58 protein-coding genes and 1 riboswitch (1 of these 59 cut by a window edge) are annotated in these 55,390 nt (G+C 74.5%); of the genes, 23 read left to right on the top strand and 35 right to left on the bottom strand.

The features are described from left to right. Both D7I43_RS17595 and D7I43_RS17590 read left to right on the top strand, forming a co-directional pair. A protein-coding gene (locus tag D7I43_RS17595) for a GNAT family N-acetyltransferase (RefSeq protein ID WP_120329613.1) crosses the window boundary here: on the top strand, positions 1-177 show its end. The gene continues 753 nt to the left of window position 1, outside the view; only the last 177 of its 930 coding nucleotides appear in the window; the start codon falls outside the window, past its left edge; it ends in the stop codon at positions 175-177. Positions 178-264: 87 nt separating this feature from the next. Beyond that, positions 265-510: a hypothetical protein gene (locus D7I43_RS17590; protein ID WP_120329612.1), complete on the top strand. Its 246-nt coding sequence runs from the start codon at positions 265-267 to the stop codon at positions 508-510. Between the two features lie 62 nt (positions 511-572). Here D7I43_RS17590 and groL read toward each other — a convergent pair whose 3' ends face one another. The 3 genes from groL to D7I43_RS17575 all read right to left on the bottom strand — a co-directional run bounded on the left by groL (position 573) and on the right by D7I43_RS17575 (position 4,624). Continuing rightward, a complete protein-coding gene (gene groL / locus D7I43_RS17585) occupies positions 573-2,195 on the bottom strand; it encodes a chaperonin GroEL (RefSeq protein ID WP_120329611.1) in 1,623 nt (540 codons plus the stop codon). Positions 2,196-2,470: 275 nt separating this feature from the next. Then, positions 2,471-3,250 carry a hypothetical protein gene (locus tag D7I43_RS33240; protein WP_204985231.1) on the bottom strand — a complete coding sequence of 260 codons (780 nt, stop codon included), beginning with the start codon at positions 3,248-3,250 and terminating at the stop codon, positions 2,471-2,473. A gap of 1,170 nt (positions 3,251-4,420) precedes the next feature. Beyond that, on the bottom strand, positions 4,421-4,624 hold the full coding sequence (locus D7I43_RS17575) for a cold-shock protein (protein WP_013288855.1): 204 nt from the start codon (positions 4,622-4,624) through the stop codon (positions 4,421-4,423). A gap of 223 nt (positions 4,625-4,847) precedes the next feature. Between D7I43_RS17575 and D7I43_RS17570 the strand changes: the two genes are divergently transcribed. Further along, complete coding sequence (locus tag D7I43_RS17570) at positions 4,848-5,378, top strand: GNAT family N-acetyltransferase (protein WP_120329610.1); 531 nt, start codon at positions 4,848-4,850, stop codon at positions 5,376-5,378. Positions 5,379-5,471: 93 nt separating this feature from the next. Here the strand turns inward: D7I43_RS17570 and paaN are convergent, their stop codons facing one another. The 4 genes from paaN to D7I43_RS17550 form a co-directional block, all read right to left on the bottom strand. Further along, on the bottom strand, positions 5,472-7,145 hold the full coding sequence (gene paaN / locus D7I43_RS17565) for a phenylacetic acid degradation protein PaaN (RefSeq protein WP_192902181.1): 1,674 nt from the start codon (positions 7,143-7,145) through the stop codon (positions 5,472-5,474). A gap of 52 nt (positions 7,146-7,197) precedes the next feature. Then, positions 7,198-8,217 (bottom strand): GNAT family N-acetyltransferase, encoded by a 1,020-nt coding sequence (locus tag D7I43_RS17560; protein ID WP_120329608.1) that lies wholly within the window; start codon positions 8,215-8,217, stop codon positions 7,198-7,200. 263 nt (positions 8,218-8,480) lie between these two features. Beyond that, positions 8,481-9,767 (bottom strand): threonine synthase, encoded by a 1,287-nt coding sequence (gene thrC / locus D7I43_RS17555; protein ID WP_120329607.1) that lies wholly within the window; start codon positions 9,765-9,767, stop codon positions 8,481-8,483. Positions 9,768-9,777: 10 nt separating this feature from the next. Further along, a riboswitch (SAM riboswitch) is annotated at positions 9,778-9,912 on the bottom strand. Between the two features lie 163 nt (positions 9,913-10,075). After that, complete coding sequence (locus tag D7I43_RS17550; RefSeq protein WP_120329606.1) at positions 10,076-11,047, bottom strand: DMT family transporter; 972 nt, start codon at positions 11,045-11,047, stop codon at positions 10,076-10,078. A gap of 95 nt (positions 11,048-11,142) precedes the next feature. Between D7I43_RS17550 and D7I43_RS17545 the strand changes: the two genes are divergently transcribed. Beyond that, positions 11,143-11,457 carry an ArsR/SmtB family transcription factor gene (locus D7I43_RS17545; protein WP_120329605.1) on the top strand — a complete coding sequence of 105 codons (315 nt, stop codon included), beginning with the start codon at positions 11,143-11,145 and terminating at the stop codon, positions 11,455-11,457. 237 nt (positions 11,458-11,694) lie between these two features. Next, entirely contained in the window at positions 11,695-12,357 is a 663-nt protein-coding gene (locus D7I43_RS17540) for a DUF4232 domain-containing protein (protein ID WP_240033016.1), read from the top strand. A gap of 12 nt (positions 12,358-12,369) precedes the next feature. Here D7I43_RS17540 and D7I43_RS17535 read toward each other — a convergent pair whose 3' ends face one another. After that, positions 12,370-13,233, bottom strand: coding sequence for an ABC transporter permease (locus D7I43_RS17535; protein ID WP_120329603.1), 864 nt, complete (start codon positions 13,231-13,233; stop codon positions 12,370-12,372). Next, entirely contained in the window at positions 13,233-16,091 is a 2,859-nt protein-coding gene (locus tag D7I43_RS17530) for an alpha/beta fold hydrolase (protein ID WP_120329602.1), read from the bottom strand. The genes D7I43_RS17535 and D7I43_RS17530 overlap by 1 nt, the downstream gene beginning before the upstream one ends. Before the next feature lie 428 nt (positions 16,092-16,519). On the opposite strand from D7I43_RS17530, the gene D7I43_RS17525 reads away from it, so the two are divergent. Genes D7I43_RS17525 through D7I43_RS17495 form a run of 7 tightly spaced genes read left to right on the top strand, consistent with a single transcriptional unit; the run spans position 16,520 to position 24,663 of the window. After that, positions 16,520-17,620 (top strand): hypothetical protein, encoded by a 1,101-nt coding sequence (locus tag D7I43_RS17525; protein WP_120329601.1) that lies wholly within the window; start codon positions 16,520-16,522, stop codon positions 17,618-17,620. Next, a complete protein-coding gene (locus D7I43_RS17520) occupies positions 17,607-20,066 on the top strand; it encodes a sensor histidine kinase (RefSeq protein ID WP_120329600.1) in 2,460 nt (819 codons plus the stop codon). The genes D7I43_RS17525 and D7I43_RS17520 overlap by 14 nt, the downstream gene beginning before the upstream one ends. Further along, the gene (locus tag D7I43_RS17515; protein ID WP_192902180.1) at positions 20,063-20,539 is read left to right on the top strand and encodes a roadblock/LC7 domain-containing protein; all 477 of its coding nucleotides are present in this window, start codon (positions 20,063-20,065) and stop codon (positions 20,537-20,539) included. Before D7I43_RS17520 ends, D7I43_RS17515 begins: the two co-directional genes overlap by 4 nt. Beyond that, positions 20,536-20,976 (top strand): DUF742 domain-containing protein, encoded by a 441-nt coding sequence (locus D7I43_RS17510; protein ID WP_120329599.1) that lies wholly within the window; start codon positions 20,536-20,538, stop codon positions 20,974-20,976. Before D7I43_RS17515 ends, D7I43_RS17510 begins: the two co-directional genes overlap by 4 nt. Next, complete coding sequence (locus D7I43_RS17505; protein ID WP_192902179.1) at positions 20,954-21,736, top strand: GTP-binding protein; 783 nt, start codon at positions 20,954-20,956, stop codon at positions 21,734-21,736. Before D7I43_RS17510 ends, D7I43_RS17505 begins: the two co-directional genes overlap by 23 nt. A gap of 43 nt (positions 21,737-21,779) precedes the next feature. Then, positions 21,780-22,247: a hypothetical protein gene (locus D7I43_RS17500; RefSeq protein ID WP_120329745.1), complete on the top strand. Its 468-nt coding sequence runs from the start codon at positions 21,780-21,782 to the stop codon at positions 22,245-22,247. Between the two features lie 43 nt (positions 22,248-22,290). Then, the gene (locus tag D7I43_RS17495) at positions 22,291-24,663 is read left to right on the top strand and encodes an AAA family ATPase (RefSeq protein ID WP_120329598.1); all 2,373 of its coding nucleotides are present in this window, start codon (positions 22,291-22,293) and stop codon (positions 24,661-24,663) included. A gap of 79 nt (positions 24,664-24,742) precedes the next feature. Here the strand turns inward: D7I43_RS17495 and D7I43_RS33665 are convergent, their stop codons facing one another. The 19 genes from D7I43_RS33665 to D7I43_RS17400 all read right to left on the bottom strand — a co-directional run bounded on the left by D7I43_RS33665 (position 24,743) and on the right by D7I43_RS17400 (position 37,676). Then, a complete protein-coding gene (locus D7I43_RS33665; RefSeq protein WP_240033015.1) occupies positions 24,743-25,204 on the bottom strand; it encodes a gas vesicle protein K in 462 nt (153 codons plus the stop codon). Continuing rightward, positions 25,201-25,485, bottom strand: a complete 285-nt coding sequence (locus tag D7I43_RS17485; RefSeq protein WP_120329597.1) for a gas vesicle protein — start codon at positions 25,483-25,485, stop codon at positions 25,201-25,203. The genes D7I43_RS33665 and D7I43_RS17485 overlap by 4 nt, the downstream gene beginning before the upstream one ends. Further along, positions 25,479-26,303, bottom strand: a complete 825-nt coding sequence (locus tag D7I43_RS17480; protein ID WP_120329596.1) for a GvpL/GvpF family gas vesicle protein — start codon at positions 26,301-26,303, stop codon at positions 25,479-25,481. The genes D7I43_RS17485 and D7I43_RS17480 overlap by 7 nt, the downstream gene beginning before the upstream one ends. Further along, the gene (gene gvpJ, locus D7I43_RS34510) at positions 26,287-26,664 is read right to left on the bottom strand and encodes a gas vesicle protein GvpJ (RefSeq protein ID WP_120329595.1); all 378 of its coding nucleotides are present in this window, start codon (positions 26,662-26,664) and stop codon (positions 26,287-26,289) included. Before gvpJ (D7I43_RS34510) ends, D7I43_RS17480 begins: the two co-directional genes overlap by 17 nt. Before the next feature lies 1 nt (position 26,665). Then, on the bottom strand, positions 26,666-27,013 hold the full coding sequence (locus D7I43_RS17470; protein ID WP_120329594.1) for a gas vesicle protein GvpO: 348 nt from the start codon (positions 27,011-27,013) through the stop codon (positions 26,666-26,668). Further along, a complete protein-coding gene (locus D7I43_RS17465) occupies positions 26,970-27,365 on the bottom strand; it encodes a gas vesicle protein GvpG (RefSeq protein WP_120329593.1) in 396 nt (131 codons plus the stop codon). Before D7I43_RS17465 ends, D7I43_RS17470 begins: the two co-directional genes overlap by 44 nt. A 3-nt stretch (positions 27,366-27,368) precedes the next feature. Beyond that, the gene (locus tag D7I43_RS17460; RefSeq protein WP_120329592.1) at positions 27,369-28,124 is read right to left on the bottom strand and encodes a GvpL/GvpF family gas vesicle protein; all 756 of its coding nucleotides are present in this window, start codon (positions 28,122-28,124) and stop codon (positions 27,369-27,371) included. Next, complete coding sequence (gene gvpJ, locus D7I43_RS34505; RefSeq protein WP_120329591.1) at positions 28,117-28,551, bottom strand: gas vesicle protein GvpJ; 435 nt, start codon at positions 28,549-28,551, stop codon at positions 28,117-28,119. The genes D7I43_RS17460 and gvpJ (D7I43_RS34505) overlap by 8 nt, the downstream gene beginning before the upstream one ends. Beyond that, complete coding sequence (locus D7I43_RS17450) at positions 28,548-29,756, bottom strand: SRPBCC family protein (RefSeq protein ID WP_120329590.1); 1,209 nt, start codon at positions 29,754-29,756, stop codon at positions 28,548-28,550. The genes gvpJ (D7I43_RS34505) and D7I43_RS17450 overlap by 4 nt, the downstream gene beginning before the upstream one ends. A gap of 1 nt (position 29,757) precedes the next feature. After that, the gene (locus tag D7I43_RS17445) at positions 29,758-30,174 is read right to left on the bottom strand and encodes a hypothetical protein (RefSeq protein ID WP_120329589.1); all 417 of its coding nucleotides are present in this window, start codon (positions 30,172-30,174) and stop codon (positions 29,758-29,760) included. Positions 30,175-30,465: 291 nt separating this feature from the next. Next, entirely contained in the window at positions 30,466-31,017 is a 552-nt protein-coding gene (locus D7I43_RS17440) for a GNAT family N-acetyltransferase (protein ID WP_396844868.1), read from the bottom strand. 60 nt (positions 31,018-31,077) lie between these two features. Further along, positions 31,078-31,959 carry a hypothetical protein gene (locus D7I43_RS17435; RefSeq protein WP_120329587.1) on the bottom strand — a complete coding sequence of 294 codons (882 nt, stop codon included), beginning with the start codon at positions 31,957-31,959 and terminating at the stop codon, positions 31,078-31,080. Further along, positions 31,952-32,659, bottom strand: coding sequence for a DUF3618 domain-containing protein (locus D7I43_RS17430; RefSeq protein ID WP_120329586.1), 708 nt, complete (start codon positions 32,657-32,659; stop codon positions 31,952-31,954). Before D7I43_RS17430 ends, D7I43_RS17435 begins: the two co-directional genes overlap by 8 nt. Before the next feature lie 23 nt (positions 32,660-32,682). Further along, entirely contained in the window at positions 32,683-33,093 is a 411-nt protein-coding gene (locus tag D7I43_RS17425) for a phage holin family protein (RefSeq protein ID WP_120329585.1), read from the bottom strand. Further along, positions 33,090-33,746 carry a hypothetical protein gene (locus tag D7I43_RS17420; protein ID WP_120329584.1) on the bottom strand — a complete coding sequence of 219 codons (657 nt, stop codon included), beginning with the start codon at positions 33,744-33,746 and terminating at the stop codon, positions 33,090-33,092. Before D7I43_RS17420 ends, D7I43_RS17425 begins: the two co-directional genes overlap by 4 nt. A gap of 414 nt (positions 33,747-34,160) precedes the next feature. Continuing rightward, on the bottom strand, positions 34,161-34,622 hold the full coding sequence (locus D7I43_RS17415; RefSeq protein ID WP_120329583.1) for a DUF3263 domain-containing protein: 462 nt from the start codon (positions 34,620-34,622) through the stop codon (positions 34,161-34,163). Positions 34,623-34,778: 156 nt separating this feature from the next. Further along, entirely contained in the window at positions 34,779-35,795 is a 1,017-nt protein-coding gene (locus D7I43_RS17410; RefSeq protein WP_120329743.1) for an ABC transporter permease subunit, read from the bottom strand. Beyond that, positions 35,792-36,802, bottom strand: a complete 1,011-nt coding sequence (locus D7I43_RS17405) for an ATP-binding cassette domain-containing protein (RefSeq protein ID WP_120329582.1) — start codon at positions 36,800-36,802, stop codon at positions 35,792-35,794. The genes D7I43_RS17410 and D7I43_RS17405 overlap by 4 nt, the downstream gene beginning before the upstream one ends. Positions 36,803-36,890: 88 nt before the next feature. After that, complete coding sequence (locus tag D7I43_RS17400) at positions 36,891-37,676, bottom strand: DeoR/GlpR family DNA-binding transcription regulator (protein ID WP_120329581.1); 786 nt, start codon at positions 37,674-37,676, stop codon at positions 36,891-36,893. A gap of 199 nt (positions 37,677-37,875) precedes the next feature. Between D7I43_RS17400 and D7I43_RS17395 the strand changes: the two genes are divergently transcribed. Genes D7I43_RS17395 through nagA form a run of 3 tightly spaced genes read left to right on the top strand, consistent with a single transcriptional unit; the run spans position 37,876 to position 40,909 of the window. Then, positions 37,876-38,805 carry an SIS domain-containing protein gene (locus tag D7I43_RS17395; protein ID WP_120329580.1) on the top strand — a complete coding sequence of 310 codons (930 nt, stop codon included), beginning with the start codon at positions 37,876-37,878 and terminating at the stop codon, positions 38,803-38,805. 56 nt (positions 38,806-38,861) lie between these two features. Then, positions 38,862-39,803 carry an ROK family protein gene (locus D7I43_RS17390; RefSeq protein WP_120329579.1) on the top strand — a complete coding sequence of 314 codons (942 nt, stop codon included), beginning with the start codon at positions 38,862-38,864 and terminating at the stop codon, positions 39,801-39,803. Next, positions 39,800-40,909, top strand: coding sequence for an N-acetylglucosamine-6-phosphate deacetylase (nagA, locus tag D7I43_RS17385; protein WP_120329578.1), 1,110 nt, complete (start codon positions 39,800-39,802; stop codon positions 40,907-40,909). Before D7I43_RS17390 ends, nagA begins: the two co-directional genes overlap by 4 nt. Before the next feature lie 4 nt (positions 40,910-40,913). On the opposite strand, the gene D7I43_RS17380 is transcribed toward nagA, so the two are convergent. Continuing rightward, positions 40,914-42,137 carry a DUF4032 domain-containing protein gene (locus D7I43_RS17380; RefSeq protein WP_120329577.1) on the bottom strand — a complete coding sequence of 408 codons (1,224 nt, stop codon included), beginning with the start codon at positions 42,135-42,137 and terminating at the stop codon, positions 40,914-40,916. 68 nt (positions 42,138-42,205) lie between these two features. On the opposite strand from D7I43_RS17380, the gene D7I43_RS17375 reads away from it, so the two are divergent. Both D7I43_RS17375 and D7I43_RS17370 read left to right on the top strand, forming a co-directional pair. Next, complete coding sequence (locus D7I43_RS17375; protein ID WP_120329576.1) at positions 42,206-42,973, top strand: phosphatase PAP2 family protein; 768 nt, start codon at positions 42,206-42,208, stop codon at positions 42,971-42,973. Between the two features lie 11 nt (positions 42,974-42,984). Then, the gene (locus D7I43_RS17370) at positions 42,985-44,262 is read left to right on the top strand and encodes an APC family permease (protein ID WP_120329575.1); all 1,278 of its coding nucleotides are present in this window, start codon (positions 42,985-42,987) and stop codon (positions 44,260-44,262) included. A gap of 88 nt (positions 44,263-44,350) precedes the next feature. Here the strand turns inward: D7I43_RS17370 and D7I43_RS17365 are convergent, their stop codons facing one another. Beyond that, entirely contained in the window at positions 44,351-46,252 is a 1,902-nt protein-coding gene (locus D7I43_RS17365; RefSeq protein ID WP_120329574.1) for an NAD-binding protein, read from the bottom strand. A 94-nt stretch (positions 46,253-46,346) separates the two neighbouring features. On the opposite strand from D7I43_RS17365, the gene D7I43_RS17360 reads away from it, so the two are divergent. Together D7I43_RS17360 and D7I43_RS17355 are read left to right on the top strand one after the other, a co-directional pair. Further along, a complete protein-coding gene (locus D7I43_RS17360; RefSeq protein ID WP_120329573.1) occupies positions 46,347-46,853 on the top strand; it encodes an MSMEG_6728 family protein in 507 nt (168 codons plus the stop codon). A gap of 53 nt (positions 46,854-46,906) precedes the next feature. Beyond that, complete coding sequence (locus D7I43_RS17355) at positions 46,907-48,436, top strand: FAD-dependent oxidoreductase (RefSeq protein ID WP_120329572.1); 1,530 nt, start codon at positions 46,907-46,909, stop codon at positions 48,434-48,436. Between the two features lie 75 nt (positions 48,437-48,511). Here the strand turns inward: D7I43_RS17355 and D7I43_RS17350 are convergent, their stop codons facing one another. The 4 genes from D7I43_RS17350 to D7I43_RS17335 all read right to left on the bottom strand — a co-directional run bounded on the left by D7I43_RS17350 (position 48,512) and on the right by D7I43_RS17335 (position 50,904). After that, positions 48,512-49,282, bottom strand: a complete 771-nt coding sequence (locus tag D7I43_RS17350; RefSeq protein WP_120329571.1) for an enoyl-CoA hydratase/isomerase family protein — start codon at positions 49,280-49,282, stop codon at positions 48,512-48,514. A gap of 86 nt (positions 49,283-49,368) precedes the next feature. After that, positions 49,369-50,037 carry a DUF998 domain-containing protein gene (locus D7I43_RS17345; RefSeq protein ID WP_120329570.1) on the bottom strand — a complete coding sequence of 223 codons (669 nt, stop codon included), beginning with the start codon at positions 50,035-50,037 and terminating at the stop codon, positions 49,369-49,371. A 13-nt stretch (positions 50,038-50,050) separates the two neighbouring features. Continuing rightward, a complete protein-coding gene (locus D7I43_RS17340) occupies positions 50,051-50,470 on the bottom strand; it encodes a VOC family protein (protein WP_120329569.1) in 420 nt (139 codons plus the stop codon). 35 nt (positions 50,471-50,505) lie between these two features. Next, entirely contained in the window at positions 50,506-50,904 is a 399-nt protein-coding gene (locus D7I43_RS17335; protein ID WP_120329568.1) for a helix-turn-helix domain-containing protein, read from the bottom strand. 124 nt (positions 50,905-51,028) lie between these two features. Here D7I43_RS17335 and D7I43_RS17330 point away from each other — a divergent pair, with 124 nt between their 5' ends. Next, positions 51,029-51,802 (top strand): MerR family transcriptional regulator, encoded by a 774-nt coding sequence (locus D7I43_RS17330; RefSeq protein ID WP_120329567.1) that lies wholly within the window; start codon positions 51,029-51,031, stop codon positions 51,800-51,802. Positions 51,803-51,840: 38 nt separating this feature from the next. On the opposite strand, the gene D7I43_RS17325 is transcribed toward D7I43_RS17330, so the two are convergent. Further along, positions 51,841-52,722 carry a LysR family transcriptional regulator gene (locus D7I43_RS17325; RefSeq protein WP_120329566.1) on the bottom strand — a complete coding sequence of 294 codons (882 nt, stop codon included), beginning with the start codon at positions 52,720-52,722 and terminating at the stop codon, positions 51,841-51,843. Positions 52,723-52,840: 118 nt separating this feature from the next. On the opposite strand from D7I43_RS17325, the gene D7I43_RS17320 reads away from it, so the two are divergent. The 3 genes from D7I43_RS17320 (at position 52,841) to D7I43_RS17310 (ending at position 55,292) form a co-directional block, all read left to right on the top strand. Then, positions 52,841-53,695 (top strand): aldo/keto reductase, encoded by an 855-nt coding sequence (locus D7I43_RS17320; protein ID WP_120329565.1) that lies wholly within the window; start codon positions 52,841-52,843, stop codon positions 53,693-53,695. Positions 53,696-53,764: 69 nt separating this feature from the next. Next, a complete protein-coding gene (gene mgrA, locus D7I43_RS17315) occupies positions 53,765-54,796 on the top strand; it encodes an L-glyceraldehyde 3-phosphate reductase (protein WP_204985228.1) in 1,032 nt (343 codons plus the stop codon). A 121-nt stretch (positions 54,797-54,917) separates the two neighbouring features. Further along, positions 54,918-55,292, top strand: coding sequence for a RidA family protein (locus D7I43_RS17310; protein ID WP_120329741.1), 375 nt, complete (start codon positions 54,918-54,920; stop codon positions 55,290-55,292). Positions 55,293-55,390: the final 98 nt, after the last annotated feature.

Here is a 55,390-nt window from a genome sequence, read left to right as displayed (position 1 = left end):
GAGGGCACCGGGATCGGTGGGGTGCTGCTGCGCCGCTGCCTGCGGGACCAGCGCGCGGCGGGGCACCGTTCGGCGCAGATCGGCTGGGTCGGGCCGGTGCCGTTCTACGCGCGCAGCGCGGGTGCCCGGATCGAGCGGGTCTTCTTCCTGTACCGGAAGACGCTGGAGGATCGATAAAAGGGCGAATAGGATATAGACCCCGATAACGCCGTTCGCCCGCAGGGGTCATCGACGCCCCCTACCGTTTCGGTAGAGGAGGCAGCCATGACCACGGACGACGACGAGACCGACGACGTCGCACCCGTCACCTGGAAGCCGGTCGGGGACCTCCCCGGCCATCTCCCGATCGACCGGCTGGACTACGGCGACGCCGAGCAGCTGGCCGAGATGACCGGCGCCCTCGACCCGGCGGCCGAGGAGCCGCTGGAGATGGTGGACGCGCCCGTCCAGCTCCGCGCCCCGTACGACCGCACCCACAAGCGGCGCAACCAGCGCCCGCTTCCGACCTGAGAACGAGGAACGGGGCGGACCGCGTCAGCGGCCCGCCCCGTTCCCGTTGCGATCGGCAGGACTCAGAAGTCCATGTCCCCGCCACCCGGGCCAGCCGGGGCGGCCGGGGTCTTCTCCGGCTTGTCCGCCACGACGGCCTCGGTGGTGAGGAACAGCGCCGCGATCGACGACGCGTTCTGCAGCGCCGAACGGGTCACCTTGGCCGGGTCGATGATGCCCGCGGCCAGCAGGTCCACGTACTCGCCGGTGGCGGCGTTGAGGCCGTGGCCCGCCTCCAGGTTGCGGACGTGCTCGACGACCACGCCGCCCTCGAGGCCGGCGTTGACGGCGATCTGCCGCAGCGGGGCGTCCAGCGCGATCTTGACGATCTGGGCGCCGGTCGCCTCGTCGCCGGTCAGGTCCAGCTTGTCGAAGGCGGTCTTGCCGGCCTGCACCAGCGCGACACCACCACCCGGGACGATGCCCTCCTCGACAGCGGCCTTCGCGTTGCGCACCGCGTCCTCGATCCGGTGCTTGCGCTCCTTGAGCTCCACCTCGGTCGCGGCACCGACCTTGATCACCGCAACACCGCCGGCCAGCTTGGCCAGACGCTCCTGCAGCTTCTCCCGGTCGTAGTCCGAGTCGCTCTTCTCGATCTCGGCCCGGATCTGGTTCACCCGGCCCTGGATCTGCTCCGCGTCACCGGCACCGTCGACGATCGTCGTCTCGTCCTTGGTCACCACGACCTTGCGGGCGCGGCCCAGCATGTCGAGGCCGACGGCGTCGAGCTTGAGGCCGACCTCCTCGCTGATGACCTGGCCACCGGTGAGGATGGCGATGTCGGTGAGCATGGCCTTGCGGCGGTCACCGAAGCCCGGCGCCTTGACGGCGACCGACTTGAAGGTGCCGCGCACCTTGTTGACCACCAGGGTGGCCAGGGCCTCGCCCTCCAGGTCCTCGGCGATGATCAGCAGCGGCTTGCCCGACTGCATGACCTTCTCCAGGATCGGGAGCAGGTCCTTCACCGACGAGATCTTGCTGTTGACGATCAGGATGTAGGGGTCGTCGAAGACGGCCTCCATACGCTCCGGGTCGGTCATGAAGTACGCGGAGATGTAGCCCTTGTCGAAGCGCATACCCTCGGTGAGCTCCAGCTCCAGGCCGAAGGTGTTGCTCTCCTCGACGGTGATGACGCCTTCCTTGCCGACCTTGTCCATCGCCTCGGCGATGATCTCGCCGACGCTGGTGTCACCAGCCGAGATGGACGCCGTGGAGGCGATCTGCTCCTTGGTCTCCACGTCCTTGGCGAGCTTCAGCAGCTCCTCCGAGACACTGGCCACAGCGGCCTCGATGCCCCGCTTCAGGGCCATCGGGTTCGCACCCGCGGCCACGTTACGCAGACCCTCACGCACCAGAGCCTGAGCCAGGACGGTCGCCGTCGTCGTGCCGTCACCGGCCACGTCGTCGGTCTTCTTCGCGACCTCCTTGACCAGCTCAGCACCGATCTTCTCGTACGGGTCCTCGAGCTCGATCTCCTTGGCGATGCTCACACCATCGTTCGTGATGGTGGGCGCACCCCACTTCTTCTCGAGCACGACGTTGCGGCCCTTCGGGCCGAGGGTCACCTTCACGGCGTCGGCGAGCTGGTTCATGCCCCGCTCGAGGCCGCGGCGCGCCTCTTCGTCGAACGCGATCATCTTGGCCATACGGCGTTGTCCTCCTGGACACTCACGGGCCACCCGAGTGTGTGTCCCGGATGGGCCGCCTGGTGTACGCACCTTGGCGACGTCGCCCTCCTGACGGCGACGACGTCTCCTCGGCCGGGCCGGATAGCCCGCGACGACCGGCCACGTGCCCCACCGGCGGCTTGTCCCGCCGGCGCGGCCGCGGCCCCACCGCCCCGACCTTGGCACTCACGGGGTGCGAGTGCCAATGACTTGTTTAGCACTCTCCCTAGCCGAGTGCAAGCACGGTCGGCCCCTCAGCCGAGTTCGGCGACCAGCCCGGCGCTGTTCACCGGCCCTTCGTGGGCGCGTTGTTCGGCGTACGTCACCACGAGCCCCACCAGCGGCACGACCTGGAGGGGCAGCGCCAGCAGCCCGGTGACGGCCAACACCGCCACCACCCCGACCGCCGTGCCCGCGGCGCCCAGCGGGTCGGTGCCGAACGGCGCCGTGAGAGCACCCTGCACGGCACCGAAGACCGCCCCGCCGACGATGGCGATGCCTGCCACCAGCGCCACGCGCCCGAGGACCATCCCGAACCGCTGGTGGAACATCCCGAACGCCCGACCGATGGGGTTCTGCCGTTCGAACAGGTAGACCGGGCCGGCCAGGCTCAGCGCGAACGCGAGGTAGATCCCGGGGAGGACGCAGAAGCAGATGCCCAACCCGATGATCACGCCCATCAGCAGCGTCCAGCCCCAGAGGCCGAGCGCGCGGCGCAGGCCGTAGCGCAGGGCCGAGCCGAGGTCGGCCGGCTGCCCGGCCGCCTGACGCGCCATCACCCACGTCCCGGCCGCCCAGCCCACGCACTGCACGAGCCCGATCAGCACGCTGCCGCCGATCGACACGAGCAGAACGGTGACCATGTCCTGGAAGAAGTTCTCCGGCAGCGCGGCGGGGTCCTGGGCGGTCGAGACCTCCCACCGCGCCGTCGGGTCGACGCCGAGCGTGAGCACCGACAGCACCACCGCGGGGAGCACCTGGGTCACGAGGAGGAGTGGCAGCAGCACCCGCCAGCCGCGACGTACGGCGCCCACGCACCGTTCGAACCAGCCTCCGATCCCCGCGCCGGGCGGGGTCACGAGGGGGTCGGCCGGGTCGACACCCGGCGGGTACCAGCCGGTCGCGTACCCCCAGTGCTGGCCCGGGTACGGCGTCGGGCCCGGGTAGCCGCCGCCGGGTTGCGGTCCTCCGGGAGGTCCCCATCCCGGCGGCGGCGGCGACGGTGGCGCGCCCCAGCCGGGCTGAGTGCCGTAGGGGCCCGGCGCGGCGGGGTCCCAGGCGGGCTGGCCCGCGGACGGGCCCCGCGCCGCGGGGTCCCAGGCAGGGTGAGTGCCGTACGCGCCTTGCGCGGTCGGATCCCAGGCAGGTTGAGCGCCGTACGCGCCTTGCGCGGTCGGATCCCAGGCGGGCTGAGCGCCGTACGCGCCCGGCGCGGTCGGATCCCAGGCCGGTGGCGTTGCGGACGGACCCCAGGGCGCGGCCGGGCCTCCGGCGGGCGGAGTGGCCGACGGCGGGCCGGGCGGCACCGCCTGGCCCGGCTGCCCGGGTTGCGGCACGGGCTGGGCCGGACCCGGCTGGCCCGGCGGGCCGAGCTGCGGACCCGGCAGGTCGGCCTGCCCAGGCTGCGGACCCGGCAGGCCCGTCTGCCCAGGCTGCGCGCCCGGCTGGCCCGGCTGCGGAGCGGGCTGGCCGGGATGCGGGGCGTACGGGTCGGGCTCGCCCGGAGGTGGGGCGGCCGGGGGTGGCAGGTCGGACATGAACCCTCCTCAGCGACGCGGGACCGGTCCATGATCTTCCCGGCCGCGCGACCGCCGCGCAGCCCCACCCGTGCCGCCGGCGCACCATCCGCGCCGCCGCCCGTCCGAGGGCGACGCTCACGCCCTGCCGTCCGGCGAACGGTTTCCGGCGGCCGGGGCCGCCGACCTCACCGCGCGCCGGGGCCGCCGACCTCACCGCGCGCCGGGGCGGCCGACCTCGGCGAGCGTCGGGGTGGCCGACCTCGCCGAGCGCCAGGGCCGTCGACCTTCGCGAGCGCCGGGGTGGCCGACCTCGCCGGGCTGGGGACTCCGGGGTGGCCAGCACGTCGCCGTCACCACCGGGTTGACCGGCGGCCGGAGGGCTCACGGGCGCGGTCCGGACCGGGCGCTGCCGTGCTCGGCGCGCCCGGCCGGTCGGTGCCGGTGACCGTACGCGGACGGAACCGCTCAGGCGATGACGCGCACCCGCTCCGCCTGGGGGCCCTTCTGCCCCTGGGCGATCTCGAACTCGACCCGCTGGCCGTCGTCCAGCGCCTTGTAGCCGTCCATCTCGATCGCGGAGAAGTGGACGAAGACGTCCTGCCCGCCGTCGACGGCGATGAAGCCGTAGCCCTTCTCGGCGTTGAACCACTTCACGGTGCCCTGTGCCACGGTGCACTTCCTCACTCTGCGCGGCGTTTCCTACCCCGGGCGCCCGGGCACGGCCGAGCGCTCGGAAACCACCGTTTCCGCGATCGGCGACGGCCGCTGAACCGGTGACCGAAATCGCACGCTACACGAGGTGTGACGGCGGCGCACGACCACAAATCGGGCATATCCCGCCGATGAACGGCGAGTGCGAATCGTCGGTCGTCGCTGTGGTAGGCATGCGGGCATGACGAGCGCCCCGGGCAGCCCGGAACCGAGCCGCCCCGAGGTCCGCCGGGTGCGGCCGGAGGACGCGGCCCGGATGCGGGCGCTGCGGCTGGAGATGCTCGCCGACGCGCCGCTCGCCTTCCTGGAGACCATCGCCGACGCGGCGGCCCGGCCCCACGCCGAGTACGCCGCCCGGACCGCGGCCACCTCCGCCGGCGCGGCGATCGCGCAGTTCGTCGCCGACCCCGGCGGCCGGTTCGTGGGGCACGCGGGCGGGACGGTCAGCCCGTCCGAGCCGGGTCTCACGGTCGTCTACGCCGTCTACGTCACGCCGGCCTGGCGGGGCAGTGGGGTGCTCGCCGACCTGGTGGACGCCGTGGCCGCCTGGTCGCGGGCCTGCGGGCGGCCCGAGCTGATGATGGAGGTCGTGGTCGGCAACGACCGGGCCTACCGCGCGTACCAGCGGCTGGGCTTCGTCGACACGGGCGTGCGGGTGCCGCACCCCACCGTCCCGGTCCTGACCGAGCTGCAGATGCGGCGCCCCGCCTGAACGCCCGGCAGGCCCGTCCGAGCCCGCCCAGCCGTCCGTCACGAAGGGGCCCGTCCGCCACGGATGCGCGGCGGAGGGGCCCCTTCCCGCACGTCAGGCGTGGCGACGGGACTGGACGATGCGGAACCGGTTGGCGACGTACGCGCCGTCGGTGAGCGCCGCGTTCGCCGCCGCGTTGGCGCCGCTGCCGTGGAAGTCGGAGAACGCGGCCGACTGGTTCACGAACACCCCGCCGGTCAGGTTGCAGGACAGGTGCACCCCGACCTCGACGGCCACGTTCTCGGCGGCGTCGAGGACGGCCTCGTCGGTCGAGTAGACGCTCGCGGTCAGCGCGCCCTTCTCACCCACCGTCCGGCGCATGATCTCCAGGCTGTGCGCCGTGGAGTCGGTGGGGATGACGAACGAGATCGGCCCGAACCACTCCCGGCCGTAGGTGGCGGTGTCGTCCGCCGAGACCTTGACCACGGTCGGGGTGCGGACGACGGCGCCGGGGAAGGACGGGTGCGCGACCGTACGCGACTCCAGCACCGGCTCGCCGACCTTGGTGACCTCGTCGAGCCGCTCCAGCACGCCGTCGTTCACGATCGCCCCGGTGAACTCCACCCCGCGGGCGGGGTCGGCCGTCAGCTTGGCGATCGCCGTGGCGATGCCCTCGGCCACCTCGTCGAAGCTCTTGTGGCCCTGGTCGGTCTCGATGCCGCCGGCCGGGATCAGGATGTTCTGCGAGGTGGTGCACATCTGGCCGCTGTAGAGCGTCAGCGTGAAGCCGAGGTTGCGGCACATGCCCGCGAAGTCGTCGGTGGAGTCGATCACCACCGTGTTCAGGCCCGCCTTCTCGGTGTAGACGGACGCCTGCCGGGCGTTCGCCTCCAGCCAGTCGCCGTACTCGGTCGAGCCCGTGAAGTCCACGATCTTGACGGCCGGGTGCAGGGCCAGTGTGGAGGCGAGCTTCTCCCCCGGCGCCTCGGCGGCGAGCAGCACGAGGTTCGGGTCGAAGCCGGCCTCGGCGAGCACCTCCCGGGCGTACCGGACGGTGACGGCCAGGGGCAGCACGGCGCGCGGGTGCGGCTTGACGATCACCGGGTTACCGGTGGCCAGCGACGCGAAGAGGCCCGGGTAGGAGTTCCAGGTCGGGAACGTGTTGCAGCCGATGACGAGGGCGACACCGCGCGGCACCACGTGGAAGGTCTTGGTCATCCGCAGCGGGTCGCCCTTGCCGGCGGCCTTCTCCCAGCCGGCCGTCCCCGGGTGCCGGGTCATCTCGGCGTACGCGTAGGCGAGCGACTCCAGCGCGCGGTCCAGCGCGTGCGCGCCGCCGGCCTGGAAGGCCATCACGAAGGCCTGGCCGCTGGTGAACTGCACCGCGTTGGCCAGTTCGAAGATGTGCTTGTGCAGCCGGTCGAGGATCTCCAGGCAGACCCCGACCCGGGCCTGCGGGCCGGCGTCGCGCCAGGCGGGCAGCGCCGCGCTGGCGGCGGCCACCAGCTCGTCGGCCCCGGCGTGGGGGTAGCGCACGCCCAGCTCCACGCCGAACGGGCTCGTCTCGGTCGCGACCCGGTCGCCGGCGCCCGGCTGGTCGAGGGGGAAGTCGCCGTTCAGGTACGCCTCGAAGGCGGCCTTGCCCTCGGCGGCGGCGGTCTCGCCGTACACCCGGGGGCTGGGTGACTCGGGGTAGGCGGACCAGTACCCGCGCTCGGAGATCGCGGTCAGCGCGCGGGTGAGGGTGTCGACGTGCCGGTCGTAGAGGGGGTGCGGGGTCTCCGTCATGCCCGCCATCATGCAACAGGAAGCACCAAAATCAGTAGGCCCGTGTCACAACTCAGATCGTGAGCTGCCAGTCCGTCCAGCCGTCCACCGGCCGGAAGCCGAGCCGCTCGTTGATCGCGATCATGTGCGTGTTCGACGCGGCGTTGAACGTGTCGATGGCGCGGATCGCCGGCTCGTGGGCGAGCAGGTGGCGCAGATTCTCGATCTTGACGAGCAGGCCCAGCCGGTGGCCGCGGTGCGCCGGGTCGACGATGGTGATCTGCTGGAACGCGTGCCAGTCGGCGGAGGCGCCGACGTCGAGCAGGGTCCACGCCACCACCCGTCCGGACGCCTCGTGCCGGGCCGCCACGTGGTACTGCCGCCGGCCCCGCGCGGCGAGCGCCCGCTCGACGCCCCGGATCCGCTCGGCGTCGACCCGCTCGGCCTCCCACTCCAGGTCACCCATGGGCGCGTCGGTCGACAGCCGGCCGTCGAGGTAGGCGATGTCGGCCACGTACTCCTCGGGGATGGCACCGTGCCAGCGGACCGTGCGGTACCCGGCGGCGTTCGCGCGGGCGTCGGCCAGCAGCGCGTCGAGCGCGCCCTGGTCGACGGCGGTGGGGTCGAGGCGGCGGCGGACCCCGGCGAGCGCGGGTTGTGCGCCCATCGCGGCGGCGAACGCCCCACCCGCCTCCGGCCGCTCCGGACCCCCGGGCAGCGCCGACAACGCCATACCGATGACCCGCTTGCGGCCCCGCTCGCGGAGCAGGCGGCGGCAGTGCTCGTGCAGCGCCCGGCCCACCCCGCGGCGCCGGTGGGCCGGGTGGACGACGAGGTCCGCCGTGGCGTTCTCGGTGTTGTCGAGCTGCGGCAGCTCCAGCGCCAGGTAGCCGGCGGGTACGCCGTCGAGGCGGGCGAGCGCCCACAGCGTGTCGGCGCCCGGCGTCGGGTGGTGCAGGAGCCCGTCGAAGCGCCGCCGGCAGAACGGCGGGTAGTCCGGCACGTCGGCCGCGTAGGCCGCCGCCCCGATCCGGTACGCCTCGTCGATCGCGGCCGGGTCGGCGGCGTCGAACGGCGCGATCGTGATGCCCATGCGGTGAGGGTGCCCGGACACAAACGATCGGGCCAGCGATTAAACCGCTGGCCCGATCGGACGTTGGTCGGGAGGGACGATCGCACAACGCCTCCGGCGTTGGGTCGCAAGAACTCAAAGTCTTCGGCGATACGCCCTCCCGCACGGAGCATCTTGCGCCGTCCGGTTCCTGCCGTCAAGTCCTTAGCGGCGGGTTTTCCGCACGGAGAGCGAAAAGCCGGCTACCCGGCGAATCCGTCCGATCCCCCGCCCGGGCGATCCGCTCAGCCGAGGAGGCCGGCGTCGCGGGCGGCACGCAGCGACGGGCGGATCCGGTGAGTGGGACCGACCTGCCCGGCGACCGCGTCGATGGTCTTCAGCCCCTCACCGGTGTTGAAGACGACGGTCTCCGCGGCCGGGTCGAGCTTGCCGGCCTCGACCAGCTTGCGCAGCACCGCGACCGTGACCCCACCGGCCGTCTCCGCGAAGACGCCGGTCGTCCGGGCCAGCAGGCGGATGCCGGCACGGATCTCGTCGTCGTCGGCGTAGTCCATCCAGCCACCCGAGCGGCGGACGGCCTCCAGGGCGTACAGGCCGGCGGCCGGGTCGCCGATGTTCAGCGACTTGGCGATGCCGGTCGGCTTGACCGGGACGATCTCGTCGCTGCCGGCGTGCAGGGCCGTCGCGATCGGGTTGCATCCCGCCGACTGCGCGCCGAACACCCGCCAGCCGCCGGCCGGCGCCTCGACGAGCCCGATCTCCACCAGCTCGGCGAACGCCTTGTCGATCTTCGTGAGCAGCTCGCCGGAGGCCATCGGGATCACCACCTGCGCGGGGATGCGCCAGCCGAGCTGCTCGGCCACCTCGTAGCCGAGCGTCTTGGAGCCCTCGGCGTAGTACGGGCGGACGTTGACGTTGACGAACGCGGTGTCCTCGAACTCGTCGGTCTCCACCAGCTCGCCGCAGAGCCGGTTCACGTCGTCGTACGAGCCGTCGATGGCCACCAGGTCGCCGCCGTAGACGGCGGTGGTGACCACCTTGCCCTGCTCCAGGTCGCCGGGGATGAAGACGACCGACGGCGCGCCCACCCGGGCGGCGTGCGCGGCGACCGAGTTGGCGAGGTTGCCCGTGGAGGCGCAGGCGAAGCGGGTGAAGCCGAGCGCCCGGGCGGCCGTGAGGGCCACCGAGACGACCCGGTCCTTGAACGAGTGGGTGGGGTTGGCGCTGTCGTCCTTCACCCACAGCGGCGCGGTGATGCCCAGCTCGGCGGCCAGGTGCGGGGCGGCCACCAGCGGGGTGAGGCCGGGATCCAGCGTGACCCGGGTGGCCGGGTCCTGGCCGGCGGGCAGCAGCGCCGCGTACCGCCAGAGGTTGGCCGGCCCGGCCTCGATCTGCTCCCGGGTCACGCGGGCCAGCGCCGCGCTGTCGTAGTCGACCTCCAGCGGGCCGAAGCACTCGTAGCAGGCGTGCTGCGCGGCGAGCGGGTAGCGGGCCTGACAGGCGCGGCAGACGAGGGCGCGGGCGGGGCTGGCGGTGGTGTCGATGCCGGACGCGGCGACGGTCGACGTCATGTCGAGAGTCCTCTCATCTTTCCCCGCATCGCACCCTGCGGCGGGGACGGAATTGGCACCTGCCCCGCCGTCGCTCGTCGGTGAGCGTGCGGAGTGGTTGCCGGGGCGTCATCGGGCCGTATCCCTCAGCCCCTCTGGATGAGGTGTTCAGTTGTGCCGCCGAGTCTATTCGCCCGCCCCGGCCCGTCCTCCCCGGGTTCCCACGGTGTGAGCGGCCGATCGGACCGGCGGGGGTTGCGACACCGTGGTGACCTCCTTCCGCCGGAGGCCACCACGACGCCGCCCCTCGGGTCCGGGGCGCGTGGGCCCTAGCGGGCCACGACGGCGACGGGGTCGACGACCGCCACCGGGTCGGCGACGGCGGTCGTCTCCGGCTCCGAGCGCCGCGAGACCATCCGGGCCCGGGTGACGAGGTTGGCCGCCACGAGGGCGGCGATGGTCACCGCCGCGCCGACCAGCTCGATCGCGGTGGGCCGGTAGCCGCGGGCGATCTGCACGGCGAACGTGGTCACCGGGACGAGGTTCATGAACAGCGCCGCGTTGGCCGAGCCGAGCCGCCGCACCCCGGTGTTCCAGGCGAGCACCGCGATCACCGCGGCCACGATCACGGCGTACGCCAGCTGCGGCGCGACCGCCACGAGGTCGGCGGCGGCCGGCAGGTGCTGCACCCCGGCGAGGTCGGCGCCGGCGCTCGCGGCGAGCATGGCGAGCGTGCCAGCCGTGGCGGTCAGCGTCGTGTACCGCAGCGGCGACCACCCGACGAACCGGCTCCCGCCGTGGGTGTAGATCGCCCAGCCGAGCACCGCCGCGATCATCATGAGCCCGCCGACGCCGAACCGGTCGAGCCCGGCCAGGCTGCCGCGGGTGATCACCAGGCCGACGCCGACGAGCGCCACCAGGGAGAGGGCCAGCAGGGCCGGCCGCGGGCGTACGCCGTCACGCGCCCAGCGGACGAGTTGGGTCACCAGCGGCGTGGTGGCCACGAAGAGGGCGGTCTGCTGCGGCGTGGCGTGCTCCAGAGCCAGGTTGGTGAGCAGGTTGAAGCCGGCGAAGCCGACCACGCCGAGGACCACGATCTCGACCGCCCGACCCCCCGGGCGCAGGCTCGGCAGCCCCTCCCGGAGCAGCAGGAGCGCGATCAGGACGGCCGTGGCCAGCACGTACCGGGTGGTGGTCAGGTTGAGCGGATCGACCCGGGCCAGCGCGCTGGCGAGGACCGGGAACATGACTCCCCAGCTCAGCACGGCGAGCAGGGGGAAGGCGGCAGCGCGGGAACGCATCAGTGGAACTCCCGATGTTCGAGTAACGTCGAACCAACGCCGACCGACACTATGCCCTTGTTCGAGTATTGTCGAACAAGGGTTACACTGGTCACATGGAGATCCACGAACCCGAGCTGCGCGAGGTGCCGGTGACCGTCGTGCTCGCCGCCCTGGCCGACGACGTGCGGCTCCAGATCGTGCGGACACTCGCCGAGGGCGGTGAGTACGCCTGCGGCACCTTCGAGTTCGGCGTCTCCAAGGCCACCCGCAGCCACCACCTCAGGGTGCTGCGCGAGGCCGGGCTGACCCGCACCCGTGTCGCGGGCACCAGCCGCTACGTCCGGCTACGCCGCGAGGAGATCGACCGCCTCTACCCCGGGCTGCTCGACGCCGTCCTCAGCCGCGCCGCCCCGGCGGTCACGTCCTAGCCGATCCCGGCGGGCGGTGACCTCGTCGAGCGCCGCCGGGACCACGCAACCACCGAGATCACGCAACTTCGTGGATGTAGTGGTCTCCGCGGCTCGTCGAGGCCACTACATCCAGGAAATTGCGCGGCCCGACCCGGGATGCGCGGCGCGGCGCGGGCTGCGCGGCGCGGGCCGGCCCGGGGTGCGCGGCGCGACCCGGCGGGGCCGGACACGCCTCGCCGGTGGGAGGATGCACCCGTGACACCCCGACCGGCGCGGCTGCGACTCCTGCTCAGCGGCCTGCCGCTCGTCGTGGCGCTTCCCCTGGCCGCCTGCACCGCCGGGGCCGAGCCGACCACACCCGCCCCCGTGCCGACGGTCACGCCCACGGCCACCCCGGCCGGGCCCGCGACCTGCCCCGAGTCGGGCGTGCTCATCCGCTCGACCGGATCGGACGCCGCCATGGGCCTGCGGGCGCTCGGCCTCGAGCTGGTGAACTGCGGCACCGAGCCCTACGAGCTGAACGGCTATCCCGTGCTCGTCGTACGCGACGAGCAGCGCCAGCCGATCACCCTCACGGTCGTCGACGGTGCGAAGGGGATCACCTCCGGCTTCGACGCGCCGCCCCGCCCGCTCACGCTCCGCCCCGGCGATCGCGCCACGGCCGCCGTCCTCTGGCGCAACACGTTCACCGACTCGACCGGGGCGCCGACGAACGGCGCGTACCTGGACGTGGCGCCGGCCGACGGCCGGCCCGCCCAGGCCGTCGACCCGGACGGGCCCATCGACCTGGGCAACACGGGGCGGATCGGCGTCAGCGCCTGGACGCGCGCGGAGCCGGCGACGCCCGCGCAACCGCCCGCGCCGTCGCGGCCGAGCGGCGCGCCGTCGGTGGCCGTCACGCCCGACGGCCGGGTGTGACGGCGCGGCCCGCTACGACGTGACGTCCTTGCGGGTGAAGCGCCAGTACGCGAGCGCCCAGAACAGCGTCGCGTAGCTGATCGAGGAGATCGCCCCGCGCACCACGTCGTCGGTCTGCACCGGGGTGGAGAGCAGACCCAGCCACGCGGTGCTGAAGTGGGTGGGCAGGAAGGCGCGCAGCCCGCCGAGCGCGGTGATCTGGTCCAGGATGCTGGAGAGGATCCAGAGCAGCACCGCGCCGCCGACCGCGCCGAGCGCCGCGTCGGTGCTCACCGACAGCAGGAACGCCAGGCCCGCCACCACCAGCAGGACGACCGCCAGGTAGCCGAGCACGGCCAGCAGCCGCAGCAGCCCCTCCCCCGGTGGCAGTTCGGCGGCGACGGCGCTGCGCAGCGGTGACCAGCCGTAGCGCAACGTGCCAGCGAGCAGGGCCGTGCCGGCGAGCAGCAGCAGAGCCGACGCCGAGTACGCGAGCGCGACGAGCAGCTTCACGGTGAGCAGCCGGGCCCGGGGCACCGGCACGGCGAGCAGGTACCGCAGGCTCCCCCAGCTCGCCTCGCTCGCCACCGTGTCGCCGAAGAACAGCGCCACCACCACGACGAGCAGGAACGACGCGGACACGAAGATGGTGAACAGCGTGAAGTTCAGCCCACCCGAGGTGGCGAACGAGATCAGGCTGGCGAACTCGCCACCGCCGTTGTCGTCGTCCCCGGCGTCGAACTGGAACGCGATCAGGATGATCAGCGGCAGCAGCACCATGAACCCGAGCGCCAGCTGCGTACGCCGGCGGGCCGCCTGGCGCCGGAACTCGGCCGCGAACGGGAGCGTGGCCGACGGCCGGTAGCCGGGGGCGGCGCCCACGGTGGAATTGCTCATCAGCGGTCCCCACTTCCCCGCGAACTCTCGCCCACCAGGGCGAGGAACGCGTCCTCCAGGCGGCGCCGCGGCACCACCCGGTCCACGCCGATGCCGGCACGGACCAGCTCGGCCACCACCTCGCTGCGGGCCGTGCCGTTGGTGTCCACCACGAGCTGCCCGTCGCTCTCGGGCAGCACCCGCACGCCGTCGAGCCCGTCCAGCACGGCCCGCGCCGCCGCCAGGTCGCTCACCTCGAACAGGACGCTCGGCGACTCGCCGACGATCTCCGCGACCGGCCCGGACGCCACGATCCGGCCCTTGTTGACCACCACGGCGTGGGTGCAGGTCTGCTCCACCTCGGCGAGCAGGTGGCTGGAGACCAGCACGGCCCGGCCGTCGGTGGCGTAGCGCTGGAGCACCCGGCGCATCTCGGCGATCTGCGGCGGATCGAGCCCGTCGGTCGGCTCGTCGAGCACCAGCAGCTGGGGCAGGCCCAGCATGGCCTGCGCGATGGCGAGGCGCTGCCGCATGCCGTGGCTGTACGTCTTGATCTTCCGGTGCACCGAGTCGCCGAGGCCGGCGATCTCCAACGCCTCGTCGAAGTGGGCGTCCGCCGCCGGCCGCCCGGTGGCGCGCCAGTACGCCCGCAGGTTCTCCAGGCCGCTCAGGTGCGGCAGGAAGCCCGGCCCCTCGACCAGCGCGCCGATGCGGGAGAGCACCGGGGAGCCGGGCACCAGGCGGTGCCCGAACACGTAGATCTCCCCGGCGGTGGGCTGGGTGAGCCCCATGAGCACCCGCAGGGTGGTCGTCTTCCCGGCGCCGTTCGGCCCGAGGAGGCCGACCACCTGCCCGGGGTGCACCTCGAAGTCCACGTCGGAGACCGCCACGAACCCGTCGGCGTACTCCTTGCGCAGACGGCGCACGGCGAGCGGGATGTCCGCGTACTCCGGATGCACGGAGCTGTCGTGACGGCGGTGCCGGCGGCGCACCACGGCCACGACCACGACGAGCCCGACGGCGATGGCCGCGAGCAGGCCCAGCAGCACCCAGCGCCAGACGGCCGCCGCCGTGGGGATCGGCTCGCCGGCCACGTCCGGCAGGGCGACCGGAGCGTCGCCCGCCGCGACCGTGTAGACGGCCGGTTCGGGCGGCGTGGTGTACGCCTGGTCCGAGGTGGCCACCACCACCCGGAGCCGGTGCCCGGCCTCGAACCGGTGGACGATCGCCGGCAGGGTGACGGTGACCGGGCGGGCGTCGGCGGTCCGCTCCGGCAGCCCGGTGAGCCGCACCGGGGCGATGAGCCCGTTCGGGAGGGTGGCGGCGCCGTTCGGGTCGACGTCGTAGAGCTTCACGAACAGCACGGCCTCGCCGGTGGGCGACGCGGCCCGCAGCGACACCGTGGGGGCGCCGACCACGTCCACCGCCTCGCTGAGCGGCGCCGACTCGAAGCGGGCGTGCTGGCCGGGCACGTCCCCCGCCACGCCGTCGAGCAGGCCGGAGAGGCCACCGGCGAAGGGCACCGACGAGACGGCCGCCGGGTTGCCGTTCGGCGGGTTGGCGATCGCCTGCTCCGGGCCCGCCACGGTCACCTCGGTGCGGCGCGTGCCCCCGAGCCCCGGGTAGTCGGCCGTCCGGTAGCCGGTGGCGACGAGCCCGCGGTCCATGGCGTCGAAGCCGGCGATCCGCGACCAGGTGAAGTCGTCGCCCGGGGCCTCGCCCTCGCCCTTGACGTAGTGGTCCAGCCACTGGGCGGTGAGGAACCGCACCCGGTCGGAGTCGGTCCGTGGTCCCGTGTCGCCGTCGTGGCCGCCGGTGAACCAGGCGACGCGCACGGGCGTGCCGTTGGCCGCGATGCCCCGCGCGTTGGCGTCCGCCTCGCCGAGCGGGAACAGGCTGTCCGCCTCGCCCTGCACGAGCAGGGTGGGCGCGGTGATCCGGTCGAGCACGCCGGCCGGGCTGGACCGGCGCAGCAGGTCCACCGCCGCCTGGTCGGCGCGGCCCGTGGTCGCGATCCGGAGGTACGCGGCGCACACGTCGGCCGCGAAGCGACCGCAGGACGGGTCGGCGGCGGCGCCCGGCGCGTGGCCGGGTCCGGTGCCCGGGCCGGCGCCGGGACCGGGACTCGGCGGACCGGCCGACGCCGGTGCTCCCTGCGGCTGCGCGGCCGTGGTGCCGGACAGCCCGGCCGGCCCGGAGCCGACCGAGCCACCGCCGCCGAAGAAGAGGCCGGCCCAGCCCTTCTTGAACACGCCGGCCGTGGTGGGACCGCCCGTGCTCTCCGGCAGGAAGCTGCGGGCCAGGTCGTTCCAGGTGATCATCGGGACGATGGCGTCCACCCGCCGGTCCTGGGCGGCGAGCAGCAGGGCGAGCCCACCGCCGTACGAGCCGCCGACCACGCCGACCCTCGGGTCGCCCGCGGCGTCGGTGCGGACCTCCGGGCGCGCGGCGAGCCAGTCCAGCAGCCGCTGCGCGTCGCGCACCTCGTAGTCGGGGTGGTCGAGGTGGATCTCGCCGCCGCTGCGGCCGAAGCCCCGCGCCGTCCAGGTGAGCACGGCGTACCCGCGACCGGCGAACTCCTCGGCGTCGTCGCGCACCGAATCCTTGGTGCCGCCGAAGCCGTGCGCCAGCAGCACGGCGGGGACCCTGTGACCGGCCGAGGCGTCCTCCGGCAGGTAGAGCGTGGTGTCCAGGTCGATCGGCTGCTGCCCGTCCGGTCCGGAGCGGACGGTCAGCATCGCCGCCTCCGTACGCACCTGCGGGCCGCGTGGCAGCACCGCCCAGACCACGGCGGCGGCCACGAGCACGGCGACGACCGCGGCGGCGACCGCCCGGCGGCCGGTGGGCAGGGCACGCCGGATCGACGGAAGCGATCTCATGCGGCACACGGTACGGGCCGACTCCTGAGCGTTGGCTGAGATCCGCCGTACGTCCGTCCGGCCGGTCCGATCGTCGCCACGAGAGGTGCGGCCGCCCACTGCCGGGGACGTCTCGGCGAGCCGAGTTCGGATTCCGTGAATTCCGATCTACCGCTGGAAATCGGCCTTCATCGCTGCATGTCACGCGCCAGCCGCCCACGCACCGTGCCGGCCGGGCGGACGAACGGTGACACCACCCGAAGTGACGCAAAGCTGACCGAGCGACGGCGGGATCACCGACCCGCGCTTCGGTTACGTTGCCGGTCCGGTGTACGGGACCAACGACGGTCACCCCGGAACCCCGACACCACCCCCGTCCTCACCTCCGCCGGAGGAGACGCACCAAGACCGTCCCCGCGTCCCGGGTCCGTCCACGGCCCGCCGGCCGCGTGCTGCCCCTGCTGCTCGTCGTGGCGCTGCTGGCGCCGCTGGGCGTGCTGTTCCAGCAGGCGTGGCGGCTCACCGACGACGACCGGAGCCTCGCCGAGCGGGAACGGCTCGGGGTGGAGTACCTCCGCGCCCTCGCCCCGGTCACCGACGCGCTCGTCCAGGCCCAGTCCGCCGCCGTCGCCGGCCGCCCGGCCTCCGGCGCGGCGCTCACGGACGCCGTGGCGGAGGCCGCCGCCGTCGACGCGCGGATCGGCCGCGACCTGCGCAGCCAGGAGCGCTGGGCCGGGGTGCGGGCGAAGCTGGAGGCGCTGGGCGGACGCGCCCCCACCGACCCCGAGGCCACCTTCACCGCGTACGCCGAGGTCACCGACCTTCTGCTGGACCTGCACCGCAAGGTCCGGGAGAGTTCGGGGCTGGTCCGCGACCCGGAGTCGGACTCGTTCTACCTCCAGGACGCGGCCGGGCGGCAACTGCCCGAGGCGATGGTCGCCGCCGGGCGGCTCACCGACCTGGCCACGCTCGCCGCCGGACGCCCCTCCGCCGAGCGGCCCCGCACCGTCGCCGACCTCGCGGCCCTCCGGGTCGCCGCGCTCACCCCGGCCGGCGCCCTCGTCGACGACCTGCGCGCCGCCGTCGACAACTCGGAGAGCACCGACCTCGGCGGCACCGTGCTGACCCCGCTGGACACCTACCAGCGGGCCGTCGAGGCGCTCGCCGCCGCCTCCGCGCCCAGCCGGACGGGCGTGGCCGACCCCGGGCCGCTCGCCGGCGCCCGCCTGAACGCCCACGCCGCCGCCGAGCAGCTCCAGCCCGTCATCCTGGCCGAACTCGACGCGCTGCTGGCCGCCCGGGTCGACCGGCTGGAGCGGGACCGCCGGCTCACGGCGGCCGGCGGCGCGCTCGGCGTACTGCTGCTGCTCACGCTCGGCGGTGTCCTCGTCGCCGCCGGACGGCGGCGGGCCCGCGCGGTCCGGCCGGAGCCGGCGGCGCCGGAGAACGGGGCGTGGCCGGTCGCGTCGGAGCCGCGCCCGTTGCAGCCCGCCGGCCGGGGCGGCGACCCGGAGGCCGCGCGCTGGGGGCCCGCCGATGCTGCTCGGTAGGCTGCGGATCCGCGGCAAGCTCGCCCTGCTCGTGGTCGTCCCGCTCATCAGCATGGTCGGCCTCACGGTGCCCGTGGTCCTCGACCGGGTGGCGGTCGCACAGCGGGCCGCCGAGACCGCCGACCAGGTCCGGCTCGCCAGCCGGATCGGCACCCTGGTGCAGGACCTGCAACAGGAACGCATCCTGTCGATCGGCCTGCTCCTCGGTCGGGTGGAACGCGCCGAGCTGGTCCGCAGGACGGCCACCGTGGACGACCGGGTGGCCGACCTGCGCACCGATACCGGGCTGCCGCCCCTGGTCTCCGACGCGCTCGACGGCGTACGCGCGCTCACCGACCTGCGTGCTGCCGTGCTCGCCGGCACCGCCAGCCCCGGCCAGGTGCTGGACGCGTACGGCCCGGTCGACCTGGCGCTCATCGACTCGCTGCGGCTCGCGTTCGACGTGGACACCGACACCGCCGCGGGCCAGCAGGTGCTCGCGCTGGACTCCCTGCTGCGCGCGGACGAGGGACTGGGCACCTGCGCCACGCTGATCGTGCTCGTCAAGGCGACGGACGACCCGGCCGTCAACAACAGGTTCGTCGCCTGCATGGCCGCGCTGCGCGCCGAGAGCCTCCGGTTCCGCAGCCTCATCACGCCGGAGCAGCGCAAGCTCACCGAGCTGAACGACGCGGCGGTCGCCGCCCGCACCAGCGCCGACTTCCTCACCACCAGCGTCGTCGACCCGGCCGGCTCGGTCCGCAACGTGCCACTGGACGCGCTCTTCCCGTCGGCCCGGTCGATGGTCACCCTCGGCCAGTTCATCGAGAAGAAGGTCGTGGCCGACGTGCTCGCCGAGGTGACCCGGGAGCAGCGGCGGGCGCTGACCGGCGCGTACCTGGTCGCCGGGGTGGCCGTACTGGTGCTCGGGGCGGCGCTGCTGCTCGGCGCGGCCGTGGCCCGGGCCGTGGCCCGCCCGCTGACCCGGCTCACCCGCTCGGCCGACCGGGTGGCGCGGGTCGCCGAGGCCGAGCTGGTGCGGGTCGCCGACGACGAGGCGGAGAGCGCCGCGCCGGTACGCCTCGACCCGGTGGACGTCCGGGCCCGGGACGAGATCGGCGACCTGGCCCGCGCGTTCGAGCGGGTGCAGGCCACCGCCGCCCGGCTGGTCGAACGGCAGGTGGCCGGCCGGCGCAACGTGGCGCAGATGTTCGGGCACGTCGGCCGGCGTACGCAGAACCTCGTCGGGCGGCAGATCGCGCTCATCGACCGGCTGGAACAGCGGGAGACCGACCCCGAGCGGCTGGCCGACCTGTACCGGCTCGACCACGTCTCCAGCCGGCTGCGCCGCAACGCGGGAAGCCTCGTGGTGCTCTCCGGCTCGCCGGGAACGGACGCGTACGTGGCACCGGTGCCACTCGCCGACGTGGTCCGGCTCGCGCTCGGTGAGATCGAGGACTACACCCGGGTGGACGTGCGGGTGCCGGCCGAGATCGCGGCGTCGCCCGCCACGGTGGGCGACCTCGTGCTGGCGCTCGCCGAACTCATGGAGAACGCCACCACCTTCTCCCCGCCGCACACGCGGGTGGTGGTGAGCGCCGAACGCACCGACGGCGGCGCCCGGCTCACCGTGACCGACCACGGCATCGGGATGACCCGGGAACGGCTGGCCGAGGAGAACGCCCGGCTGACCCGGCGGGAACGGCTGGACCTGGCCCCCACCGAGGTGCTCGGCCTGTTCGTGGTGGGGCGGCTGGCCCGTCGGCACGGCTGGACGGTGCGCCTCGCGCCCACCGACGGGGGCGGGGTGACGGCCCGGCTCGACGTCCCGCACGAGGCGCTCGTGCTGAGGCGTACCGAACGGGCCGGCGCGGCGGTGGCCCGGGCGGCGGTCCCGGCCCGCGACCGGCGCTCCCCCGCCGGCCGCACGCCGCCCGGAGTGGCGCCGCCGCCGCCCGCGACCGCGACACCGGCGGGAGCGCCGCCCGTGACCACGACGTCGGCGGGACCGGCGGCCGGGCCCGTGGCGGTACCGCCCGCCGGGACCACGCCGGGCGGGCTGCCCCGGCGGCCGGTGCGCCGGCGGGCGGACCCGCCGGTGGTCCGGCAGCGGGTGCCGGGGGCCAACCTGCCGCCGACCGGCCCGCCGGGCGCCCCGGTGCCCGGCCCCGCCGACGACCCGGCGGCCGCCCGCGCCCTGGTGGAGGCGGTGGAGTCGGGCGTACGCCGGGCCGAACTGAGCCGGCGTCCGCCCACGCCACCGGTCGAGCCCGGCGCGCCGCCCCGGCTGAACCGGCGTGTGCCGGGGGCCAGCCTCGGGCCCGCGCCCGCCCGGCAACCGATCAGCTCGCACCCGGGGGACCCGGCCGAGGTTCGTGACCTCGTGGCGGAGTTCGAGGCGGGCGTCGCCCGCGCCCTGCGTGAAGTCAGTCCAGCCCGTCGCGACGAAGAGGGATCATCACGGTGACCAGTTCCTTCCTGCACGACAACGTCGAGCACCCCGGCGGACCCGCGCCGGCCGGCGACCTCAGCCCCGAGGCCCGTACGTTCAACTGGCTGCTCGACTCGTTCACCTCCGGCACGGCGGGTGTGCTTGAGGCGATCGCCGTCTCGTCGGACGGGCTGCTGATGGCCATGTCGGCCATCCGGGACCGGTCCAACGCCGAGCGCCTCGCCGCCGTGGTCTCCGGCATGACGAGCCTGGCCGGCGGCGCGGCGAGCTGGTACGCCCTCGGCGGGCTGAACCGGGTCATCGTCGACATGGCCGACGGCTACCTGCTGATCAGTGCGATCAGCAGCGGCTCGGTGCTCGGGGTGGTCGCCGACCGGTCGGCCAACCTGGGCACCGTCGCGTACGAGATGACGCTGTTCGCCGGCCGGGCCGGTGGCGCGCTCACCCCCCGCCTCATCGCCGAGTTGAAGAACGCCGCCCAGCAATGACACCCGACGCCGGCGGCGAGGGCGACCCGGAGCAGCGGGTGCGGATCCGCCTGCGTGCGCCCGTCGCGGGCGCGGCGGCGTCCGCGCCGGATCCCGGTCCCGAGGGCCCACGCCCGTTCGTGCTCACCGCCGGACGGGTGGCCTCCGCCGACCCGGCCATCGGCCTGGAGACCCAGGTGACCGCCGAGCCGGGGGCGTCCGACGACGAGGTCGCCCTGCTGCCACCGGAACTCCAGGCGATCATCGCGCTCTGCGCGGAGCCGATCTCCGTGGCCGAGATCTCGGCCCGGACGCGGCTGCACTTCGGCGTGACCCGCGTGCTGGTCGGCGACCTGCGCGCGGCCGGTCACCTCGAGGTGCACCTCGGTCCCGGGGACGGCGCCTCCGACCCCGAACTCATCCTGCGAGTGATTGATGGACTCCGTGCGATCTCCTGACTGGCCGGCGGCCCCGCTCGGCGGGCTCGCCGCGAACAGCGCCGCCGCCCGCTACGGCACACCCTCCGGACCCGCCCCCGCGGTCGGGCGGGCGCAACCGCCGCATCCGGCCGAGCCGGCGTACCCGCCGGCACACCCGCCCGCCCCGCCGGCGCCCGTGGCGGGGCCGAGGCCGGAGGCGCACCCCGGCCGACGCGCGGCGCCACCCGTACCCGTCAAGATCCTCATCGCCGGCGGCTTCGGCGTGGGCAAGACGACCACGGTCGGCGCCATCTCCGAGATCGCTCCCCTCACCACCGAGGCGGAGATGACGAGCGCCGGGATCGGCATCGACGACCCGGGCGCGCGGTCGGCCAAGACCACGACCACCGTGGCCATGGACTTCGGCTGCGTCACCATCGACCGCAGCCTCAAGCTCTACCTCTTCGGCACGCCGGGCCAGGCCCGGTTCGGCTTCATGTGGGACGACCTGGCCCGCGGCGCGCTCGGCGCGCTCGTCGTGGTGGACAGCTCGCGGCTGGACGACTGCTACCCGGTCGTCGACTACTTCGAGCAGGCCGGGCTGCCCTTCGTGGTCGGCGTCAACGCCTTCGACGGGCGGCTGGCACTGGACCTCGACGCGATCCGCTGGGCGTTGGCGATCGGCGAGCACGTGCCGCTGGTGCGGTTCGACGCGCGGGACCGGTTGTCGGTGCGGGACACCCTGCTGGTCGTCCTGGACCGCGCACTGCAACGTGCCACCCGGGACAGGGGGGCCTGAACTCCCGGGCGGTGGAACCCGTTTCCTCGAAGGGGTGGTCGTGGTGAGAGGTGGGTTGGACGAGACACTGGCCCGGATGGCCCGGCGCGAGGAGGCGCTGCGCCGCCGGGCGGAGCCGCCCGAGCCGGTCACGCCGGTGCGGCCGGCGGAGCCCGCCGGCCGGGAGCCGGGCGCGCACCGCCGGGAGGAGGCCACCGCGGGCGTACGCCCGGGAGGCGACCCGCTCCAGGAGATCGCCGACGCGGTGCGGCGGGTCGTGGCGGGGCATCCCGGCCTGGCGGTCACGGTACGGGTGGAATGGGACGGTCAGGCGTACCCGATGCGGGTCGCCTGGACCGGCGGTGAGGTGACGGTGGCCGAGGAACCCGGCCCACCGCCGCCCTGGCCGGCGTCGCAGCCGCCGGCGTCCGCGTGGCCGGCCGGAGGCGACGCGCCGGTCCGGGGCCCCGCGGCCCGCCTGGCGGAGCTGATCCGCCGCGACCCGACGCTGCTCACGGACCGCGAACGGTAGCGGGACCCGGCGGGAGCGTGCCGCCGGCGGCTAGGGTCGGGCGGTGGCGCAACCTGACCTGACCCTGACCGCGAGCCTGCGCCCGGCGGCGCTGGACGCCCGTCGCGGCGTCGTCCGGCTGCACCCGGAGGTGCTGACCGCACTGGGCCTGCGCCCGGGCGACCCGGTCCGGCTCACCGGCCGGCGGGTGACCGCCGGGATCGCGGCGGCGGCCGCACCGGGCGCGAGCACCGCCCTGCTCTACGCCGACGACCTGGTGCTGGGCAACCTCGGCGTCCGCGACGGCGGGCAGGTGACGGTGGCGCCGCTGCCGGTGACCCCCGCCGGTCGGGTCACCCTCGCCGGGCCCGTGGAGATCGTGGCCGCCGTGAGCCCCGAGATGCTGCGGCTGGCCCTGCTCGGGAAGGTGGTCACCGCCGGCGACGACGTGTCGCTGCTGCCCCAGGACGTGGCGCCGGACGCGTCGATCCGCAGCCTCGTGGCGGCGGCCCGGCGCAGCCTGGCCAACACGGTCGGGTACGCCTGGACGAGCACCTTGCTCACCGTGGTCGACGCGCAGCCGGCCGGCGGCGTGCTGGTCACCATGGACACCCGGGTGGGATGGGAGCACGGGGCGGTCACCCACGGCTCCGCCGAGGCCCGCCCGCCGGCCGCCGCGAACGCCACGGCAACGGCCGCCACCGCCGGGTGGGGCACGACCGGGGCGGGGACGCCGGGCGCCGCCGGGGCCGGGGCGGACGGGCCGGGCACGGCAGGGCCCTGGGCCGGTGCGACCGGGAGGCGGGACGCCCGGGCCGACGGGAGCGCTGGTCCGGGCGGCGAGGTCGAGGCGGCGGTGCCGACGGACGGCCCGGCCGTCGACGAGCTGCCCGGGCTGCGCACCCAGGCGGAGGAGCTGACCGAGCTGCTGGACCTCGGGTTCCACCACCGGGAGGTGCTGGACCGGCTGGGCACGAGCGTCTCGCTCGGCGTGCTGGTCAGCGGACCGGCCGGCTCCGGCAAGTCCGCCCTGGTCCGCGCGGTGGCCGCGCAGGTGGGCGCCCGCGTCTGCGCGCTGTGGGCGCCGGAGGTGGCCGCCCTGACCAACCAGGCCGCCGCGGAACGGCTCCGCGCCGCGGCCGCCGCGGTCGGCGCGGGCGGCCCGGCCGTGCTGCTCGTCACCGACGTCGAGGCCCTCGCCCCGGCCGACGAGCCGGGTCCGGTGGCCACCGTGTTCCGCCAGGTGCTCGCCGAGACCGTACGGGCCGGGGCGGCCGTGGTCTGCACGACCGGCCGGCCGGAGGCCGTCGACCCGGCGCTGCGCGCCCCGGACCTGCTCTCCCTGCGCATCACCATCCCGCTGCCCGATCCCGCGCTGCGCCGGGAGCAGCTCACCGTGCTCACCCGCCAGGTGCCGCTCGCCGACGACGTCCGGCTGGACGAGATCGCCGGCCGGACGCCCGGGTTCGTGGCCGCCGACCTGGCCGCGCTGGTACGCGAGGCCGGCGTACGGGCCGCGCTGCGGCAGAAGTCGGCGCGGACGCCGACGGTGGCCATGGCGGACTTCACGGCCGCGCTGGAGGTGGTCCGGCCGACCACGATGGCCGCGTCCACCCTGGAACTGGCCACGGTGACCCTCGACGACGTGGGTGACCTGGTCGAGGTGAAGCAGACGCTCACCGAGTCCGTGCTCTGGCCGCTCACGTACCCGGACACGTTCGCCCGGCTCGGCGTGCAGCCGCCCCGCGGCGTGCTGCTCTACGGCCCGCCGGGGTGCGGGAAGACGTACCTCGTGACCGCGCTGGCCGGCTCGGGGCGCGCCAACGTGCTCTCGGTGAAGGGCGCCGAACTGCTCTCGAAGTGGGTCGGTGAGAGCGAGCGGGCGGTACGCGAGCTGTTCCGCCGCGCGCGCGAGGCGGCTCCCACCCTGATCTTCCTCGACGAGGTGGACGCGCTGGCCCCCGTACGCGGCCAGGCCAGCGACGGCGGCACGACCGACCGCGTGGTCGCCGCACTGCTGACCGAGCTGGACGGGGTGGAGGCGCTGCGGAACGTGGTGGTCGTCGGCGCCACGAACCGGCCCGACCTCGTGGACCCGGCGCTGCTGCGCCCCGGCCGGCTGGAGCGGCTCGTCTACGTGCCGCCGCCGGACGGGCCCGCCCGGGCGGAGATCCTGCGCGCGGCCGCCCGCACCGTCCCGCTCGCGCCGGACGTGGACCTTGACGAGCTGGCCGCCGACCTGGACGGGTTCTCGGCGGCGGACTGCGCGGCGTTGGTCCGCGAGGCGGCACTCGCGGCCATGCGCGAGTCGTTGGCCGCGTCCACGGTGACCGTCGCGCACGTCGCGGCCGCCCGGCGGCGGGTGCGCCCCTCCCTGGACCCGGCCCAGCTGGCGCACCTGGCCGCCTACGCCGCCACCCGCACCCCTCCGCGTTGATCATGAGGTTGGCGGGGACCACCTCGGCGTGTCGCGCCCGCCAACCTCATGATCACCGGGACGAACGGGGGCCGGGTGGTCAGTCGGTGGGCAGCAGGGGGCCCAGCGGGCCCAGGTCGAGGTTCAGGTCCTCGGGGGCCAGGCCGAAGTACTCGCGCAGCCCGGCCATCTGCTCCTCCAGCGCCATGAGGGTCGTCCCGATCCGCTCGATCTGCTCGTCGGTGAGGTCGCCCAGCTCGACGCGGCGCAGCGCCTGCCGCTCCATCAGCTGCCGGAGCAGTTCGATCACGGTGAGGACGAGGCTGGCCAGCCCGCGCTCGACGGAGTCCCGGTCCACCGACAGCCGCCGGTCCAGCGGCGTCACCCGCGGCGGACGCCACTGCGGCGCGTCCAGCGCCGCGGCCAGCTCCACCGCCTCGTCCCGGCCCGCCAGCCCCGGATCCCGCGCCGCGCCGGCCGCCTCACCCGCCGGCCCACGCCCCCGCGCGACCCCCGCCGCCTCGTCCCGGCCCGCGCCCGGCGCGCCGTCCCGTTCCGTCACCAGTCGCCTCCAGGGAGGGCGCCCGCCGACGGCGCGTCCGGGCCCGGCACCGCCGCCGCACCGCCCGCCGCCGGCGGCTCGGGCGGGGCGAGGGCGCCGACCGAGGCGATCAGCGCACGCAGGGAGATGCGGACCAGGTCCACGTCGGCGATGGACAGCGTGATGTCGCCGCTGACCACCACGCCCGTGGCCAGGACCCGGTCGAGCAGGTCCACGAGGGCGACCGGCCGGTAGGCCAGCGGGTCGTCGGCGCTGTTCGGCGCGAGCGAGGTGGTCACCATGCCGGCTCCCGCACCCGCGCGGGCTCCGCGGGCCGTTCGGCCACGAAGGAGTACGGCGGCCACGGGCCGGTCAGCTCCAGCCGCAGCTCCGGATGGCGGGCGCCGAGCGTCTCCACGAGCCCCGCGAAGCCGGCCGCCGCGGTGGCGTCCACGAGGTACGCGCCGTTGAGCGCCATGGCGGTGGGCGCCCCGGAGAGCCGACGGTCCTGCGGCGCGTGCCGCCGGGCGGCGACCGCGTGCCGAGACAGCGCCTCGTGCACGGCCGCCGCGGCGGCAGCGGCGTTCCGCTGCACGTCCTCCCGTGCGGTGAGCTGTGCCCGGCGCCGCCGCAGGTACGCGGCTCCGGCGCCGCCGGGGCCGGCGGTCTCCTCGGCCTGCGGCACCGCGCCCGGCACGACGTACCCCTTGACGCCCCACTCCCCACGCCCGGTGAGCCGGTCGAGCAGGGCGGCCAGTTCGGCGCGGCGCTCGGTGAGCGAGGCGGCGACCCGGCCGTCGTCGTGGTGCACGGTCGCCAGGCGGGCGGGCACGACGGCGCCCGCCCCCGCCAGCGCGTCCACCACCCGGTGGTGCGCCCGGGCCACCCGCTCCAGCCAGGCCAGGTCCTCCAGGTTGCGGTGCAGCGCCTCCTCGCCGTACTCCGTCAGCGGCACCGCGCTCACGACGGCCACCAGGCCGGCCGCGCGGACCGGGCGGACCGGCTCGCCGGTCATCCCCGGCAGGCCGCTCAGCAGCCCGAGGTCCGCCTCCCGGAGCACGCCGTGCAGCCAGCGCCCGGTGTCGCCGGTGCCCGTCCGGGCCTCAACCGTCGATCTCATCCCACTCCTCCCGTCCGACGTCCCGCCGCCGGGCCCGGGCGGCGACCCGCGGCCGGCGTTCGGCCTCCACCTCCTCCGGGTCCCGCGGGCCGGGCTCCACGGGTGGGCGGGCACGGGAACTGAGCCAGGGATCGTGCTCCCACCAGTCGATGCCGATCTGGCGTGCGGTGTCGACCGACGCGATGACCAGCCGGAGCTTCAACGTCAGCAGCTCGATGTCGAGCAGGCTGACGCGGATGTCACCGGCGATCACGATGCCCCGGTCGAGCACCCGCTCCAGGATGTCGCCGAGGTTGGCCGGCTCGTGCCCGGCCGGCAGGACCTGGCCGGAGTTCTGCACCACGGACGGCGTACTGGTCATCTCAGCCCACCTCGCCCTTCCCCCGCTGGTAGCGCCGCACCCGCCGGTAGCCAAGCAGGGCGCCGTCGATGTCCAGCTGCACCTCGTACAGTCCGAGCAGGTCCGTCGAGGCCGGGATGCGGCGGTCCTCGACCACCTCCACGCCGACCAGCCAGCCGTCGCGCACCGCCTTCAGCGACGTGGTGCCCACCGGCTCGCGTCCGGTCAGCTCGACGATCTGGCGCAACCCCTCGCGCGCCGCCTCGGCGGCCGACAGGGGCTCGACGTACTCCTCGTCGCCCTCCCACTCGTCCTCCGGCTCCGGTTCACGCCGCCGGGCCCGGTCGCCGTCGCCGCGGATCCGATCCATCACGCACACCTCCCCCGCGTCGTCGCTCCGTGTCCGCCCGCCGCGCCCGCCGTACGGGGGCCCGGGCGGGCCGGCCGCCGCCCCGGGCAGGCGGCCGGTCCTCCCGGTCCCGCGCGGCCGCCGGGCGTACGCCACCCGTGAGCCTCTCCAGGACCTGCTGCTGCCGCCGGTCACGTTCCTCCGGCGACAGCTCGCCGGCCGCGGCCGCCGCGTCCAGCTCCTCCAGTTCCCGCCGGATGTTGATCGGGTTGGTGCGCTGCGACTCGGCCTCCCGGGCGATGACCTTCACCACGGCGGTGAGCCCGCGCACGGGCGCGTACGGCAGGGTCAGCAGCGCCCAGAGGATGTCCACGCCTCACCCCGCCAACTGGTGGGCGCTCACGAAGTCGTACGGGGCGAGGGGCCCGCGCAGCCGCATCCGCACCAGGCCCCGCCGCTGCTCGGCGAACTCCTCGACGGCGTCCACGAACTCGTCCTCGCTGTCCTCGTCGACGAGGAAGGCCGCGTGCACGGCGTCCAGCTCGTTGCTCGGCGGTCGCGCGAGGCCGGACACCGCGAGCGGGCCGAGGAGGTCGAGCAGTTCGCGGTTCTCGGCCTCCCGGCGCAGCTCCACGGCCTGGCTGATGATCTCGCCGAGCCGGATCCGCTGCTCCCGGGTCTCCTCCTCCGGCCGCCCGCGCACCTGGTCGGCCAGGTCGGCGGCGGCCGGGTTGTCCTCCAGCACACCCTGGACGAGCGCCGACTCCTCGTAGCGACCGTGCACGATGTACTCGAATCGGCCCTCCAGCTCGTCCAGGGCCTCCGCGAACCGGTCGCCGTGCGCGTCGAGCAGGTCGGCCACCGCGTCGGGGCCGGTGACCACCGTGCCGAACCGGACCGGCAGCACCGGGGCGACGGCCGCCGTGCCGTCGAGCAGTTCCTCGTACGCGGTGAGGTCCGCCGGCCGGCCGAGCGCCGCCTCCAGCGACACCTCGCTCACGAGGGCGGCCACCCGGCCCTGCCGGACCACCGTCACCTCGCCGGGCGGGTCACCGACCCCGGACGCGTCCGGGGTCGGCTCCACGTCCGACGGCACGATCCCGTAGATGAACAAGCCCCGCTCCTCAGCCATCGGACCGCTCCTCGTCCCGGCGCCGGCGCCGGGGCCGCTCGCGGTCCCGGTCCGAGCCGAGTTCCTCGACCGCGTCGCGGACGGCGCCGCCGATCGCGCCGACCGTCTTGCCGAGGCCGGACGCGGCCTTGCCGGCGCCCACGGCCCCGGACGCTCCCTCCACCAGGTCGGGCAGCCCCTTCTGGTTACGCGGCGTGATGTCGAGCCGGTCGACCGCCTGCGCGAACCGCAGGTACGTCTCGACGCTCGCCACCACCACGCGGGCGTTGATCTCCAACAACTGGATGCCGACCACGGCGACGGAGACCTGCGCGTCGATGACGACGCCCTTGTCGAGCACGGTCTCCACGACGTCCGCCAGGCTGGACGACGACCCGCTGCGTTCCAGCGCGCCGCCGGCCTGACCACCTGTGGTTGCGACAGTCACTCGTCTGACACCTCCCGACGACGGCGGACCACGGGACGACGGGGGGTCTGGGGAGCGCGGCGGGCCCGTGGCTCCTCCTCGGGCTCGGGTTCCGCCCGGCGGGCCCGCGACGCGGGCGCCCGCCGGCGCACCGGACGCGGTTCCTCCGGTTCCTCCGGCTCCTCCTCGTACTCGTCGTCGTAGTCCTCGTCGTACTCGTCCTCGTACTCCTCGTCGGCGGGGCGACGCCGCACCGGGCGGCGGCGCGCACGCACCGCGCGCCGGCGGGGGCGCTCCTCCTCGCCGACCTCCTCTTCGGGGCGCTCCGGCGGTTGCTCCCCGGCCTCCGGGTGCTCCTCGGCCGGCGGACCCTCCCGCCGGGCGCGCTCCTGCTCCTCGCGTACGGCCGTGTCGTGGTCCCGGACCACCTGGGAGTCGCGGATCTCGCCCCGCCAGCCCTGTACCGAGTCCGGGTCGAGCACGGTGTGGGTCATCACGTGCCGGACGAAGTGCTTGAGTTCCAGCCGTACGCGGCGGCCCTGCGCGCGCCACAGGTTGCCGGTGTGTTCGAAGAGGCCCTGCGGGTGGTACTCGAGCACCACCAGGATCCGGGTCAGGTCCGGGGTCAGCTCGTGGAAGCTGACCGTGCCGTCGACCGAGCCCTTCTCGCCCTTCGACCGCCAGTGGATGAGCTTGTCCGGGATCTGCCGGACGACGGTCGACTCCCACGTCCGGTGCGACCAGAAGACCTGCGCCTTCCAGGTGAGCTTCTCGTCGGACTCGGTGTCGACGTTCTCGACCTTCTTCATGAAGCTCGGGAAGTCGCCGAACTGGGTCCACTGGTTGTACGCGACCCGGACCGGCACGCCGACCTCGATCGCCTCGACGATGTTGGTCACCTTGAGCTTCCCGCCGCCGCGCTCGCCGCCCTTGCGCCTGCCGAGCGCCGACATCACCTTCTCCTTACCGCCGGCCATCCCGGCGTGGATCATCGCCTTCACCGGGGAGTCGCCCTCGGCCATCCGCTGCGCGCCGGTGGCCGCGGCGATGAGGCCGGGACCACCGCCCTGCTTGGCGTACTCGCTGAGCCGGTGGGTCGCGCTCGTGAGCTTCTCGGTCACCACGGAGGCGGCCCGCTCGCCGAGCGCTTCGGCCAGGTTCCGCACGTCGTCGGCGAGCTGGCCGCGGACCTTGCCGGCCAGGCCGCCGGCCTCGTGTCCCACCATGTCACCGCCCCCGCCCCTGGGCGGCGGGCTCGGCCGTGTCGGACCGGCCCGAGTCGCCCGACGGCTCGTCGGCGCCACGGTCCCTCGACGTCTGGCCGGTCACCTCGGCGGAGCGGCGGCGCAACGTGTCCGCCGAGTTGCGGAGCTTCCCGCTGAGCGCGTCGATGCCGTTGCCCGCGGCCGCGGTGGCGGCCGCCTTGCCGGCGGCGGCGAGCGGGCCGCCGAGGCGGCCGAGGTTGGTCAGGTGGGGGGAGGCCTGGAGCAGTTCGCCCCCGCGTTGCAGCAGCCCGCCGGGGTGCATGCTCGCCCGGCCGGCCGCGACGGCCGCGGCCAGGGCGAGCGCGGTCCGCAGCTTGCGACGGCGACCGATCAGGTACCCGAGACCCACGGCGAGTCCGATTCGTGTTCCGCTGTTCATCTGTTCTCCTTCGCTCCCCCGCGGTCCGGACGCCTGCCGCCGGCGGGGCCGGAAGAAGGGGCCCGCTGAGTGACGCGAGCCGGGACCTTCCGTCCGGCGTCCCGTTGTGGCGGACCCGGCGGGCAGTACCCCACGGCATGACCGCGAAACCGCATCCGTGCCATTCCGGGAAATGCGAGCGAAATGAATTCCGAAAAGCGGGTGATCATCGCGCCAAAAGGGGCGATGAGACACGTAGAGGCAGGTCAGGAGTGCGAAAAGGACAGCCGGTCGACGACCGCGCGAATCGGTTCAGAGGGCCGGCGGAGTCGAATCCAGACAGATTTCCGCGTACACCTTGCCGGCGTCGTGACGCAATGTGGCGCCGCATTTTTCGAGCACCTGGAGCGCGCCGGTGTTGTCGGAGGTGGTCTCGGCCACCACGGTGCGCATGCCGGCCGCGGCCGCCTCGTTCAGCAGCTCCCGCAGGGCCGCCCCACCGACGCCCTGGCCGCGTGCGGAGCGGCCGAGCCACATGCCGGTCTCCACCGTCCCCGGATCGTCACGCCGGGTCATCCGGACCATCCCGACCACCTCGCCGCCGGCGAGGATCGCGTACATCTGCGTCCGGGTCGGGCCGGCGAGCCCACCGAAGCTGGCCCGGTGGAACTCGCGGAACGCCTCCCGACGCGCGTGCGACCAGCCCGCCGGCGCCTCCACCGGCGGCATCACCTCACCGGGCTCCGCCTCGGCGGCCGCTACGGAGAGCAACGGCTCAAGGTTGTGCTCGTCCACCGGCGCAATCCGGACCTCACCCGTCACGTCGCGCAGTCTGCCGCCCCTACCGGGAGAAGTCCACCCCATTCGGCGGTGACTGGCGGTCCGTCGCCAGGTACCGACCGGTCGGGTGGACCGGGTCCGGCCTTACGCTCCGCTGTCGCCCGGACCGAACTCGCAGAGGACCACCGACGCGTCGTCCGCGCGCTTGTGCCGGCGCAGCCGGTCGGACAGGTCCCGCTCGGCGGCGCGTACGCGGCCGATGAGGGCGTCCGGCCCCTCGGCGCTCACCAGGTCGAGCAGCCCCGACCAGTCCATGAGGTCGAACTGCTCGACGGCCGCGGAGGCGCCGTCGCTCAGCAGCACGGCCCGGCGCAGCGCCCCCGGCCCGCGCAGCGGCACGGTCCCGGTCACCGCGTGGTACGCCGCGTCGGGGTCGGACGCGGCCACCCAGTAGCCGTGCGTACGGTTCATGCGTTCCCGCTGGATGCCGACCGCCTGCCGGAACCGGGTGGTCCGGTCCGCGGTCCCGGCCGGCACCGCCGCCACCGTGCGGCGCAGCTCCGCCATGGCGGCGTCGAGCCGGTCGTCCGACACGACGCTGACGCGCCCGCCCGCGTCCAGCACCAGCGGGCTGTCGCAGAGCACGAGGTAGTCCACCTGGTCGCCGCCCTCGCGCAGCAGGCAGACGGTGCTGGAGGGCGTTCCCGGATGGTCCAGGTCGCACACGCCGCCGTGGTCCGCGCGTACCGCGAGGATCGCCGCCGCGAGGTTGCTCATGAGACTGGCCGTGGGGCGCACCGCCTCGGCCAGCCCGATCCGGGCGGCGAGGTGCCGGACGTACCACTCCGGGCCGTGCACGCATCCGGTGTCGAACCCCTCCGGCACGGTGGCGCCGTCGAGCACGCCGACGAGGGCGCCGAACCGGAACACGAGATCCTCGTTGACGTCCCGGCCCGGCGCCGGCGCGGAGGCGGAGCGGACCCGCATGAGCGGGGCCCGCCCCACCGCCCGTACCGGCTCAGCCACGCCGGACCTCGCCGACGGCCTCCTGCGTCTCACCGCGCACGTGCTGGGCCGCGGACCGGCCCTCCTCGGCGACGGCGGCGGCGCCCCTGGCGGCGGTGGAACCCACCGACCGGGCCGCCTCCTGCGCGGGGCCGCGCATGCCGGCGGTGAGCTGCTGGCCGAACTGACCGGCCTGGTGCCGCAGGTCGCCAGCGTGCTGGCCGACCATCTCCCGGGCCTGCCCGGCCCACTGCCGCTCCCTGCGGCTCGGCGGCATCAGCGCCGAGACCAGCACACCGGCGCCGAAGGCGAGCAGACCGGCCGTCATCGGGTTGCCCTGCGCCTGCTCCCGGGACTGGTGCCCGATCGAGCGGGCCTGCTGCCGCGCGGAGTCGGCGGCGTGGGACATCCGCTCACCCGCGTGCTCGCCCATGTGCTGGACCGAGCCGGCGGCGGACGACATCCGGTGGCCGGCCTGTTCGCCCATGTGCTGCACCGAGCCGGCGGCGGAGGACATCTTCTGACCCGCCGCGTCGCTCATGTGCGACGACGTACCCATCACCTTCTCCTTCATCCGGGTGAGCATGCCCCGGGCCTGCCCGACCCGGTCGCTCGCGATACGCCGCGGGTTGACCTTGTCGCTGAGCGCGTCGACGTTGGTGCTCAGTTCCCCGCGCGTGTACTCGATCTGCTGCCGGATCCGGTCCGGATCGGTCGACATCGTCTGCTCCCTTCCGGCTCCGGTCACCGGTCGCGAATCGGGTCGCGAATCGCGCCCGGGACCTGCCGTACGGTCTCCTGCGTCCGTGGCAACACGCCGCGGACCTGGCGCAGCCTCGCCCGTCCGGCGACGGCCAGGATGGCGGTGGCCACCGCCCAGACAGCCGCCACGATCAGCGCTGCCCAGCCCTGGTCCATCACGTTGGACAGACCCCACCACGCCGCGTACGAGACGAACAGGATCGTCAGGAATCCTGCCAGCGCCGCGCCGCCGAACATGCCGCCGGCCTTGGCGGCCGACTTCGCTTCCTCCCGCAGCTCCGCCTTGGCCAGTTGGATCTCCTGGCGGACCAGCGTGGACATGTCGCGGGTCACGTCACCCAGCAGGTCACCGACCGACTGGGTGCGCACCCGCTCCTTCTCCGGGGCACTCATGGCGCCACCCCACCCGGGACGCCGGGCTCCTGCCGCCGACCGTCGGGCGACACGTTCTCCGCCCGGGCCGCGCCGCTGTAGGCGCTCTCGGCGGTGTACGGCGCCGTGACCTCACGCTCGTACGGCTGGCCACCCGGGGGCATCCGGCGCTCCGGTCGTTCCCCGTCCGGAGACGAGGTCAGGCTCCGGGTGAGCCGGCCGAACAGCAGTCCGGCCACCGCCGCGCCGGCCAGGAACCGACCCGGGTTCCGCCGGGCGTAGTCGCGCACCTCGTGCAGCACGTCGGCCGGCTCCCGCTCGTCGAGCCAGCCGGCCGCCCGCTGCGCGGCGTCGGCGACGCGCCGGACGACCTCACCGGTCATGCCGGAGTCGGTGCGTTCGGCCACGGAGCCGAGTTCCCGACCCAGCCCGCGCAGTCCTTCGGCGGCCCGGTGCTGCTGCATACGGGCCTGCTCGCGCAACTGCGAGGTGGCCTCGTGGGTCAGGTGCTGGGCCTGGTACCGCGCCTGCGCGGCCACCTCCCGGCCCTGCTCGGCAGCGGCGTGTCCGATCTGACCACCGGCATGTGCCGTCTGCTGACCGACCCGGGACGCCTGCTGGCGGGCCTGCTCGGTGGTGCCTCCCGGCGGTCTGTTCTGGTTGATCGCCGTCATCGTGCACTCCCTTCCTCGGCCCCGGGCCACGTGTGGCCCGGAACGCCATCCGCCTACCCGCCCGGTCCCGCGACATTCGTTCGGGCCGGTGCGGACCGATCCCCGGCCGGGCCCCGGATCCGTGCAGTCCACACGGCATCGGTGAGCCGGGCGACGGGCGGTCGCGACCGGACGGGGAGCCCCTCCGCGGACGGTTCCGACAGGGTGCGCGGGCCGGCGGATACGCCACCGCGGCGTGGGTGGGCGGGAGGGACGGTGGTGACCGGGCGCCCGGCCGACGACGGTGCCCCAGATACGGGGCAGGTCGACAGGACCCGGTCAACGAGGGTGGTCCGCCCGGGCCGTGGACGAGCCTCGCAACCGTCGCCGTGGGCGCGCCCGCGCCCGTCGCGGTCCGATCGGGTGCCGACGGCCTCAGCGGCGGCGGTTGCGGGCGCGGGATGAGCGCAGCCGGCGCAGCCGGCCGACGAGCACCGGCTCGGCGGCGAGCGCCGCCGGGTTGTCGAGCAGCGCGTTGAGCAGTTGGTAGTAGCGGGTGGCGGAGAGACCGAAGGCGTCCCGGATGGCCTGTTCCTTCGCACCGGCGTGCCGCCACCACTGCCGCTCGAAGGCGAGGATGGCGTGTTCCCGCTCGGTCAGGACCGCGCCGGACTCCGCCGGCGCCGCGCGGTCGCCGTCCTCGCGTACCGTCCCGGGCCCCGCGGTCTCCTCCGCCGTCCGGTCGCCGTCCTCACGTACGGTCTCGGCCGCCGGCGCGGAGCGGGGCGGCGGCACGGACGCGGACCCGGTGCGCCCGCGCGACGACGGCGGCCGGGTGGCGGCGTCGGGCGCTCCGGCGGGCGGCTCGGCGGCCGGGGCGGCGTCGGCGGACTGCATGGCGCTCCTCGGACGGACGGGCCGGCACCGCGACGCCGACCGGGGGGAACCCCAGCCTAACCAGGGGCGACGCGAGCCGCATCCGGGCGTGCCGGGGCCCGCCCGGTCACCCGGCGGGCCGCCCTCCCCGAACGGCCCGCCGTTGCGACCGGACGATCAGGAGATGTCGCGCCGGCGCATCGCCCAGAGCGCCGCACCGAGGATGACCGCGACGCCCACCACGAAGAGCACCGAGGACTGCTGCCAGGTGACGTCGAAGGTGTCCGGCTTGCACTCACCGAAGACCGTGGCGTTGCAGGACTGCCAGTCCTCCAGGGTCACCTTCTTCTGCATCCAGGCCACCGCGTACGTCGGCAGCAGCCACGCCTCCGGGAAGCGCACCCCGGCCATGTCCAGCAGGATGCCGAGACCGAACTGACCGACGACCATGACGGCGACGACGCCGCCGAGCGCCATGGCGGTGTGCCGTCCCAGCGAGGCCAGGGCGAAGCCCACCGCCGTGACGGCGAGCACCAGCGCCACGGCGCGCAGCCCGGTGAGGGTGAACGACTGCCACACCCCGGCCGTCATCTTCTCCGTGTTCCCGCGGAACGTGGCGACCAGCCAGAACCCGGCGAACCAGGCCACCGCGGCGGCCAGGGTCACCGTGAGCAGCCCGGTGAGCAGCGCCGCGAGTTTGGTCAGCAGGACGGTCAACCGCGGTGGCCGCCACAGCAGGAGGTTCATCATCCCGCCGGTGCTCCACTCGGCGCCCACGAAGGACGCGCCGATGACGAAGCCGACCAGCGCGAGGATGCCGGCGAACGGGATCAGCGTCTCGGCGAAGCTCTCGCGGAAGTCGAACGTCGACGGGAGGAACCACGAGGTCTCGATCGCCTCGCGGGGCGGCGGGCTGATCACCGAGCAGTCGTCGGGGTAGCGGCCGTCGTCGGCCGTACCGGCCGCCTTGGCCGCCTCGCAGGCCGCCTTCTCCTGCGCGGTCCAGCGCACCTGCTCCTGGTACGACTGCTCGGCCTGACGCTCGGCGCGGGCGATGGCGTCGGCGTCCAGCTTCTCGTTCGTGAGGAACGTCCCGACCACGACGGCGAGCAGCACGAGCAGGCCGAGGAGCGTCATGTAGCGGGTGAAGCGCCGCTTGACGAGCCGGCGCAGCTCCGTACGGTAGAGGCTCACGCCCCCCACCTCCCTCCGGCGGCGCCGGACTGCTCCGGCCCACCGACCTTCGTGGACTGGTCGACCTGCCGGTGCTGGCCGGGCACCGGCGCCGTGGCGGTCAGTTCGAGGAAGACGCTCTCCAGGTCGACGGTGACGGGCGTCAGCTCGCTCACGTAGAGGCCCTGCTCGGCGAGGAGCCGGGTGACCGCGGCCGGCTTGTCGACGCCGGCGAGCATCAGGTGGTCCGCCTGCCCGGTGACGCGGACCCCGGCCCGCGTGAGCACCTCGGTGGCGGCCGGCAGGTCGGCGGCGGCCTCCAGGCGTACGCGCACCGCGCCGGAGGAGTGCTGGGCGAGCACCTCGTCGACGGGGCCGAAGGCCACCCGGCGGCCCAGCGAGATGATCGTGACCGAGTCGCAGATCAGCTGGATCTCGCCGAGGATGTGGCTGGAGAGCACGACGGTCATGCCGGACTCGGCGAGGGTGCGCATCAGCGTACGCATCTCGCGGATGCCGCCCGGGTCGAGGCCGTTGGCCGGCTCGTCGAGGATCAGCAGCTTCGGGTTCTTGAGCAGCGCCGAGGCGACGGCCAGGCGCTGCTTCATGCCGAGCGAGTACGTCTTGACCCGCTCGCCCGCCCGGTCACGCAGCCCGACGAGTTCCAGCACCTCGTCGACGCGGGTGGCCGGCACGTCACCGGCGGACGCCAGCAGCGACAGCGTGTCCCGGGCCGTGAAGTGCGGGAAGAACTGCGGGCTCTCGACGATGGCGCCGACCTGCCCGGCGACGACCGGCAGGGCCTCCGGCACCTCCTGACCGAGGATCCGCATCCGGCCGGCGTTGGGCCGGATGAGGCCGAGCAGCGTCCGCAGGGTCGTCGTCTTGCCGGACCCGTTCGGACCCAGGAAGCCGTGCACCTGCCCGGCCTCCACCCGCATGTCGAAGCCGTCCAGCGCGTTGCGGGTCCCGCGCCGGCGGCTCTTGTAGGTCTTCCGTAGACCTTCGATCTCCAGGACAGCTGGCAAGCTGCACCTCCCCCGATGGTGGGCGTGACAGCCGACACCATACGCGGTATGCACCTCGGCTCAATACCCGGTATGCACGACGCGCCGCTCAGGCGCAGATGACGTGCACCCCGGCGGCGCGGAACGCCGCCACCACCTCGGGATTCGCGCCGGAGTCGGTGACCAGGGTCTCCACCCGGTCAACGGAGCAGATGCGGGCGAAGGCGTGACCGCCCAGCTTGGACGAGTCCGCGATGATCACCACCCGCTTGGCGCGGGCCACCATGAGGCTGTTCATGGCCGCCTCACCCTCGTGGTGGGCGGCGGCGCCGAGCTGCGGATCGATGGCGTCGACACCGAGCAGGGCGACGTCCAGGGTTACCTCGCGCAGCAGCGCCCCGCCCAGCGGGCCCACCAGTTCGAAGGACTTCGGCCGGACCACGCCGCCGGCCACCACGACCTTCATTCGCGAGCGGACGAGCAGTTCGTTGGCGATGTTCAGCGCGTTGGTCACCACGGTCAGCTGGGCGCCCTCGGCGCTGGTGTTCAGGTCGGGACGCACGGCCAGGGCCCGGGCCACCTCGGTGCTGGTGGTGCCGCCGTTGAGGCCGACCACGGTGCCGGGCGAGACGAGCGCCGCGGCGGCCGTGCCGATCCGTTGCTTCTCGGCCGAGTGCTTGGCCGTCTTGTAGCGCAACGGCAGGTCGTACGAGACCCCGTTGGCCACGGCGCCGCCCCGCGTACGCGTGATCATCTGCTGCTGGGCGAGCTGGTCGAAGTCGCGCCGGATGGTCGCCTGGGAGACGCTCAGCCGCTCGGCCGCCTCCTCGACGCTGACGCGGCCGCTGTCGGTCAGCATCTCGAGCAGCGCGTTCCATCTGGCGTACCGGTCCACCGCGCGGGCCCTCCCAGCGACTGCACGATTGGTGATTGATTGCGTGCACACTAGTGCGCGAAACTACGAGGACGCAAAACATCGACCTGCTCGATCGGCCCATCGGTTGCCACGAGCACCCCCGTTCGCGCAGAATGGCGCGCGAAAGCCGGGTAAATCGAGCCGTATTGCGCACGGCCGCCTGCTGCGAGGAGTCCTCATGGCGTACGTGGACGCGGAGATCGCGAGCCAGCCCGACTGCTGGCGCAGGGCGGCCGAACTCGCCGCCGGCGTCCGCGCCGACCTGCCCCGACCCGGCGAGCGGGTCGCCGTCGTCGGGTGCGGCACGTCGTGGTTCATGGCCATGGCGTACGCGGCCCTGCGCGAGCAGGCCGGCCAGGGCGAGACGGACGCCTTCCAGGCCTCCGAGTTCCCGGCCGGGCGGCGCTACGACCGGCTGGTCGCCATCACGCGATCCGGCACCACCACCGAGGTGGTCGACCTGCTCCGCGCGCTGCGCGGACACGTGCCGACGACCGTCCTCGTGGGTGACCCGGAGACGCCCGCCGTGCGGCTCGCCGACGCCACCGTGACGCTCTCCTTCGCCGACGAGCGCTCGGTGGTGCAGACCCGCTTCGCGACGACCGCGCTGGCCCTGCTGCGCGCGCACCTCGGCGAGAACGTGGAGACGCTGGCCGCGGACGCCGAGGTGGCCGTCCGCGCCCCGCTGCCGATCGAGCCGACCCGCATCGAGCAGGTCACCTTCCTCGGTCGGGGATGGACGGTCGGCCTGGCCCAGGAGGCCGCGCTCAAGTGCCGCGAGGCCGCCACGTTCTGGGCCGAGGCGTACCCGGCCATGGACTACCGGCACGGCCCGATCTCGATCGCCGCCCCCGGACGGCTCGTCTGGGCGTTCGGCACGCTTCCCGAGGGCCTCGTCGAGAACGTCACCGCCACCGGCGCCGCCTTCGTCCACAGCCGTACCCACGGCTGCCGGACGGTGCTGGGCAGTTGGGCGGCGGGCCGCACCCCCGTGGACCCGATGGCCGACCTGATCCTGGCCCAGCGGTTCGCGGTGGCGCTCGCCACCAGCCGGGGCCTCGACCCGGACGCGCCCCGGCACCTGACCCGGTCCGTGGTGCTCACGTGAGCGATCGCACCATCCGCCACGGCGGTGCGGCGGTCGCGCCGCCGGAAAACGGGAGGGTGGGCGGCGGTGACGTCGTCGTGGCCGTGGACGTGGGCGGCACCGGCATGAAGTGCGCCCTGGTCGGCCCGGACGGCGCCACCGTGCACACCGAACGGCATCCCACCGACGCGGGACGCGGACCGGCGGCCGTGGTCGACACCATCCTCGACGTCGCCGACGGGCTCGCCGCCAAGGCACGCGCCGACGGCCGCACCCCGGTCGCGCTCGGCATCGCCGTACCGGGGATCGTCGACGAGGCACGCGGCGTCGCCGTCTGGTCGGCGAACGTCGGCTTCCGCGACGTACCGCTGCGGCACCTCGCGGTGACGCGGCTCGGCCTGCCCACCGCGATCGGGCACGACGTACGCGCCGGCGGTCTCGCCGAGGCCCGGCTCGGCGCGGGACGGGGCGCCGGGCACGTCCTCTTCGTGGCCATCGGGACCGGGATCGCGGCCGCGCACGTGGTCGACGGTTCCGCGAGCGTCGGCGCACACGGCGCCGCCGGGGAGATCGGGCACATCCTGGTCCGCCCGGGTGGCCCGCGCTGCGGCTGCGGCCGGCCCGGGTGCCTCGAAGCGGTCGCCTCCGCCTCCGCGGTCGGCCGCCGGTACGCCGAACTCGCCGGGACGCCCGCCACCGCCGCCGACGTGGCCGAGCGGGCCGCCGCCGGCGAGCCGCTCGCGGCGCAGGTCTGGACCGAGACCGTCGAGGCGCTCGCCGACGGGCTGGCCAGCGGGCAGGCCCTCTTCGACGTCGCCACGATCGTGGTCGGCGGCGGGCTCGCGCAGGCCGGTGAGCGGCTGCTCGGCCCGCTCCGGGCGGCGCTGCACGAACGGATGACCTTCCACCGGGAGCCGCGGCTGGTCGCGGCGGCCCTCGGCGACGAGGCCGGCTGCCTCGGCGCCGCCCTGCTCGCACTCGACGCCCTCGGCGTCCCGAGAACCATGGAGACGCGATGACCCAGCGGGTGAGCGGCAAGGTGGTGACCCCGACCGGAGTCATCCGGCAGGGCTGCGTCGAGTGGGACGGCGACCGGATCACCGCGGTGGCCGAGTACCCGTCGATCCGCGACGGGCACTGGATCCTCCCCGGCTTCGTGGACATGCACACCCACGGCGGCGGCGGCCACACCTTCACCACCGGGGACGCCGACCAGGCCCGGGAGGCGGCCGCCTTCCACCTGCGGCACGGTACGACCACGCTGCTGGCCAGCCTCGTCAGCTCGCCGTTCGCGCTGATGCGGGCGGCCACCGCCGCGTTCCGCCCGCTCGTGGACGAGGGGGTGCTGGCCGGCATCCACTTCGAGGGGCCGTACCTCTCGACGGCCCGCTGCGGCGCGCAGAACCCCGAACACCTGCGCGACCCCTCCACCGACGAACTGGCCGAGCTCATCGAGCTGGGCGGCGACGCCATCCGGATGGTCACGCTCGCGCCCGAGCGGGACGGCGCGCTGGAGGCCGTCAAGCTGCTCACCGCGCACCGGGTCGTCGCCGCCGTGGGTCACACCGACGCCACGTACGACGAGACCCGCGCCGCCGTGGCGGCCGGCGCGAGCGTCGCCACCCACCTGTTCAACGGGATGCGGCCGGTGCACCACCGCGAGCCGGGCCCGGTCGTGGCGCTGCTGGAGGCGCCGAACGTCATCTGCGAGCTGGTGGCCGACGGGGTGCACCTGCACGACGGGATGCTCACGTTCGCCACCTCGGTGGCCGGTCCGGAACGGGCCGCGCTGGTCACCGACGCGATGGCCGCCGCCGGCATGCCCGACGGCGAGTACGAGCTGGGCGGCCAGGCCGTGATGGTCAGCGACGGCGTGGCCCGGCTGAGCCGCGACGGCGCCATCGCCGGCAGCACGCTCACCATGGACGCGGCGCTGCGGCACGCGGTCGCCGCCGGGATCCCCATGGCGGACGCGGCCCGGATGGTCGCCACCACCCCGGCCCGCGCCATCGGTCTCGGCGACCGGCTGGGCGCCCTCCAGGTGGGCCTGCGCGCCGACCTCGTGGTGCTGGACGACGACCTCAACGTGGTGCGTGTGCTGCGCGCCGGCGCCTGGCAGGAGTGACGCGTCAGCCGGCGGTGGGGATCTCCACGCCGAGCACCGCCTGCTCGTCGGGCCGGTGCACCAGCACCTCCGACAGGTACGACTGCACGGCCGGCGCCATGCCGACGTCCCGGCCGGCGCGCTCGGAGAGCAGCCACTTGTGCTCGATGATCTGCGTGAACAGCTCCTGCGGCTCCAGCTTGCGGCGCAGGTGCGCGGGCACGGCGCGGACCACCGGCTCGAAGACCTCGGTCAGCCAGCGGTGCGCGGCCTGCTGCTCGTCCGTGAGGTCGCTCTCGGCCCGGTACGCGTCCAGGTCGTTGAGGAGCTTGCGCGCCTGGTTCTCCTCGGCGTCCAGGCCGGTGAGGCGCAGCAGCCGCCGGCTGTGGTAGCCGGCGTCGACCACCTTCGGGCGCACCAGGTAACGCCCGTCGTCGATGGTCGACACGGCGATCTCGGCGACGTCGAACCCGAGCTCGTTGAGGCGGCGGATCCGGGTGTCGATGTCGTGCCGGGCGTCCCGCTCGACCTGCTGCTCGTAGGTGATCTCGTGCCAGAGCCGCTCGTACCGCTGCACGACCTCCTCGCTGACCTTCTCCGGGTCGATCGACGGGTGCAGCAGCCCCGCGGCCTCCAGGTCCAGCGCCTCACCGAAGATGTTGACCCGCGCGATCTCCAGGTCCTCGTTGCGCTGTCCATTGGAGAGCGACCGGTGCAGCGCGCCCGTCTCGGCGTCGACGAGGTACGCCGCGAACGCGCCGGCGTCCCGGCGGAACAGCGTGTTCGACAGCGAGCAGTCGCCCCAGAAGAAGCCGGTGAGGTGCATCCGGACCAGCAGCGCGGCGAGCGCGTCGAGCAGCCGGTTCATCGTCTCGGGCCGCAGGGTGTGCGAGAACAGCGCCCGGTAGGGCAGCGAGAACTGCAGGTGCCGGGTGATCAGCACCGGGTCCAGCGGCTCGCCGTCGTCGCTCTGCCGGTCGGCGACGATCGCCACCGCCTCCACCGCCGGGAAGTCGATCCGCTCCAGCGCGCGGAGCAGGTCGTACTCCCGCTCCGCGACCCGCTCGGCGGTCTCCTTCACGGCGTACACGTAGTCGCCGAGCCGGACGAAGCGGACGATGTGCCGGGAGATGCCCTGCGGCAGCGCCACCAGGTGCTGGGCAGGCCACTCCTCCAGCGGAGTCGACCACGGCAGGTCGAGCAGCGCCGGGTCCACGAGGGCAGACGTGATCCGCACGGAGACAAGCATGACAAGCGTCGCCCCCGAGCGCTTCCCATCGTGGCTGGGCCCACAGCGGCACCCGGTAGCGTGGTCGGGTGCGAGAGACCCCGGTGGTACGCGTGCGGCCGCGCCCGGTGCGGCCCGCCGGCTGGTGGTACGACGCGCTGCTGCTCGCCGCGCTGGTCGGGCTGACCGTGGCGCTCGTCACCCACCAGCTCTTCGGCGTCGACCGGGCGGTGGCGGACTGGGCGCAGGAGCACCGGCCGGCGGCCGCGTACTGGGTGGCCCGCGTGTTGAACCTGCTCGGCCAGGGCACGCCGCTGACCCTGATCGCGGTCGGTCTCGGGGTGCTGCTGGCCGTCCGCGTCCGCTCGGTCCGGCCGGTCCTGCCGCCGCTCGCGGCGTTCGTGCTCACGTACCTGACCATCGGGCCGCTGAAGGTGTGGACCGCCCGGCCAGCGCCGAGCGCCAGCGTGAAGAAGCCGTTCCTCCCGCCCGACCAGACCCTCCCGCTCTTCCAGGAGGACCTGCCGCTGCGCTTCGCGCAGTCGTACCCGTCCGGGCACGTGGCCAACGCGATCGTCTGGTACGGCATGCTCGCGCTGCTGCTCGCCCCGCTGCTGCGCACCTACGGGCGCACGATCCCGCCCCGGCTGGTCCTCGCCGTCCGGGTGCTGCCGCCGTTGATCGTCCTGACCACCACCACCTACCTCGGCTGGCACTGGCTCACCGACTCGGTGGCCGGTCTGCTGCTCGGCCTCCTCCTCGACCGGCTGCTGCACCGGGTGCCGTGGGACGACGTACCCCTGCCGGCCCGCCTGCCCGGATCGGCCCGTACCCGGCTGTTCACCTCCGGCCCGTAGCCTGACCCGACGTGAACCAGCTCGAACGCCGGTTGGGCGTACCCGACGCCGTGGTCATCGGGCTCGGGTCGATGCTCGGCGCGGGCGTCTTCGTCGTGTTCGGCCCGGCCGCCGCGGCGGCCGGCGGCGCCGGGCTGCTCCCCGCCCTCGTGCTGGCCGGATTCATCGCGTTCTGCAACGCGACCAGCTCCGCCCGGCTGGCCGCCCGCTACCCGGAGTCCGGCGGCACGTACGTGTACGGGCGGGAACGCCTCGGGCCGTTCGCCGGTTTCCTGGCCGGTTGGGGCTTCGTGGCCGGCAAGACGGCGAGCTGCGCGGCGATGGCGCTGACCATCGGGGCGTACCTCTGGCCGGGACACGCGCGGGTGGTGGCGGTGGCCGCGGTGCTCGCGGTGACGGCCGTGAACCTGCGCGGCATCGGCCGGACCGCCACCGCCACGAAGATCCTGGTGGCGCTGGTGCTCGCGGTGCTGGCGCTCGTCGCCGTCACCGGTCTGGCCGGCGGGCCGGTCGAACTGGACCGGCTGGGCGACCCCGGCGGCTCCGGCCGGGGCGTGCTCACGGCCGCCGGCCTGCTCTTCTTCGCCTTCGCGGGGTACGCCCGGATCGCCACGCTGGGCGAGGAGGTCCGCGACCCGGAGCGCACGATCCCCCGCGCGGTGCCCCTCGCGCTCGGCCTGGTGCTCGCGATCTACCTGGTCCTCGCCGTGGTCGCCCTCGGCGTGCTCGGCAGCGACCGGCTGGCCAACTCCGCCGCGCCGCTCGCCGACGTGGTGGCCGCCGCCGGGCTGCCCGGGCTGGCGTGGGTGGTGCGGGCCGGCGCCACCGTCGCGGTGACCGGGGTGCTGCTCTCCCTGCTCGCCGGGGTGGGGCGCACCCTGCTCGCGATGGCCCGCCGCCGGGACGTGCCGGGCGCCCTCGCCGCCGTCCACCCCCGGTACCGGGTGCCCCACCGCGCCGAACTGGCCGTCGCCGCCGTGGTGGTCGTCGTGGTGTCGCTCGGCGACGTCCGCCACGCCATCGGCTTCTCCAGCTGCACGGTGCTGGTCTACTACGCGATCACCAACGCGGCGGCGTTGACCCTCGGCCGGGATCCCCGCCGGAAACTGCCGGTGCAGGTGCTCGCCGCGCTGGGGCTGGCCGGCTGCCTGCTGCTCGCCGTCAACCTGCCCGCGAGCAGCGTGATCGCCGGCTTCGCGGTGCTGGCAGCCGGCGCGGCCGGCTACGCCCTCCGCGCCTCGCGGTCCCATCCACCCGGCCGGCCCTCCCGGTCCCACCCGCCCCGGTGATCATGAGGTTATTGCCCTCGTCGACGGCGTGTCGCGGCAGTAACTTCATGATCGACGGGGCTGGCTGACCCCGGGGCGCGGCGCGCGGTCAGCTGTTCGGGAGTGCGGGGTGGCGGCCGGGGGTGTCGTCGTCCGGACTGGCCTTCGGGGGTCCGCCGTTGCTGCCGTTGCCGCCGTTGCGGGGCGTCGCGTCCGGCTGGTCGCCGCCCGGCTGCACGGGCAGGGTCGGATGGGGCACCGGCGGCGCGCACTGCCGGGTCAGCCAGTCCAGCCCGGCCCGGCGGGCGACCACGGTCAGCCGGTCGCCCGCGAAGATCACCTGCCGTGGGTCGAGGTCCCGCCACCAGATCGTCCGCCCGCCCCCGGCCGGCGTACGGGCGATGAGGCGTACCTGGCCGTCGCGGGACACGGCGCCGAGCGGGCGCCCGTCCAGCTCGGAGCCGGCCGCCACGGGCACCTCGGCCACCGGCAGCGCGTGCCGGCCGACCGGGATCGTGGCGATCACGGCCCGCTCGGTCAACGCGCCCGTGAAGGCGGGTGCCGCCAGGTAGGAGACCGACCGGGAGACGCCGAGGTTGAACGCCTCCTCGACCCGCTCGGCGAAGTCGTTCTCGAACAGCCGCAGCACCACCCGCAGGTCCGCGCGGATGTCCCGGGCGGCGAGGGCCGCCTCCAGGTTCGCCACGTCGTCCGTGGAGACGATCACCAGTGCCTGGCAGTCGGCCACCGAGGCGGCCTCCAGCGTCTCCGGCTGGGCGGCGTCGCCGACGATGAGCGGCACCTCCAACTGCCGGGCCAGGGTGCCGCCGCGCGGCTCCGGGTTCTTGTCGATGGCCACGACCTCGACGTCGTACTCGCGCAGCTGGGCCATGACCCGCGTGCCCACGTTGCCGAGACCGACCACCACGACGTGCCCCGAGCGGTGCGGCTGGAGCCGGCCGGTGTGCAGGGCCAGCCGGGCGTTGACGATCCCGTCGACCACGACGGCGGTGATGAGCGGGATCAGCGCCAGCCCGGCGAGGTTCAGCACCACCTGCATGACCTGCTCGTACGCCGACTGCTCGGTGTCCGGGTCGGCGCCGCTCAGCGTGGTGACCAGGGTGAGGTAGAGCGCCTCGGCGGGCGAGACGTCCCCGGCCTGCGCGATCAGCGCCCCGAGCAGCACGACCACGGCGAGCACGAACATCATGGCGATGCCGATCTTGCGGGTGGCGAAGCCCCGGACCGCCCGCAGCAGCACGGCGACGGGCCGGCGCCGGCGCCGCGCCCGGACGAGCCGCCGCGCCGCGACCTCGGTGCCGGGTGGCTGGCCGGTCGCCTCGGCGAGCACCAGGTCGGCCGTGGACGGGTCGGCCGGGAGCAGCACCATCCGCTGCGGGTCGCTCTGGTCGGCCAGCCCGCAGACCACGTCCTGCTCGCGTACGTCGGCCCGGCGCGCCAGCCGCAGCGTGCGGCCCCGGTGCTGGAAGTGCGTCGGGTCGACCTCGCCGAGCGCCGCCGCGACGAACGCCGGCGCGGCCATCTCCGCGTCGGAGAGCACCTCGACGGGAGCCTTGAGCAGCGTACGGACGCCGTCGGCGAGGGTGCCGTTGAACATCCGCAGCACCTGGCGGACGTGCCTGTCGACCGCCTGCGCGCAGAGCGCGGCGTGCAAATTGCCCACGTCGTCCTGGTCGAGCAGGGCCACCCCGGCCGCCCCGGGCAGGTTGGCGGCCCGGAACGTCGCCTCGTCGAGCCGGTCCGAGCGGACCACCCGGACGCCCTTGAGCGTCGCCACGTCGGCACCGTTGGAGCGGTGCCGCTCCGGCACCACGACGGTCACGCGCGCACCGCCGGCGGGGAGGTCGCTCTCCAGCAGGGCCTTGGCCACGTAGTAGGCCAGCGAGTCACGCCCGCAGACGACGTAGTGCGGGCGCGGATCGCCCGCTGGTCGGAGCCGCCAGTTCCACTCGACCGCCCGACGTGCCCGGTCCCGCCACGGCTCCCCCATGCCCGGATCGTAATCACGACGACCACGCTGAGCGAGACCTGCCGGTTCGTCCCAGGCCAGGCATGGGGCCCGGACCGGCGGGTAGAGCAGCCGCATGCAGACCTTCCTCCCGTACCCGGACTTCCTGGCCAGCGCCCGGGCGCTGGACCAGAAGCGGCTGGGCAAGCAACGGGTGGAGACCATCCAGGTCCTGCGCGGGCTGACCTGGCCGACGTACGGGTGGCGCAACCACCCCGCCGTGAAGATGTGGGCCGGGTACGAGGAGGCGTTGACCCGGTACGGACTGGACATGTGCGCCGTCTGGTCCGAACCCGGTCGGGCGGACACCTGCGCCGCCACCATGACCCGGGACCTCGCCGCGGCGTGCGGCGTCCAGACCGTCCGTACGCAGGAGGAGCTGGCCGCCGCCGGTGAGCTGCCGCCCTGGCTGGGCCGGGAGGACCTGCACCTCAGCCACCGGTCCTCCCTCGTGCGGAAGGACCCCGCGCACTACCGCCCCCTCTTCGGCGACGTGCCGCCCGACCTCGAGTACGTCTGGCCCGCCTCGGACCGCGAGCGCCGCTGCCTCACGGCCGAGGCGAACGGAAGAGACCCCTCCTGACGTCATGCGTTAATGAGGGCACTCCCTTGTGTGCCGGCCGGAGGAGGTCCGCCATGGCGCTGTCCCGTCTGGTCGGTCGGCTCCTCGGCGTACGGCCGCACACGGTCGACCCCGGCGGCGGTGGCGCGTCGCGGGTGCCGCATCCGGTCGCGGCGGTCGTGGTGGGCGGCGGGGTCGCCGGCATGTCGGCGGCCGTGGTGCTCGCCGAGCGGGGCGTACGGGTCACGGTGCTGGAGGCGGCCAAGTCGCTCGGCGGGCGGCTGGGCGCCTGGCCGGAGCGGCTCGCCGACGGGACGCAACAGGTGGAGCACGGCTTCCACGCGTTCTTCCGGCAGTACTACAACTGGCGGGCAATCCTCCGGCGGATCGACCCGGCCCTGGGCTTCCTGCGGCCCGTGCCGGGCTATCCGATCCTGTCGGCGCGGTGGCCGACCGAGGAGTTCGGCGACCTGCCGGCCGCGCCTCCCCTGAACCTGCTCGCCCTGCTGGCGCGCAGCCCGAGCCTGCGCCTCGCGGACCTGCGGCGCATGGACCGCGACGCGGCCCTGCCGCTGCTCACCTACCATCCGGTGCGCACCTACGCCGACCTCGACGCGAGGACCGCCGACGAACTGCTCGACTCGCTGCGGCTGCCGGACCGGGCCCGCGCGATGCTCTTCGAGGTCTTCTCGCACTCGTTCTTCAACCACGAGGCCGAGATGTCGGCCGCCGAACTGGTCGCGCAGTTCCACTTCTACCTCCTCGGAAACGGGGAGGGGCTGGCCTTCGACGCGCCGGACGAGGACTACGCGACGGCGATCTGGGCGCCGCTGACCCAGCACGTCGAGCGGCACGGCGGGCGGGTGCTCACCGGGACGCCGGCCGCCGCGCTGCACCGCACCGACGGCGGCTGGCGGGTCGTGGGCGGCGACGGCGCGGCGTACGACGCCCCGTACGTCGTGCTGGCCGTCGACCCGCCGGCCCTCGCCGCGCTCGTCGACGCCTCCCCCGGCCTCGCCGCGCACGCCCCGCGGCTGGTGGCCCGGATGCCCGCGTTCGGCACGCCCGGCCCGCCGTACGCGGTGTCCCGCTACTGGTTCGACGGGGACGTACGCCCCGACCGGGCGGTCTTCAGCGGGGTCTCCCGCCAGTCCACGCTGGACTCGGTGACGCTCTACCACCGGCTGGAGCGGGAACCCCGCCGGTGGGCCGAGCGCACCGGCGGCAGCGTGGTGGAGCTGCACGCGTACGCCTGCGAACCGGGCGTGCCCGCCGCGGAGCTGGCGGAGCGGATGCGCGCCGAGCTGGCGGCCCTCTGGCCGGAGGTGGCCGGGCTGCGGGTCCGCGAGCTGCGCGCGCGGGTGGAGGCGCGGGCGCCGGCCTTCACCCCGGGCAGCCACGCCGCACGGCCGGGGGTACACACCGACGCGGCGGGCCTCCTGCTGGCCGGTGACGGCATCACCGCGGGCATCCCCAGCGCGTTGATGGAACGCGCGGCGGCCACCGGGATCATCGCCGCCAACCACATCCTGCGCGCCGAGGGTGGGGCCGCCGAGCCGGTGCGCTCGGTGCGTCCGCGCGGCCTGCTCGCGAAGCGACGGTGACCGGGCGGGCCGGGGAGCGCCGGCACGTCACGCGACGGTGACCGGTACGTCCGGCGGACGCCGGCCCCGGCTCGCTCAGTCGGCCGGCGGCGTCCAGGCGAAGCGGGGCGTACGCCGTTCCCGGACGGCCGCGACGCCCTCCCGCGCCTCGCCGCTCTCCCGCGCCGTCCGGTGCCAGTGGGCGATCCGGTCCGGGTCGGCGCGGCCGTCGACGATCTCCTTGGCGGCCGTGACGCTGATCGGTGAGCGCGCGGCGATCATCGAGGTGATCTCCTCTACGCGGTCGGTGAGCCGCTCGCCGGCGACCACCTCGTCGACCAGGCCGATCCGCAGGGCCCGCTCGGCGTCGATCAGCTCGGCCGTGAACAGCAGGTGCTTCGCGGCGGACGGCCCCACGAGCCGGGCCAGCCGCCGCGTGGTCGGTGCGGGGTAGACGATGCCGAGCCGGGCGGGCGGCACGCCGAACCGCGCGTCGGCGGTGGCGATCCGCAGGTCGCAGGCGGCCGCGAGCTGGCATCCGCCGCCGACGCACGCGCCGCGTACGGCCGCGACGGTCGGCTTGGCGAAGGCCGCCAACCGCTCCTCGGCGACGACCGCGATGCTCCCGTCGCCGGCGGCCAGCAGTACGTCGAGGTCGGTGAGGTCGGCGCCGGCGCAGAACGTGTCGCCCGCGCCGGTGAGCACCAACGCGCGGACCGCCGGGTCGGTCTCGAGTTCGTCGAGCAGCGGCGGGAGCTGCCGCCACATGGCCGGGGTCATGGCGTTGCGCCGTGCCGGGTTACGGATGACCACCGTCGCCACCGGCCCGGCCACCTCGACGACGAGTTCCGCGTCCGCCACCGTCACCCTCCTCGCCCGGTGCCGGTGACCCTAACGGCGCGGGCCCGGCGGCCACCGCACGGGGTGGCCGCCGGGCTCCGACGATGCCGGTGTCAGCTCCGGCCGGTCCGCACGACCTGGGCGAGGACCGCCGTCACCCAGACCCAGCCGGCCGTCACGGCGACCCCGAAGCCGACCATGGTCACCGGCCCCGGCGCCACGATCATGGCGATCCAGGCCACCGCGAAGTAGGCGCCGACGGCCAGGCTCAGCCCGGCGCGGACACGGTCGCCCGACCGCGCCGATCGGCGGGCCAGCAGCACGGCGGCCACGATCAGCGAGACGAAGGCGACCGCCGCCGCGAGGAAGTGCAGTCCACCGTGCCAGCTGATCTGCCCCGGACCGCGGGGGGTGCCGGCGGGGAACCCGTCGCCCGGGTCGGCGCTGAAGACGCCGGCGCCCACCAGCCCGATCCCGTAGAGGGTGAACAGCCGCGGCAGCCAGACGGTGCCGTCGGGCGCGACCCGCGTGAGCGCCCGCGCGGCGCCGATGGCGAGCAGACCGGTGACCAGGAACGTGAGGATCTGGATCCAGCCCAGCTCACCCGTGCTCAGCACGCTCACCGGGTGGCGACGGAAGTCGAAGCCGTCCCGGGTGAAACCCTGGACGAGCGCGGACCCGACGAAGATCGGGCCCGCCAGCATGCCCCCGACCAGCAGGAGCCGGTCCCGGCCGACGGCCTCGGCCGGGCGCGCGAGGGGGAACGTCATCGCCTTGGTCACCGGTCCGCCCTCCTCAGCCCTGCTGCCGCATCTGGCCGATGCGGATCTTGTTTCCGAACGGGTCGCGGATGCCGAAGTCGATCCCGTACGGCCGCTCGGTCGGCTCGTCGGTGATCTCGACGCCCTTGGCGACCAGCGTCTCGTACGTCTTGTGCGCGTCGTCGGTCGTGATGGAGAGCCAGCCCCCCATGGCGCCCTTGGTCAGCAGCTCGCGGACCTGCTCGGCGGTGGCCGGGTCGAGCGCCGGCGGGCCGGGCTTCTCCAGCAGGATCTCGCGGTCCCGGTCGCCCGGGACGTTCACCGTGAGCCACCGCATGAAGCCGAGGTCGACGTCGGTGTTCACCTCGAAGCCGAGCTTGCCGACGTAGAAGTCGAGCGCCTCGTCCTGGTCGAGGACGTAGATCTGGGAGCGGGTCAGTGCGTTCATCGTCATGCCCAAGACGCTAGAGGGCCGCCCCGACCTGCTGCTTATCCAAAACTGCTGGGTCTGGTCCAGGCCTTCGTGAAGCAGGTCGGCACGTTCGCCGGCACCTTGCGCCTGCGGTACTCCGTCGGGGACTCCCCGACGATCTGCCGGAACGTGCGGCTGAACGTGCCGAGGCTGCTGAACCCGACGGCGAAGCAGATGTCGGTGATGTCCTGCTCGGTCTGCACGAGCAGGTACATGGCCCGCTCGACCCGCCGCCGCTGGAGGTAGCGGTGCGGGGTCTCGCCGAACGTGGCGCGGAACGTGCGGATGAAGTGCGCCTCGGACACGTGGGCGATGCGGGCCAGCGCGGGGATGTCCAGCGGGTCGGCGTACGCCCGGTCCATGGCGTCCCGGGCGCGCAGCATCGCCCGGTTGGATTCCTCGACCGCCCTGCTCATCGGTCCCCTCCGCGTGCCGTCACCCGACAGGCTAGTCCCCGGACCCGGCCGGCTCGACGGACGGCCGGGCCGGTGCCGGCCGCGGGCTTGCTCCTGACGTAACGGCAGGTCATAGCGTGGCCGCATGGGTGGTCGGCACGAGGTCGGGCAGCGGTGGAGCGTGGGCGAGCTGGCCCGCGCGACGGGCCTCACGGTCCGCACACTGCACCACTACGACGCGCTCGGCCTGGTCTCGCCGGGCGAGCGGTCCGCGCGGGGGCACCGCCGGTACACGGCGGCCGACGTACGGCGGCTGTACCGCGTCCGCGCGCTGCGCCAGCTCGGCCTGTCACTGCCGGAGATCGCCGGGGTGCTCGACCGCACCGACGGGGAACCGGCGGCCCTGCGGCGGCTCCTCACCGCGCAGCTGGGCGAGGTACGGGCCCAGGTCGCGCGGCTCGCCCGGCTGGAATCCCAGCTCGGCGAGCTGGTGGCACAGCTGGACGCCGAGGACGTGCCGCAGCCCGAACGGTTCCTCACGACCCTGGAGACGATGTCGATGTACGAGCGGTACTTCACCGAGGACCAGCGTGACCGGCTCGCCGAGCGCCGCGACGCCCTGGGCACCGAGGCCGTGGACGCCGCCCGCGCCGAGGCGGGCACCCTGATCGCGGAGGCCATCCGGCACCACCGCGCCGGGACGCCGGTGACCGACCCGGCCGTACGCGAGCTGGCCGGCCGGTGGAGCGCCCTGGGCGCGCTGCTCGGCACCGACGGACCACGGGAACAGGCGTCGGCGCGCCGTTTCTGGGACGACCACCGCGAGGAGATCAGCCAGCGGATGCCGTGGCCCGCCGAGGACCTCGTCGGCGCCGTGGAGTACCTGCGCCGGGCCCGGCTCGCCGTCGAGGCGGGCTGACCGCGGGTCGGCCGGCGGGCCGATGTCCACCGCGCCGGTCAGACCTGCCCGGCCCCGGCCATCCGCAGCAGCTCGACGGTGGCCGGGCCGGGCGGCGCGGCCGTCGGCACGGCGATCGAGACCTGCCACGCCGGCGCGTCCTCCGCCGCGAGCGTCGCCACGTGCAGCCCCTTGGCGTGCGCCTTGCGGGTCACCGGGGCCGGCACGAGGGCCACGCCGAGATCCTGGTGGACGAAGTCCAGCAGGGTGTGCACGTCGTTGACCTCGACCGAGATCCGGCGCTCGACCTGCGCGAACGTCTGGTCGTTGACGCGCCGGGCGCCCCAGTCGGCGCTGAAGTCGACGAAGTCCTCGCCGGCGAGCGCGGCCACGTCGACGGTGTCCCGCTCGGCGAGCGGGTGCCCGGGGTGGCAGAGCAGCACCATCCGCTCGGCGGCCAGCGGCACGAGCCGTACGCCGTCCGGGGCGGGGCCGGGGAGCGCCACGAACCCCACGTTGAGCCGGCCCAGCCGGATCTGCTCGACAACGTGTCCCGAGCCGGCGTGGCGCAGCCGGATCTCCACGCCGGGATGCGCCCGGCGGAACGCGGCCAGCAGCGGGGGCAGGTCGATGACGCCGAGGCACTGCTCGGTGCCGACGGTGAGGCTACCCCGCAACAGCCCTCGCACGGCGGCCACGGCGTCGCGGGCCGCCGCGGCGCTGGCGAGCGTCCGGTGCGCCTCGGCGAGCAGGGCCCGCCCCGCGTCGGTCAGCTCGACCCGGCGGGTGCTGCGCACGAAGAGCTCGGCGTCGAGATCCCGCTCCAGGGCACGGATGGAAGCGGATAATCCGGACTGCGCCACGCGCATCCGCTCCGCCGCTCGGGTGAAGTGCCGCTCCTCGGCGACGGCCACGAAGTACTCAAGGTGCCGCAGTTCCACGACTGAGCAGTCTAGGTGCTGAATCTGAGCGGTTTCTGCTGTTGGACGGCGGGGGCCGTCCCGTTGAAGGCTGGAGCGGGCGCCGCGAGGGCGGCCCCGTGACGAGGAGGTTCGTGCCATGCAAAGCCGCCGCATCGGCGACGTTCAGGTGAGCGCGATCGGTCTCGGTGGCATGCCGATGTCCATCGAGGGCCGGCCGGACGAGGAGCGCTCGATCCGTACGATCCACGCCGCGCTGGACGCCGGGATCAACCTGATCGACACCGCCGACGCGTACCACCTGCACGCCGACGAGGTGGGCCACAACGAGTCGCTCATCGCCAGGGCGCTGGCCACCTACGGCGGCGACACGTCGCACGTGCTGGTCGCCACGAAGGGCGGGCACCTGCGGCCGGGCGACGGCAGTTGGACGATCAACGGCTCCCCCGAGTACCTGAAGCGGGCGTGTGAGGCGTCGCTCAAGCGGCTCGGCGTGGACGCCATCGGCCTCTACCAGCACCACCGCCCGGACCCGAAGGTGCCGTACGCCGAATCCATCGGCGCCATCCGCGACCTGCTCGACGAGGGCAAGATCCGCATGGCCGGCATCTCGAACGCCGACCCGGACCAGATCCGCGAGGCCCAGGAGATCCTCGGCGGCCGGCTGGTGTCAGTGCAGAACCAGTTCTCGCCGGCCTTCCGCTCCTCCGAGCCGGAACTGGAGCTGTGCGACCAGCTCGGCATCGCGTTCCTGCCGTGGTCCCCGCTGGGCGGCATCGGCCGCGCCGACCAGTTGGGCGGGCACGCCGCCGCCTTCGCGGCGATCGCCGAGCGCCACGGGGTCAGCCCGCAGCGGGTCTGCCTCGCCTGGCAGCTGGCCAAGTCCCCGGTGGTCATCCCGATCCCCGGCGCCAGCCGCCCGGAGACCATCCGCGACTCGGCCCAGGCGCCCGAGCTCACCCTCACCGCCGACGAACTCGCCAGCCTCGGCTGAGCCCCGACCCGCCGAACGGGGGCGGTGGCGCCGCGCCGCCACCGCCCCCGACCCAGACGAAGGAGAGCAGTGGACAGCACGTACGTCGCCGCGCCGGAACGGTACGGCAGCATGGAGTACCGCCGGTGCGGCCGCAGCGGCCTGAAGCTGCCCGCCGTCTCGCTCGGGCTCTGGCACAACTTCGGCGGCAACCGGCCCCTGGAGACCCAGCGGGCCATCCTGCGCCGCGCCTTCGACCTGGGCATCACCCACTTCGACCTGGCCAACAACTACGGCCCGCCGTACGGGTCGGCCGAGGAGAACTTCGGCCGGATCCTGGCCGGCGACTTCCGCCCGTACCGCGACGAGCTGGTCATCTCCACGAAGGCCGGGTACGACATGTGGCCCGGCCCGTACGGGGAGTGGGGCTCCCGCAAGTACCTGACGGCGTCGCTGGACCAGTCGCTGCGCCGGATGGGCCTGGAGTACGTCGACATCTTCTACTCCCACCGCTTCGACCCGGACACCCCGCTGGAAGAGACCATGGGTGCGCTGGACGCGGCCGTCCGCGCCGGCAAGGCGCTCTATGTCGGCATCTCGTCGTACTCGCCGGCCCGCACCGCCGAGGCGGCGAAGATCCTCCGCGACCTCGGCACGCCCCTGCTGATCCACCAGCCGTCGTACTCGATGCTGAACCGCTGGATCGAGGATGGCCTGCTCGACGTGCTGGAGCGGGAGGGCGTGGGCTGCATCGGCTTCTCGCCCCTGGCCCAGGGCATGCTGACCGACCGCTACCTCGACGGGGTGCCCGCCGACTCGCGAGCCCGCGCGCAGAGCTCGCTGTTCCCGGAGTGGCTGACCGACGAGAACCTGGGCAAGATCCGGGCCCTGAACGCCATCGCCGCCCGGCGCGGACAGAGCCTCGCCCAGATGGCGATCGCCTGGACGCTGCGCGACGCGCGGATGACCTCGACGGTGCTCGGCGCGAGCAGCGTCGCCCAGTTGGAGGCGAACGTGGCGGCGCTGGAGAAGCCCACGTTCACCGACGAGGAGCTGACCGAGATCGACAGGTACGCCACCGAGTCGGGGATCAACCTCTGGGCTACGTCGAGTTCGGCCTGACCAGCCGCGTCCCGTCCCGCCGGCCGACCGCGTCCGGTTCGGCCGGCCGCCGTGGCCCTTCGGTCGGCCGCCACGGTGGCCGGCCCGGATCGGTGCCAGCCGCCGACCTAGGGTGATCGCCATGGCCGACGTCGAATTCACCACGCCGCCGACGCTCCCACAGCCCAACGGGTACAGCCACGCCGCCACCATCGGTCCAGGCCACCGGCTGGTCTGGACGTCGGGTCAGGTGCCGATCGCCGCCGATGGCACCCCTGCGCCCGCTGGCGACTGGGAGGCCCAGACACGCCAGGCGATGCAGAACGTCGGCTTGGCCCTCACGGCCGCGGGCGCGACGTGGGGCGACGTCTTCAAGCTCACCATCTACGTCGTCGACACCTCCGCGCTGGCGACCGTACGCGCGGTACGGGACGAGTTCGTCAACGTGGAACGGCCGCCGACCAGCTCGCTCGTCCAGGTGGCAGGTCTGTCGGCGGCCAGTGAATACTCCCCGTAGGCGGCCATATGTCGCCCCGCTGGTGGCCAGGGATCTCCCCGTGGATGGCCAGATACCTCCCCGCTGACCAGGTCAGAGTGCCGGTCGGCGAGGGTCGA

Origin of the sequence: Micromonospora globbae (assembly GCF_003610785.1) — a bacterium.
Lineage (GTDB): Bacteria > Actinomycetota > Actinomycetes > Mycobacteriales > Micromonosporaceae > Micromonospora > Micromonospora globbae.
This window is presented reverse-complemented; position numbering and strand designations above follow the sequence as displayed.

Excerpts from the sequence above, each read along its gene's own strand:
- D7I43_RS17365 (WP_120329574.1), bottom strand. The coding sequence starts at position 46,252 with ATGGGGGAGCCGTGGCGGGACCGGGCACGTCGGGCGGTCGAGTGGAAC.
- D7I43_RS17570 (WP_120329610.1), top strand. The coding sequence starts at position 4,848 with ATGACGAGCGCCCCGGGCAGCCCGGAACCGAGCCGCCCCGAGGTCCGC.
- D7I43_RS17340 (WP_120329569.1), bottom strand. The coding sequence starts at position 50,470 with ATGACGATGAACGCACTGACCCGCTCCCAGATCTACGTCCTCGACCAG.
- groL (WP_120329611.1), bottom strand. The coding sequence starts at position 2,195 with ATGGCCAAGATGATCGCGTTCGACGAAGAGGCGCGCCGCGGCCTCGAG.
- D7I43_RS17550 (WP_120329606.1), bottom strand. The coding sequence starts at position 11,047 with ATGCGTTCCCGCGCTGCCGCCTTCCCCCTGCTCGCCGTGCTGAGCTGG.
- D7I43_RS17545 (WP_120329605.1), top strand. The coding sequence starts at position 11,143 with ATGGAGATCCACGAACCCGAGCTGCGCGAGGTGCCGGTGACCGTCGTG.
- D7I43_RS17335 (WP_120329568.1), bottom strand. The coding sequence starts at position 50,904 with ATGAGCAGGGCGGTCGAGGAATCCAACCGGGCGATGCTGCGCGCCCGG.
- D7I43_RS17360 (WP_120329573.1), top strand. The coding sequence starts at position 46,347 with ATGCAGACCTTCCTCCCGTACCCGGACTTCCTGGCCAGCGCCCGGGCG.
- D7I43_RS17395 (WP_120329580.1), top strand. The coding sequence starts at position 37,876 with ATGGCGTACGTGGACGCGGAGATCGCGAGCCAGCCCGACTGCTGGCGC.
- D7I43_RS17460 (WP_120329592.1), bottom strand. The coding sequence starts at position 28,124 with ATGGCTGAGGAGCGGGGCTTGTTCATCTACGGGATCGTGCCGTCGGAC.
- D7I43_RS17380 (WP_120329577.1), bottom strand. The coding sequence starts at position 42,137 with ATGCTTGTCTCCGTGCGGATCACGTCTGCCCTCGTGGACCCGGCGCTG.
- D7I43_RS17480 (WP_120329596.1), bottom strand. The coding sequence starts at position 26,303 with ATGAGATCGACGGTTGAGGCCCGGACGGGCACCGGCGACACCGGGCGC.
- D7I43_RS17445 (WP_120329589.1), bottom strand. The coding sequence starts at position 30,174 with ATGAACAGCGGAACACGAATCGGACTCGCCGTGGGTCTCGGGTACCTG.
- D7I43_RS17510 (WP_120329599.1), top strand. The coding sequence starts at position 20,536 with ATGACACCCGACGCCGGCGGCGAGGGCGACCCGGAGCAGCGGGTGCGG.
- D7I43_RS17355 (WP_120329572.1), top strand. The coding sequence starts at position 46,907 with ATGGCGCTGTCCCGTCTGGTCGGTCGGCTCCTCGGCGTACGGCCGCAC.
- D7I43_RS17430 (WP_120329586.1), bottom strand. The coding sequence starts at position 32,659 with ATGTCGACCGATCCGGACCGGATCCGGCAGCAGATCGAGTACACGCGC.
- thrC (WP_120329607.1), bottom strand. The coding sequence starts at position 9,767 with ATGACGTCGACCGTCGCCGCGTCCGGCATCGACACCACCGCCAGCCCC.
- D7I43_RS17450 (WP_120329590.1), bottom strand. The coding sequence starts at position 29,756 with ATGGTGGGACACGAGGCCGGCGGCCTGGCCGGCAAGGTCCGCGGCCAG.
- D7I43_RS17560 (WP_120329608.1), bottom strand. The coding sequence starts at position 8,217 with ATGGGCATCACGATCGCGCCGTTCGACGCCGCCGACCCGGCCGCGATC.
- gvpJ (WP_120329595.1), bottom strand. The coding sequence starts at position 26,664 with ATGACCAGTACGCCGTCCGTGGTGCAGAACTCCGGCCAGGTCCTGCCG.
- paaN (WP_192902181.1), bottom strand. The coding sequence starts at position 7,145 with ATGACGGAGACCCCGCACCCCCTCTACGACCGGCACGTCGACACCCTC.
- D7I43_RS17440 (WP_396844868.1), bottom strand. The coding sequence starts at position 31,017 with ATGGGGTGGACTTCTCCCGGTAGGGGCGGCAGACTGCGCGACGTGACG.
- D7I43_RS17530 (WP_120329602.1), bottom strand. The coding sequence starts at position 16,091 with ATGAGATCGCTTCCGTCGATCCGGCGTGCCCTGCCCACCGGCCGCCGG.
- D7I43_RS17330 (WP_120329567.1), top strand. The coding sequence starts at position 51,029 with ATGGGTGGTCGGCACGAGGTCGGGCAGCGGTGGAGCGTGGGCGAGCTG.
- D7I43_RS17320 (WP_120329565.1), top strand. The coding sequence starts at position 52,841 with ATGCAAAGCCGCCGCATCGGCGACGTTCAGGTGAGCGCGATCGGTCTC.
- D7I43_RS17415 (WP_120329583.1), bottom strand. The coding sequence starts at position 34,622 with ATGCAGTCCGCCGACGCCGCCCCGGCCGCCGAGCCGCCCGCCGGAGCG.
- D7I43_RS17420 (WP_120329584.1), bottom strand. The coding sequence starts at position 33,746 with ATGACGGCGATCAACCAGAACAGACCGCCGGGAGGCACCACCGAGCAG.
- D7I43_RS17485 (WP_120329597.1), bottom strand. The coding sequence starts at position 25,485 with ATGGTGACCACCTCGCTCGCGCCGAACAGCGCCGACGACCCGCTGGCC.
- D7I43_RS17425 (WP_120329585.1), bottom strand. The coding sequence starts at position 33,093 with ATGAGTGCCCCGGAGAAGGAGCGGGTGCGCACCCAGTCGGTCGGTGAC.
- D7I43_RS17535 (WP_120329603.1), bottom strand. The coding sequence starts at position 13,233 with ATGAGCAATTCCACCGTGGGCGCCGCCCCCGGCTACCGGCCGTCGGCC.
- D7I43_RS17470 (WP_120329594.1), bottom strand. The coding sequence starts at position 27,013 with ATGGATCGGATCCGCGGCGACGGCGACCGGGCCCGGCGGCGTGAACCG.
- D7I43_RS17310 (WP_120329741.1), top strand. The coding sequence starts at position 54,918 with ATGGCCGACGTCGAATTCACCACGCCGCCGACGCTCCCACAGCCCAAC.
- nagA (WP_120329578.1), top strand. The coding sequence starts at position 39,800 with ATGACCCAGCGGGTGAGCGGCAAGGTGGTGACCCCGACCGGAGTCATC.
- D7I43_RS17590 (WP_120329612.1), top strand. The coding sequence starts at position 265 with ATGACCACGGACGACGACGAGACCGACGACGTCGCACCCGTCACCTGG.
- D7I43_RS17505 (WP_192902179.1), top strand. The coding sequence starts at position 20,954 with ATGGACTCCGTGCGATCTCCTGACTGGCCGGCGGCCCCGCTCGGCGGG.
- D7I43_RS17520 (WP_120329600.1), top strand. The coding sequence starts at position 17,607 with ATGCTGCTCGGTAGGCTGCGGATCCGCGGCAAGCTCGCCCTGCTCGTG.